The organism is Nocardia sp. NPDC004340 (genome assembly GCF_053602575.1).
The window spans coordinates 1-54,532 of sequence record NZ_JBSGDW010000014.1 but is presented as its reverse complement, the minus strand read 5'-3'; the positions used below and the strand labels follow the sequence as shown (position 1 = coordinate 54,532).

The 54,532-nt window shown below is 68.6% G+C and carries 59 protein-coding genes (1 of these 59 cut by a window edge); 31 read left to right on the top strand and 28 right to left on the bottom strand.

Translation table 11 applies throughout. The features are described from left to right. The 9 genes from ACWEOI_RS32645 to ACWEOI_RS32605 form a co-directional block, all read left to right on the top strand. Positions 1 to 684 carry the 3' portion of an NAD(P)H-binding protein gene (locus tag ACWEOI_RS32645; RefSeq protein ID WP_452362090.1) on the top strand. Its footprint begins 135 nt before the window's first position, so 684 of the gene's 819 nt are visible here — the last part of the coding sequence; its start codon lies beyond the left edge, outside the window; the stop codon is at positions 682 to 684. A 286-nt stretch (positions 685 to 970) separates the two neighbouring features. Then, on the top strand, positions 971 to 1,921 hold the full coding sequence (locus tag ACWEOI_RS32640) for a hypothetical protein (RefSeq protein WP_452362089.1): 951 nt from the start codon (positions 971 to 973) through the stop codon (positions 1,919 to 1,921). A gap of 75 nt (positions 1,922 to 1,996) precedes the next feature. Then, on the top strand, positions 1,997 to 2,608 hold the full coding sequence (locus tag ACWEOI_RS32635) for an ArsR/SmtB family transcription factor (protein ID WP_452362088.1): 612 nt from the start codon (positions 1,997 to 1,999) through the stop codon (positions 2,606 to 2,608). A gap of 2 nt (positions 2,609 to 2,610) precedes the next feature. Continuing rightward, complete coding sequence (locus tag ACWEOI_RS32630) at positions 2,611 to 3,345, top strand: SRPBCC family protein (RefSeq protein WP_452362087.1); 735 nt, start codon at positions 2,611 to 2,613, stop codon at positions 3,343 to 3,345. Positions 3,346 to 3,392: 47 nt separating this feature from the next. Then, complete coding sequence (locus ACWEOI_RS32625) at positions 3,393 to 3,965, top strand: dihydrofolate reductase family protein (RefSeq protein WP_433673188.1); 573 nt, start codon at positions 3,393 to 3,395, stop codon at positions 3,963 to 3,965. 99 nt (positions 3,966 to 4,064) lie between these two features. Beyond that, positions 4,065 to 4,274 carry a hypothetical protein gene (locus ACWEOI_RS32620; protein WP_452362086.1) on the top strand — a complete coding sequence of 70 codons (210 nt, stop codon included), beginning with the start codon at positions 4,065 to 4,067 and terminating at the stop codon, positions 4,272 to 4,274. Positions 4,275 to 4,298: 24 nt separating this feature from the next. Further along, entirely contained in the window at positions 4,299 to 4,676 is a 378-nt protein-coding gene (locus ACWEOI_RS32615; protein WP_452362085.1) for a VOC family protein, read from the top strand. Between the two features lie 129 nt (positions 4,677 to 4,805). Then, the gene (locus ACWEOI_RS32610; RefSeq protein ID WP_452362084.1) at positions 4,806 to 5,675 is read left to right on the top strand and encodes a TIGR03619 family F420-dependent LLM class oxidoreductase; all 870 of its coding nucleotides are present in this window, start codon (positions 4,806 to 4,808) and stop codon (positions 5,673 to 5,675) included. A gap of 18 nt (positions 5,676 to 5,693) precedes the next feature. Beyond that, on the top strand, positions 5,694 to 6,134 hold the full coding sequence (locus ACWEOI_RS32605; protein ID WP_452362083.1) for a nuclear transport factor 2 family protein: 441 nt from the start codon (positions 5,694 to 5,696) through the stop codon (positions 6,132 to 6,134). A 42-nt stretch (positions 6,135 to 6,176) separates the two neighbouring features. On the opposite strand, the gene ACWEOI_RS32600 is transcribed toward ACWEOI_RS32605, so the two are convergent. Next, the gene (locus tag ACWEOI_RS32600) at positions 6,177 to 7,073 is read right to left on the bottom strand and encodes a LysR family transcriptional regulator (protein WP_433673183.1); all 897 of its coding nucleotides are present in this window, start codon (positions 7,071 to 7,073) and stop codon (positions 6,177 to 6,179) included. A gap of 48 nt (positions 7,074 to 7,121) precedes the next feature. Here ACWEOI_RS32600 and ACWEOI_RS32595 point away from each other — a divergent pair, with 48 nt between their 5' ends. Continuing rightward, positions 7,122 to 7,847: an SDR family oxidoreductase gene (locus ACWEOI_RS32595; RefSeq protein ID WP_452362082.1), complete on the top strand. Its 726-nt coding sequence runs from the start codon at positions 7,122 to 7,124 to the stop codon at positions 7,845 to 7,847. A 77-nt stretch (positions 7,848 to 7,924) separates the two neighbouring features. Here the strand turns inward: ACWEOI_RS32595 and ACWEOI_RS32590 are convergent, their stop codons facing one another. The 6 genes from ACWEOI_RS32590 to ACWEOI_RS32565 form a co-directional block, all read right to left on the bottom strand. Further along, on the bottom strand, positions 7,925 to 9,232 hold the full coding sequence (locus tag ACWEOI_RS32590; protein WP_452362081.1) for an FAD-binding oxidoreductase: 1,308 nt from the start codon (positions 9,230 to 9,232) through the stop codon (positions 7,925 to 7,927). A 24-nt stretch (positions 9,233 to 9,256) separates the two neighbouring features. Continuing rightward, positions 9,257 to 10,717: an amidase gene (locus ACWEOI_RS32585; RefSeq protein WP_452362080.1), complete on the bottom strand. Its 1,461-nt coding sequence runs from the start codon at positions 10,715 to 10,717 to the stop codon at positions 9,257 to 9,259. Then, on the bottom strand, positions 10,714 to 11,187 hold the full coding sequence (locus ACWEOI_RS32580) for a DUF2871 domain-containing protein (protein ID WP_452362079.1): 474 nt from the start codon (positions 11,185 to 11,187) through the stop codon (positions 10,714 to 10,716). Before ACWEOI_RS32580 ends, ACWEOI_RS32585 begins: the two co-directional genes overlap by 4 nt. Next, positions 11,174 to 11,341 (bottom strand): hypothetical protein, encoded by a 168-nt coding sequence (locus tag ACWEOI_RS32575; protein WP_452362078.1) that lies wholly within the window; start codon positions 11,339 to 11,341, stop codon positions 11,174 to 11,176. Before ACWEOI_RS32575 ends, ACWEOI_RS32580 begins: the two co-directional genes overlap by 14 nt. A 73-nt stretch (positions 11,342 to 11,414) precedes the next feature. Continuing rightward, entirely contained in the window at positions 11,415 to 14,675 is a 3,261-nt protein-coding gene (locus tag ACWEOI_RS32570; RefSeq protein WP_452362077.1) for an ATP-binding protein, read from the bottom strand. A gap of 125 nt (positions 14,676 to 14,800) precedes the next feature. Further along, positions 14,801 to 15,178, bottom strand: a complete 378-nt coding sequence (locus ACWEOI_RS32565; protein WP_452362076.1) for a VOC family protein — start codon at positions 15,176 to 15,178, stop codon at positions 14,801 to 14,803. 135 nt (positions 15,179 to 15,313) lie between these two features. On the opposite strand from ACWEOI_RS32565, the gene ACWEOI_RS32560 reads away from it, so the two are divergent. Then, positions 15,314 to 15,985: a class I SAM-dependent methyltransferase gene (locus ACWEOI_RS32560; protein WP_452362075.1), complete on the top strand. Its 672-nt coding sequence runs from the start codon at positions 15,314 to 15,316 to the stop codon at positions 15,983 to 15,985. Between the two features lie 176 nt (positions 15,986 to 16,161). Here ACWEOI_RS32560 and ACWEOI_RS32555 read toward each other — a convergent pair whose 3' ends face one another. After that, positions 16,162 to 16,524, bottom strand: coding sequence for a GFA family protein (locus ACWEOI_RS32555; protein ID WP_379275556.1), 363 nt, complete (start codon positions 16,522 to 16,524; stop codon positions 16,162 to 16,164). Positions 16,525 to 16,910: 386 nt separating this feature from the next. Between ACWEOI_RS32555 and ACWEOI_RS32550 the strand changes: the two genes are divergently transcribed. Further along, on the top strand, positions 16,911 to 17,510 hold the full coding sequence (locus ACWEOI_RS32550) for a hypothetical protein (RefSeq protein WP_452362074.1): 600 nt from the start codon (positions 16,911 to 16,913) through the stop codon (positions 17,508 to 17,510). 16 nt (positions 17,511 to 17,526) lie between these two features. On the opposite strand, the gene ACWEOI_RS32545 is transcribed toward ACWEOI_RS32550, so the two are convergent. The 3 genes from ACWEOI_RS32545 to ACWEOI_RS32535 all read right to left on the bottom strand — a co-directional run bounded on the left by ACWEOI_RS32545 (position 17,527) and on the right by ACWEOI_RS32535 (position 19,415). Further along, positions 17,527 to 17,970, bottom strand: a complete 444-nt coding sequence (locus ACWEOI_RS32545) for a hypothetical protein (protein ID WP_452362073.1) — start codon at positions 17,968 to 17,970, stop codon at positions 17,527 to 17,529. Between the two features lie 82 nt (positions 17,971 to 18,052). Beyond that, positions 18,053 to 18,649: a GNAT family N-acetyltransferase gene (locus tag ACWEOI_RS32540; protein WP_452362072.1), complete on the bottom strand. Its 597-nt coding sequence runs from the start codon at positions 18,647 to 18,649 to the stop codon at positions 18,053 to 18,055. A gap of 118 nt (positions 18,650 to 18,767) precedes the next feature. Then, positions 18,768 to 19,415, bottom strand: coding sequence for a TetR/AcrR family transcriptional regulator (locus ACWEOI_RS32535; protein WP_452362071.1), 648 nt, complete (start codon positions 19,413 to 19,415; stop codon positions 18,768 to 18,770). A 53-nt stretch (positions 19,416 to 19,468) separates the two neighbouring features. On the opposite strand from ACWEOI_RS32535, the gene ACWEOI_RS32530 reads away from it, so the two are divergent. Further along, the gene (locus tag ACWEOI_RS32530) at positions 19,469 to 20,476 is read left to right on the top strand and encodes an aldo/keto reductase (RefSeq protein WP_452362070.1); all 1,008 of its coding nucleotides are present in this window, start codon (positions 19,469 to 19,471) and stop codon (positions 20,474 to 20,476) included. Between the two features lie 125 nt (positions 20,477 to 20,601). Here ACWEOI_RS32530 and ACWEOI_RS32525 read toward each other — a convergent pair whose 3' ends face one another. After that, positions 20,602 to 21,411 carry a dienelactone hydrolase family protein gene (locus ACWEOI_RS32525; protein ID WP_433673170.1) on the bottom strand — a complete coding sequence of 270 codons (810 nt, stop codon included), beginning with the start codon at positions 21,409 to 21,411 and terminating at the stop codon, positions 20,602 to 20,604. Between the two features lie 91 nt (positions 21,412 to 21,502). Between ACWEOI_RS32525 and ACWEOI_RS32520 the strand changes: the two genes are divergently transcribed. Beyond that, on the top strand, positions 21,503 to 22,495 hold the full coding sequence (locus ACWEOI_RS32520) for a GlxA family transcriptional regulator (RefSeq protein ID WP_452362069.1): 993 nt from the start codon (positions 21,503 to 21,505) through the stop codon (positions 22,493 to 22,495). Here the strand turns inward: ACWEOI_RS32520 and ACWEOI_RS32515 are convergent. From ACWEOI_RS32515 to ACWEOI_RS32500, 4 genes are read right to left on the bottom strand one after another with little or no spacing between them, the layout of a single operon-like run. Then, positions 22,470 to 23,648 carry a cytochrome P450 gene (locus ACWEOI_RS32515; RefSeq protein WP_452362068.1) on the bottom strand — a complete coding sequence of 393 codons (1,179 nt, stop codon included), beginning with the start codon at positions 23,646 to 23,648 and terminating at the stop codon, positions 22,470 to 22,472. The genes ACWEOI_RS32520 and ACWEOI_RS32515 overlap by 26 nt on opposite strands. 21 nt (positions 23,649 to 23,669) lie before the next feature. After that, positions 23,670 to 24,875, bottom strand: coding sequence for a GNAT family N-acetyltransferase (locus ACWEOI_RS32510; RefSeq protein ID WP_452362067.1), 1,206 nt, complete (start codon positions 24,873 to 24,875; stop codon positions 23,670 to 23,672). Further along, positions 24,872 to 26,155, bottom strand: coding sequence for a DegT/DnrJ/EryC1/StrS family aminotransferase (locus ACWEOI_RS32505; protein WP_452362066.1), 1,284 nt, complete (start codon positions 26,153 to 26,155; stop codon positions 24,872 to 24,874). Before ACWEOI_RS32505 ends, ACWEOI_RS32510 begins: the two co-directional genes overlap by 4 nt. 7 nt (positions 26,156 to 26,162) lie before the next feature. Beyond that, entirely contained in the window at positions 26,163 to 27,344 is a 1,182-nt protein-coding gene (locus ACWEOI_RS32500) for a 2-deoxy-scyllo-inosose synthase (protein WP_452362065.1), read from the bottom strand. A 268-nt stretch (positions 27,345 to 27,612) separates the two neighbouring features. Here ACWEOI_RS32500 and ACWEOI_RS32495 point away from each other — a divergent pair, with 268 nt between their 5' ends. Further along, positions 27,613 to 28,425 carry an MmyB family transcriptional regulator gene (locus ACWEOI_RS32495; RefSeq protein ID WP_452362064.1) on the top strand — a complete coding sequence of 271 codons (813 nt, stop codon included), beginning with the start codon at positions 27,613 to 27,615 and terminating at the stop codon, positions 28,423 to 28,425. Here ACWEOI_RS32495 and ACWEOI_RS32490 read toward each other — a convergent pair whose 3' ends face one another. From ACWEOI_RS32490 to ACWEOI_RS32470, 5 genes are all read right to left on the bottom strand, one after another. After that, positions 28,426 to 29,217, bottom strand: coding sequence for an alpha/beta fold hydrolase (locus ACWEOI_RS32490; protein ID WP_452362063.1), 792 nt, complete (start codon positions 29,215 to 29,217; stop codon positions 28,426 to 28,428). A gap of 145 nt (positions 29,218 to 29,362) precedes the next feature. Then, complete coding sequence (locus ACWEOI_RS32485) at positions 29,363 to 29,959, bottom strand: ATP/GTP-binding protein (RefSeq protein ID WP_433673162.1); 597 nt, start codon at positions 29,957 to 29,959, stop codon at positions 29,363 to 29,365. Further along, a complete protein-coding gene (locus ACWEOI_RS32480; protein WP_379275510.1) occupies positions 29,934 to 30,281 on the bottom strand; it encodes a DUF742 domain-containing protein in 348 nt (115 codons plus the stop codon). Before ACWEOI_RS32480 ends, ACWEOI_RS32485 begins: the two co-directional genes overlap by 26 nt. Beyond that, positions 30,278 to 30,712 (bottom strand): roadblock/LC7 domain-containing protein, encoded by a 435-nt coding sequence (locus ACWEOI_RS32475; protein ID WP_379275509.1) that lies wholly within the window; start codon positions 30,710 to 30,712, stop codon positions 30,278 to 30,280. Before ACWEOI_RS32475 ends, ACWEOI_RS32480 begins: the two co-directional genes overlap by 4 nt. After that, the gene (locus ACWEOI_RS32470; RefSeq protein ID WP_433673161.1) at positions 30,709 to 32,286 is read right to left on the bottom strand and encodes an ATP-binding protein; all 1,578 of its coding nucleotides are present in this window, start codon (positions 32,284 to 32,286) and stop codon (positions 30,709 to 30,711) included. Before ACWEOI_RS32470 ends, ACWEOI_RS32475 begins: the two co-directional genes overlap by 4 nt. Positions 32,287 to 32,700: 414 nt before the next feature. Between ACWEOI_RS32470 and ACWEOI_RS32465 the strand changes: the two genes are divergently transcribed. Beyond that, on the top strand, positions 32,701 to 33,672 hold the full coding sequence (locus ACWEOI_RS32465) for an aldo/keto reductase (protein WP_452362062.1): 972 nt from the start codon (positions 32,701 to 32,703) through the stop codon (positions 33,670 to 33,672). Here the strand turns inward: ACWEOI_RS32465 and ACWEOI_RS32460 are convergent. From ACWEOI_RS32460 to ACWEOI_RS32450, 3 genes are all read right to left on the bottom strand, one after another. Beyond that, entirely contained in the window at positions 33,669 to 34,412 is a 744-nt protein-coding gene (locus ACWEOI_RS32460) for an aquaporin (protein ID WP_452362061.1), read from the bottom strand. The two genes, ACWEOI_RS32465 and ACWEOI_RS32460, sit on opposite strands and share 4 nt — an antisense overlap. A gap of 74 nt (positions 34,413 to 34,486) precedes the next feature. Next, on the bottom strand, positions 34,487 to 34,861 hold the full coding sequence (locus ACWEOI_RS32455) for a helix-turn-helix domain-containing protein (protein WP_452362129.1): 375 nt from the start codon (positions 34,859 to 34,861) through the stop codon (positions 34,487 to 34,489). 191 nt (positions 34,862 to 35,052) lie between these two features. Next, positions 35,053 to 35,766 (bottom strand): hypothetical protein, encoded by a 714-nt coding sequence (locus tag ACWEOI_RS32450; protein ID WP_452362060.1) that lies wholly within the window; start codon positions 35,764 to 35,766, stop codon positions 35,053 to 35,055. 154 nt (positions 35,767 to 35,920) lie between these two features. Here ACWEOI_RS32450 and ACWEOI_RS32445 point away from each other — a divergent pair, with 154 nt between their 5' ends. From ACWEOI_RS32445 to ACWEOI_RS32430, 4 genes are all read left to right on the top strand, one after another. Further along, positions 35,921 to 36,487, top strand: coding sequence for a hypothetical protein (locus ACWEOI_RS32445; RefSeq protein ID WP_433673157.1), 567 nt, complete (start codon positions 35,921 to 35,923; stop codon positions 36,485 to 36,487). After that, positions 36,484 to 37,113 carry a class I SAM-dependent methyltransferase gene (locus ACWEOI_RS32440; RefSeq protein WP_452362059.1) on the top strand — a complete coding sequence of 210 codons (630 nt, stop codon included), beginning with the start codon at positions 36,484 to 36,486 and terminating at the stop codon, positions 37,111 to 37,113. The genes ACWEOI_RS32445 and ACWEOI_RS32440 overlap by 4 nt, the downstream gene beginning before the upstream one ends. 45 nt (positions 37,114 to 37,158) lie before the next feature. Then, complete coding sequence (locus ACWEOI_RS32435; protein WP_452362058.1) at positions 37,159 to 38,481, top strand: family 1 glycosylhydrolase; 1,323 nt, start codon at positions 37,159 to 37,161, stop codon at positions 38,479 to 38,481. Between the two features lie 306 nt (positions 38,482 to 38,787). Then, the gene (locus tag ACWEOI_RS32430; RefSeq protein WP_452362057.1) at positions 38,788 to 40,146 is read left to right on the top strand and encodes a family 1 glycosylhydrolase; all 1,359 of its coding nucleotides are present in this window, start codon (positions 38,788 to 38,790) and stop codon (positions 40,144 to 40,146) included. Between the two features lie 17 nt (positions 40,147 to 40,163). Here the strand turns inward: ACWEOI_RS32430 and ACWEOI_RS32425 are convergent, their stop codons facing one another. Then, positions 40,164 to 40,835, bottom strand: coding sequence for a MerR family transcriptional regulator (locus ACWEOI_RS32425; protein WP_433673153.1), 672 nt, complete (start codon positions 40,833 to 40,835; stop codon positions 40,164 to 40,166). Between the two features lie 102 nt (positions 40,836 to 40,937). On the opposite strand from ACWEOI_RS32425, the gene ACWEOI_RS32420 reads away from it, so the two are divergent. Then, positions 40,938 to 42,668: a GMC oxidoreductase gene (locus tag ACWEOI_RS32420; protein WP_452362056.1), complete on the top strand. Its 1,731-nt coding sequence runs from the start codon at positions 40,938 to 40,940 to the stop codon at positions 42,666 to 42,668. 60 nt (positions 42,669 to 42,728) lie between these two features. Here the strand turns inward: ACWEOI_RS32420 and ACWEOI_RS32415 are convergent, their stop codons facing one another. Together ACWEOI_RS32415 and ACWEOI_RS32410 are read right to left on the bottom strand one after the other, a co-directional pair. Continuing rightward, positions 42,729 to 43,040 carry an EthD family reductase gene (locus tag ACWEOI_RS32415; RefSeq protein WP_452362055.1) on the bottom strand — a complete coding sequence of 104 codons (312 nt, stop codon included), beginning with the start codon at positions 43,038 to 43,040 and terminating at the stop codon, positions 42,729 to 42,731. A 27-nt stretch (positions 43,041 to 43,067) separates the two neighbouring features. Continuing rightward, complete coding sequence (locus ACWEOI_RS32410) at positions 43,068 to 43,532, bottom strand: hypothetical protein (protein WP_357082114.1); 465 nt, start codon at positions 43,530 to 43,532, stop codon at positions 43,068 to 43,070. Positions 43,533 to 43,770: 238 nt separating this feature from the next. On the opposite strand from ACWEOI_RS32410, the gene ACWEOI_RS32405 reads away from it, so the two are divergent. The 10 genes from ACWEOI_RS32405 (at position 43,771) to ACWEOI_RS32360 (ending at position 53,591) form a co-directional block, all read left to right on the top strand. Continuing rightward, the gene (locus ACWEOI_RS32405; protein WP_452362054.1) at positions 43,771 to 44,304 is read left to right on the top strand and encodes a DUF2599 domain-containing protein; all 534 of its coding nucleotides are present in this window, start codon (positions 43,771 to 43,773) and stop codon (positions 44,302 to 44,304) included. A 114-nt stretch (positions 44,305 to 44,418) separates the two neighbouring features. Further along, entirely contained in the window at positions 44,419 to 45,699 is a 1,281-nt protein-coding gene (locus ACWEOI_RS32400; RefSeq protein ID WP_452362053.1) for an aminotransferase class V-fold PLP-dependent enzyme, read from the top strand. Next, complete coding sequence (locus ACWEOI_RS32395) at positions 45,696 to 46,958, top strand: heavy-metal-associated domain-containing protein (protein WP_452362052.1); 1,263 nt, start codon at positions 45,696 to 45,698, stop codon at positions 46,956 to 46,958. Before ACWEOI_RS32400 ends, ACWEOI_RS32395 begins: the two co-directional genes overlap by 4 nt. A gap of 32 nt (positions 46,959 to 46,990) precedes the next feature. Further along, positions 46,991 to 48,400, top strand: coding sequence for a decarboxylase (locus tag ACWEOI_RS32390; RefSeq protein WP_452362051.1), 1,410 nt, complete (start codon positions 46,991 to 46,993; stop codon positions 48,398 to 48,400). Then, positions 48,400 to 49,734 carry a pyridoxal-phosphate dependent enzyme gene (locus ACWEOI_RS32385; RefSeq protein ID WP_433673146.1) on the top strand — a complete coding sequence of 445 codons (1,335 nt, stop codon included), beginning with the start codon at positions 48,400 to 48,402 and terminating at the stop codon, positions 49,732 to 49,734. Before ACWEOI_RS32390 ends, ACWEOI_RS32385 begins: the two co-directional genes overlap by 1 nt. Before the next feature lie 98 nt (positions 49,735 to 49,832). Beyond that, entirely contained in the window at positions 49,833 to 50,441 is a 609-nt protein-coding gene (locus ACWEOI_RS32380) for a hypothetical protein (protein WP_452362050.1), read from the top strand. Positions 50,442 to 50,548: 107 nt separating this feature from the next. Next, entirely contained in the window at positions 50,549 to 50,824 is a 276-nt protein-coding gene (locus ACWEOI_RS32375; RefSeq protein WP_433673144.1) for a hypothetical protein, read from the top strand. Between the two features lie 54 nt (positions 50,825 to 50,878). Next, positions 50,879 to 52,747: a Na+/H+ antiporter gene (locus ACWEOI_RS32370; protein WP_452362049.1), complete on the top strand. Its 1,869-nt coding sequence runs from the start codon at positions 50,879 to 50,881 to the stop codon at positions 52,745 to 52,747. Positions 52,748 to 52,815: 68 nt separating this feature from the next. Further along, positions 52,816 to 53,280 (top strand): hypothetical protein, encoded by a 465-nt coding sequence (locus ACWEOI_RS32365; RefSeq protein WP_452362048.1) that lies wholly within the window; start codon positions 52,816 to 52,818, stop codon positions 53,278 to 53,280. Next, positions 53,277 to 53,591, top strand: coding sequence for a transcriptional regulator (locus tag ACWEOI_RS32360; protein WP_433673141.1), 315 nt, complete (start codon positions 53,277 to 53,279; stop codon positions 53,589 to 53,591). Before ACWEOI_RS32365 ends, ACWEOI_RS32360 begins: the two co-directional genes overlap by 4 nt. 14 nt (positions 53,592 to 53,605) lie before the next feature. Here the strand turns inward: ACWEOI_RS32360 and ACWEOI_RS32355 are convergent, their stop codons facing one another. After that, positions 53,606 to 54,235 (bottom strand): hypothetical protein, encoded by a 630-nt coding sequence (locus tag ACWEOI_RS32355; RefSeq protein ID WP_452362047.1) that lies wholly within the window; start codon positions 54,233 to 54,235, stop codon positions 53,606 to 53,608. Positions 54,236 to 54,532 lie beyond the last annotated feature (297 nt).

The window sequence follows — 54,532 nt, the reverse complement described above, 5'->3', positions numbered from 1 at the left end:
GACCTGGCCGAGCCACGGACTCTCGGGCCGGCGCTCCACGGTGCGGCGGCGCTGTTTCTGCTCACCTCACCGGAATTCATGGCGAACGGCGATATCGATGCCGTCCTCGATGAAGTTCGCGCGGCCGAGGTTCCGCGCGTGGTCTTGTTGTCCTCCCACGGCGTCGGCACCGGCCGGCATCCGTCGGTGCTCGAGGACGCCGTCCAGCGATCGGGCCTGGAATGGACGATGCTGCGGCCGGGCAACTTCGATTCCAACGCGCTGCAATGGGCCGAGACGGTCCGGACGGAGCGGATGGTCGCCGCGCCGTTCGGTGATGTGGCCGTCCCCGCTGTCGACCCGGCCGATATCGCCGAGGTGGCGGCCATCGCGCTCCGTGAGCCCGGCCATCAGGGCCACGTCTATACATTGACCGGGCCGGAACCGATATCGCCGCGACAGCAGGCCGAGGCGATCGGTGCGGCGTTGGGCGAGCCCGTGCGTTTCGTCGAGCAGAGCCGTGCGCAAGCGCGGACCCAGATGCTGCGGTACATGCCCGAGCCGGTCGTGGAGGCAACGCTGGGCGCGCTCGGCACGCCGTCCGCCGCCGAACAGGCCGTCAGCCCGGATGTCGAACGACTGCTCGGACGGCCGCCTCATACATTCGGCGATTGGGTTTCGCGCACCATCGCTGCCTTCCGTTGAGGAATCGAGAATTCCGCACGTCGCGCGGCCGGTTATAACCATTGCCGAATACACAGCACGAATTCTGTGACGCGCAACTCGTTGAATGAGAAAACGCCGGGTTCGGCCAGTGAGCCAGCTCACCGCGGGTGGACGTCACCGGCTGTGAGCTGGTCTTATGTATGACGTAGATTCGTTTCAGATTGTCTGGGTCCCGGATCGATCGCCGGGCCGATGCCTTCCGCCGCCGCGGCATCTCCATTCCGCCGACGGCCCAAAGCAACAGGAATCCATAGTCATGCGTCTGATGACCGCACCGTCGGAGGAAACAATTCGCGCCGCGCTGGAAATGGCGCGGGAAGCACCACTGATGAACGGTGCCCTGCCGTGGATCTGGTGGATGAAAGGCGCGTCCCTGCATATTCGCATCGAGGACGCGCCGACTTCCGAGATCATCGATCCGGCCTCGCATCGTGCGAGCATGCTCGGTCACGGTGCGGCGCTGCATCATCTGCGGACGGGTTTGACGGCTTTCGGCTGGTCCTCGGCCGCCGTGCGGATGCCGGACCCCTTGGATGCGAATTACCTTGCGATTCTTCATCTCGCACCGGCGACCGCCAACCGTGATCAGATCACCTTGGCGGGCGCGATCTTCCAGCAGCAGTTCCAGCACAGCCGCTTCCGGCCCTGGGCCATGCCGCCCAACCTGATTCGCTCCATCAGCGGCAGCACCGCGGGCACTCGTGCGGCAGCCCGACACGTTCCCGACGGGCTGCGCCGCAATCTGTCCACCGTGTATCGCGCCGCCGCCGACCGCAATACCGAGTACGGGGACTTCCTCACCGGCGTCGCAGGCCGCATCGATCAGCGCGACCTGGCCGCCAAGCCCGAGCGGCAGACCTGGGCCTCCGCCCGCCCGCTACTCGCGCCCGTCCCGGACTCCGACGACCCGTTCAACGATCGCGCCCCCGACTCGGCGGAACTCCTGATCCTCTGCACGCCCTCCGACGACGCGATCTCTCACCTGAACGCCGGCGAGGCGGCCAGCTCCATCCTGCTGACCGCCGCCCGCAACGGCCTGGCCAGCTCGCTGCTGTCGCAAACGATGAAGGTCCCCGAAGTCCGTTCCGGCCTGCGCGACACCCTCCTTCACGAGTGCGCCTACCCGCACGCCCTCATCCGCCTGGGCCGTCCCGACCAAACCGATGCCGGCGGCCGCTACGTCCAGGCCCTCCCGGGTATGAAGTCGGTGGCCTGACGAGTCGGGCAAGCGGGTTCAACCGACAACTCGATTTGTCTTGACAAAATAAATTGTCGGTGCGAAGGTTGAGCCATGCTCGACGTCGCAGTGATCGAAGAACCCGCAGCGGCAGAGGCGTCCCTGGACCCGATCCGGTCTCGGATCCTCGCCGCGCTCGCCGAACCAGGGTCGGCGGCCATGCTGGCCGGACGGCTGGGGTTGCCGCGGCAGAAGATCAACTACCACCTCAAGGAACTGGCCCGGCACGAGCTGGTGGAGTTGTTGGAGGAACGCCGCAAGGGCAACGTCACCGAGCGCGTATATCGCGCTACCGCAGCGTCTTACGTGATCTCGCCCAGTGCGATGGGGGCGGTCAGTCCCGATCCGGCGCGCTCGCCCGATCAGCTGTCGGCGCGGTGGCTGCTGGCGCTGGGGTCACGGCTCGTCCAGGAGGTCGGGTCGCTGCTCAGCGGTGCCGCGCGGGCGCAGCGGCGGGTCGCGACATTCGGGATCGACGCGCAGGTGCGGTTCGCCTCCGCCGCCGATCGGGCCGCGTTCGCCGAGGAGCTGGCCGATGCGGTCACCTCGCTGGTGAGCCGCTATCACGACGAGTCCGCACCGGCGGGCCGCAATCATCGAGTGGTGGTCGGGATGCATCAGATCCCCGACGCCGCCACCGAAACCGCAGCAGAACAGGGGAACTGACCATGGGACATCCGTTCGAGCTCGAACTGGAAGAGCACCTGCCGGCCACCCCGGAACAGGTGTGGGAGGCGATCGCGACCGGGCCGGGAGTCGACTCCTGGTTCATGGGCCGCAATGAGATCGAGGCGCGCGAGGGCGGGATCTCGGCCATGGAGACCGGCGGGCAGCGGGAAGAAGCCGTGATCACCGCCTACGAGCCGGGTAAGCGGCTCGCGACCCGCACCGGGACCGACGAGGACGGGCGGTTCATGGCCTTCGAGTATCTGATCGAGGGGCGTGCGGGCGGCAGCACCGTGTTGCGGGTCGTGCACAGCGGCGTGCTGGGCGACGACTGGCAGGACGAGTACGACGCGCTGCGGCGAGGCTGGCCGTTCCACCTCAATACGTTGCGTGAGTACCTCCGCTACTTCCCGGGACGGATCGCGGTGCCCGTATTCGGTGTCGCGACAGGCTCTTCCGGCCGCGCGGTGCGGGACGCCCTCATCGAGGCTTTGACCCTGCCGACGCCGCTCGTGGCGGGCGCACAGGTCCACGCCTCCCCCACCGGCCTGCCGCCGATCGACGGTGAGGTGGTGTGGGCCGACGACGAACGGTTCGAGATCCGCACCGCCGACGGCCTCTACACCTTCCACCAGGCCCCCACCGGTCTGGCCCTGATGTTCCACCACCTGTTCGGCCCCGACACCGACGGCGCCGAAACCGCTTGGCAGCACTGGCTCACCGCCCTGGTGAGCTGAGCCCGACACGACGATCACCCCACACACCACATATCAAGGAGAACAGCATGCGCACCCTGATCAGCACCGCCTTCGTATCCCTCGACGGCGTCGTGGAGGGCCCCGGCGGCGAACCCGGCTACCGGAACTCCGGATGGACCTTCAAGGACATCGACTTCGTTCCCGAGGCCTACGAGATCAAGGGCCGCGAGCAGGAGGAGTCGGCGGCGATCCTGCTGGGCCGCACCAGCTATGAGGCGTTCAGCCCCGTGTGGCCGGACATGGAGGACTTCGCCGGTTACAAGGTGATGCCGAAGTACGTCGTCTCCACCACCCTGAAGGAGGACGACCTGGTGTCCAACTGGGGCGAGACCACCATCCTGCGTTCCATCGACGAGGTCGCCAAGCTCAAGGACACCGAGGGCGGCCCGATCATCGTCCACGGCAGCGCCACCCTCAACCGCGGCCTGTCCGACGCGGGCCTCATCGACCGCTACCACCTGCTCGTCTTCCCGCTGCTGCTGGGCGCGGGCAAGCGACTGTTCTCCGACACCGACAAGGATGTCCAGAAGCTGAAGCTGGTCGAGTCCGAGACCTACGCCAACGGCATCCAGAAGAACGTCTTCGACGTCGTGCGCTGACCATTCCGGCAGCTCCGAACTCGGGCCCGGCGGATCGAATCCGCCGGGCCCGAATGTTCTTTCCACACCAGTTGATCATCCGCGATTACGCTGACCCCCGTGAGAACCACCGAATACGGACCAGGTGACGTCGTCTATTTCCCGTCCGGGCCGTTCTCCGGAATCTGCGCCGTAGTCCGCACCGTCGACCCGCGCCGCGAAGAACTCCGCATCGACTTCGCCGAAGGCCTCACCCACCGCGAAGGCGGCGTCCTCCACGAACGCCGCCACACCTTCACCGTCCGCTTCGACGAAGTAGAACTCGTCTAGCCGCCCCTGAGCGACACTGTTCCCATGCCCGCGGCCCAACCTCCCCCGCCCGGATTCCATTCGGTGACGCCCCGCATGGTGGTGGACGACCAACATGCCGCAGTCGCCTTCCTCCAGACGGTCTTCGACGCCGTCGGCAACGTCGAGCCGAACCGACCGACCGAGCTCCGCATCGGCGACTCCCTGGTCATGGTCTCGGGCGCCGGAGAACGCGAGCCATTCCCCGCCTTCCTGTACATCTACGTCGACGACGTGACCGCCACCTACCAACGCGCACAGGCGGCGGGCGCGATCACCATCGAAGAGCCCCTCGACACGCCCTACGGCGACTTCCGAGCCATGGTTCGCGACCCGTTCGGCAACGTCTTCCAGATCGCGAGCCGGCGCAGAACCACTGCGTGACGAGCGCGCTCGACGGTCCCATCCGCAGGGTTGCTGTTCCCGGAGGTTGAGACTGTGCGGTGAGGAAGCTGGGGTGGCGGGTGATGGTGGTGGCACCTGTCACAGTGCCATCCAGGAGGTCTGACCGTCGTGCGATTCCACTTCGCTGAGGCTGCGGGCGACCCCGCGCATTGGCTCCCGCTGGCGCGATCGCTCGAGGAGGTCGGATTCACCGGCATCTGTTTGGCGGACAGCCTTGCTTATCCGACGGAGTCGGACGCGCGGTATCCGTATACGGAGGACGGGACGCGGGAGTTTTTGCGGGGGAAGCCGTTTATCGAGCCGCTGGTGTTGGCCGCCGCGGTCACTGCGGCCACCAGCAGGCTGGAAGTGACGCCATTCGTGTTGAAGTTGCCGGTGCGGCCGCCTGTTCTGGTTGCCAAGCAGGCGGCGTCGGTCGCGGCTTTGAGTGGGGGCCGGTTGTCGTTGGGCGTCGGGATCAGTCCGTGGCCGCAGGACTTCACGATGATGGGTGTGGACTTCGAGAAGCGGGGCAAGCGGCTCGACGAGTGCATCGATATCGTTCGCGGGCTGTGCGGGGGCGGGGCGTTCCAGTTCCACGGGGAGTTCTATGACATTCCCGAGATCGAGATGAATCCGGTTCCCGCGCAGCCGTTGCCGATTCTGGTCGGTGGGCACAGCGAGGCGGCATTGCGGCGGTCGGTGGTGCGGGGCGACGGGTGGATGAGCGCGGGTGGGAGCAGTGAAGAGCTGAACAGGATACTCCGGCGATTGGGTGAATTGCGGCGAGAATTGGCTCCGGAGAAGGAGTTCCGGACCTTTGCCGCGTCTCGGGAGGCGTTCACGGTCGACGGGGTGCGGCGACTGGCGGATTCAGGGGTCACCGATGTGGTGGTGGGGTTCCGCGGGGTTCACGAGAGCGGTCCCGACGAGCGCACTCTCGATCAGCGGATCGAACAGATCGAAAAGTACGCGGCCGCGGTCATCGCGGCGCTCTGAAATCCCGAGGAGAAGATCATGGACACGATCGAGTCGATTCGCCGGCTGAAGTACCGCTACCTTCGGGCACTGGACCTGAAGAACTGGGATGAGTTCGCCGACACCCTCACCCCCGATGTCACCGCGGAATACGGTCACCGCCTCTCCTTCGCCGACCGTGACGCCCTGGTCGGCCACATGCGCAATAGCCTGACCCCCGCGATCATCACCGTCCACAACTGCCACCACCCCGAAATCGACATCGACGGCGACACCGCCACGGGCACCTGGTATCTCACCGACCAGGTCATCTTCACCGAACAGCGCCAAATCCTCTCCGGTGCCGCCTTCTACTCCGACGAATACCGCCGCTGCGACGACGGAGTCTGGCGGATCAGCAAAACCGGCTACACCCGCAGCTACGAAGCCATGGAATCGGTCAGCGACACCTGGCAACTGCTGGAGAACCGCTGGCGCTGAGCGAATGCCGCGTGAGCACGCGGCATTCGCCGATCGCATCGGCTACAGGCGTGTCGCCGTCCGGACGAGGTCGGCGACGGCTTTGGATCTGCTGTGTGGCGGCCAGGCGATGACTGTCGTGACGGCCGGTGCGTCCGGCACCGGCACGATGGCGTGATCGTCGCGTAGTTGGGCTCGGAGCGACTCGGGCATGAGCGCGCAGGCCCGTCCGAGAGTGATCAGTTGGGTCAACTGGGTGTGGTCGCGAACCTGCGGGCCGGGGCCGTCCGGATAACTCCCATCCCGTCGAGGCCAGCGCGGCAGAGGCAGGTCCGTCAGGGTCTTGACCTCGGCCATCGACATATGGGGTCGGTTGGAGAGGGGATGCCCCGCAGGCAGGACCAGGACCTGTTGCTCGGTGTAAAGGTCTTCGGTGTCGAATCCGGCTGTCGTGTCGTAGGGCCGCTGGAGCAGGGCGATGTCGACACTCCCGTTGCGTAGCAGGCCTTCCGATTCGCCGGGCCCGCACAGCATTACCTCGACGTCGACCGCGCCGGGGTCGGCTGCGAAAGCGTCCAGCAGCTTCGACAACAGTTCTCTGGACGCTCCCGCCTTGGTGGCCAGCACCAGACCGGGCCGGTCGGCAGCGGCGCGGCGGGTGCGACGCTCGGCGGCCTCGACCGCTTCGAGGGCGAGCCTGGCCTCCCGCAGCAGCACCGACCCGGCCTCGGTCAACGTGATCGCGCGCGAAGCGCGGTGCAGCAGAACGACTCCGAGCCGCCGTTCGAGCTGCTGGATCGCCCGCGACAGCGGTGGTTGCGCCATCGCGAGCCGTTGTGCCGCCCGCCCGAAGTGCAACTCCTCGGCGACGGCGACGAAGTATCGCAACTCCCGGGTCTCCACCACGTCATCGTATCGGGCGCTGAACAGGACGAATACCCGTGCGGTATCGTCGCCCACCCAATCGGTCTTGGACGCCTCACCCGAGTCGGCAGCACGATCGGCGGTGTGAGTGAACGAACGATTGCGCTGGTGACCGGCGCGAACAAAGGAATCGGATTCGAGATCGCCGCGGGCCTGGGCGCCCTGGGCTGGCGAATCGGTGTGGGCGCGCGGGACCGGCAACGCCGCGAGACCGCGGTGGAGAAGCTGCGCGCGGCCGGGACCGATGCGTTCGCAGTACCGCTCGACGTGACCGACGACGCGAGTGTTGCGGCCGCGGCCGAGTTGATCGCCGAGCAAGCCGGAGGGCTCGATGTCCTGGTCAACAATGCCGCGATCACCGGCGGTATGCCGCAGACACCGACCACGGTCGATCCCGCGACCGTGCGAATCGTGGTGGAAACCAACGTCATCGGGGTCATCCGGGTGACCAACGCGATGCTGCCGATGCTGCGGGCCTCGGCCTCGCCGCGAATTGTGAACATGTCCAGCAGCGTCGGTTCGCTGAGCCTGCAAACCACACCCAGCATCGATATGGGCCCGGTTCCTGCCGCGTACTTGGCGTCGAAGACCTTCCTCAACGCCGTCACCATCCAATACGCCAAGGAACTGAGCGGCACCGGCATCCTGATCAACTGCGGCTGCCCCGGTTTCACCGCCACCGACCTCAACGGTTTCAGCGGCGTCCGCACCCCACAACAGGGCGCGGCCGTCGCGATTCACCTCGCCACCCTGCCTGACGACGGACCGACCGGCGAATTCATCGACGACGCGGGAGCCGTGCCCTGGTGACAGCCACGTGGCCGTGCTGTGCCTCGCCGATCGTGAACCGCGGGGCACAGCAGGGCGGCGGGTTCGAAACCGCAGGGTCAGTGGAGAATCGGGAAGTTGGAGCGGAACATGCCGTGTGGGTCGCGGGTGTGCTCGAGCTTTCGGAGCCGGTCCAAGGTGCCAGCGTCGAAAACCTCTGTGGCGCTGTCGCCGGCGGACAGAACGGTGAACGGTTTGCGGCCGCTGACTCGTGCGCCCAGTTCGGCGATGATGCGCTTCTGAGTGGCCTGTACCGCGGCGACGGTGTCCGGGGCTGAGCCGATCGCCTGCAGAGACAAGGTGTAGGGCTCCGCGAACGATGGGACCGCGCCGTCGGTGGGCTCGGCGAGCGCACCTCCCAGTTGCCGGAGCTGGATGCCCATCAGCGGGTCGATCGGTGTGTGGAGCAGGATCTCGGCGGCGGTCTCGTCGAGGGTGGTCAGCAACTCGGTGCGGATCAGTCCGGGGCCGGGGGCGGTGGGTTCGTTGACGATTGCGCCGAGCTCGGCCGGGGACAGTTCCCGGCGCGTGTCCGCGAGGGCGCCGTCGATCGCGTCCAGCTGTCGCAGCAGTTCCCGTGCGTGCGCCGGTTCGCCCAGATAGGTGGTGGCGACCGCGATGACTGGCGGAGCTTGCGGCAGTTCCAGGCGGTTGAGCCAGACCGTCAGCTCGGGCGGGGCGTTGTCGGTGATCTCGCGGAAGGCGGCGCGGACGGCATCGGTCCGCGCGGCCGGCCAGGCGATCAGACCGCCGAACAGGGCGGGTGCCGGGAACAGATCGAACTCCATGGCCGTCACCAGCGCGAAATCGCCTCCGCCGCCGCGCAATCCCCAGAACAGCTCCGGGTCGGATTCCGCGGTGACCCGGGCTGGACGGCCTTCGGCGTCGACGATGTCGAAAGCCCGTACGCTGTCGGCCGCCCACCCGTGTTTGCGGCCGAACCACGACAATCCGCCGCCGAGGGTGTAGCCGACCACGCTGACCACCGGGGAGCTTCCGGCGAGCCCGGTCAAGCCGTGCGGCGCGGCCGCCGACTGCACCTGGCCCCAGTTGGTTCCCGCGCCGACACGGACACGCCGCCGCACGGGATCCACCTCGACCTGATCGAGCCGGCCGGTGCGAATCAGGATGCTGCCCGCGGTATTACCGGAGGCGCCGTGGCCGTTGGGCTGCGCGGTCACCGAGAGGCCCGCGTTGCGGGCGTACCCGACCACGGCGGCCATATCGTCGGCGTCCTCGACTTCCACGACCGCCGCGACCGGCTGGTCGATGTTCAGATTCCACGGCGTGCGCGCGTTGTCGAACTCCGCGTCGCCCGGCAGCAGTACTCGTCCGCGCACAGTGGATCGCAATGTGTTGTGTGACATGAGGATTCCTTTGTTACGAAATGTTCAGAGGGCAGAGCCCGAGCCACCGGCCGCAGCCCGACCGAAAGCGGGGCACTGCATGGTCGGGTCGGTTGCCGGGGAGATCGGTGTGGGCATCGGGAAGGCCGCCTCGATATGGGCGGCGGCCCTGAGCGCGCGACGCTCGGCGAACGGGGCGGTGATCAGCTGGACCCCGATGGGAAGACCTTCGACCGAGACGCCCGCCGGGACCGTCACCGCGGGCAGGGACAGGTAGTTCGCGGCGATCGTGAGGCGGTGCGCCGCATACATGGTCGCGACCTGCGCGGTGCCGCCGAGGTCGTAGTCGACCGGCCAAGGCAGTTCGGTCGAGACGGGGCCGAGCACGACGGGGTGCTCCGCGAGGAACCGGGACCAGGCCGCGCGGCGGGTGAGGCGCTCACCCAACGCGGTTATGTAGCCTGCCAGGTCCAGCGGCGGGAACAGGTTGATCGCCGCGTCCACGAAGGTGTTGAGCCCGGCGCTGCCGAAGCGTCGCATGGCCTCGCGGCGCTGCACCACCACTTCGGTGGACACCAGTCGGCCATAGTCGGCCGCCACGTCTCCCAGGTGCGGCGGATCCAGTTCGGCCACTGGATATCCCGCTCGTTCGAGGGCCTCGGCGCAGCGGAGCACCGCGGACCGCACCTGCGGATCGATATCGTCGCCGAGGGTGATCGCGACCGCGGGCGGGGTGGCGTCCGTCGCGTCCGGCACCGGAATCCATCCCGGATCGCGTACGTCGGCGCTGTCTCTCAGCACCTCGAACACCGTCGTCAGATCACGCACGGTACGCGCCAAGGGGCCGGGCGAGGCGAACAATTGGTTCGTCGGCGCGGGTGCGGGCCCGGGCAGGCTGGATGCCACCGCCACCCGGCCGGGGGTGGTGCGCAGGGAGGCGACCCCGCAGAACGCGGCGGGCACCCGCAGCGAACCGCCGAAGTCGGTGCCCAGGCCCAGGGGCGTCATGCCCGTCGCCACCGCGGCCGCGTCGCCACCGCTGGAACCGCCCGGGCTGCGTGTCGGGTACCACGGATTCACCGTCGGGCCCGCCGCGTCGTTGTCGGTGTGCCAGCGAGTGGCGAAGTCCGGCATGTTGGTTCGCCCGATGACTATCGCCCCGGCTCGCCGCAGCGCGGCCACCGCGGGTGCGTCCGCGGTCGCGATGGACTGTCCGAAGCCCGCGACGCCCCAGGTGGTCGGGCTGCCCGCGACATCGAGGTTGTTCTTGACGGTGACCGGAACCCCGTGCAGTGGCCCGGTCGGGGCACTGCGGTCTGCCGCGTCGGCCTCCGTGCGCGCGGTGTCGGCGAAGATTGTAGTGAGCGCACCGATTTCAGAATCGACCTGCGCGATGCGCTCGAGGTGCGCCTCGACGACCTGGGACGCGGTGACCGCGCCCGCAGCGATCAGCGCCGCGAGCGAGACCGCATCGTGCGTCCAGAGGGCGTCGTGACTGGTGCTCACGGTGCCTCCTGCTCGGCGAATACCGCTGCGGTGCGCACGGTTCGGCTGGCTTCGACGGCTTTGCCGAGAGCGATGAAGAAGACGATCAGCCCGGCGGTCAGCAAAATGTGGCCCAGACCGGCGACCAGCGCGATGGCTTCGTTGCTGTTCTTGCCGAGCACGGTGAGGGTTCCGTGCAGCGTCATGACCGCGATCGTGATGGCCAGGCCGGTGTTGTACAGCCAGAAGAACCAGGTGAACAGGCTCTTCCAGGCGCTGAGCGTGAACTGCTTCTCCACAGCCAGCACGATGAGGAAGAACAGCATCCCCAGCGCCAGCACATGGGTGTTCACGACACCGAGCTGCGTCTGCCCGGTGAAATGTTCGATCTTGGTGATCTCGCGGTAGTACAGCCCCGAGAACACGCCGATGATCATGTAGATGTGGGCGGTGGTGACCAGCGTCTTCATCGGGCGCTCACCGGTTCTCACGTCGCAGCACCAGCACGCCGCTGGTGGCCACCATCGCGGCGGTGAGACCGTGCACCGACAGGGCGGTCGCGGTCGAGCCGCGGCGATGGCGGCCGCCTGGTCGGCGGGAACCACGCACGGAACCAATGGATTCCGTGTTCGAGGGGACGGGCATGTGCACTCCTGGATCGGTGGGATTCGCGTCCCGAGCATCCAGTGCGGCCCGTACCGTCCGCTGACAGTCGTTGTCAGTGAACGGTACGCAGCAGTTCGAGCACCGCCTCGTCCGGAAGTCGTGCGCCCGCGAGGAACTCCGCGCCCAGCCTTGCCGCGCCGAGCGCCGCCTCCGCTTGGTCGAGTGCGCGCCGCCGGAACGGGCCGATGCGGATCACTCCGGCCCGCCGGTTGATCCGGTCGGTGGCGCCGAGAATCCGCGCCGCGCTGCCCGGAGCGTCCTTCGCCAGCGCGACCAGGGCATAACCGATTCCGATCTCGGCCAGCAGCGCAGCCGAGGATTGGGCGGCCAGATCTCGGGGCACCGCCAGCTCCCGCAGCGCGTCGTCCGGCCGACCGGCCGCGACCAGGGCCGCCGCGTGGGCGGTGGTCACGAAGACCAGGTTCACGAAGCGGACGGTGTCGTGGCGGCCCGCGGGCGGCGGGCCGATGGGGAGCGGATACTCGGCCATGCGTCGGTACAGCTCGATCGCGCCGTCGTCGTCGCCGCGCAGATGCGCCAGGTGCGCCTGCATCGCGGTCAGGAAGCGCCCGGGCGCGGGAATGATGTGCGGCGTGATCACGGCTTCGGCCCGATCGATGTAGGCCGCCGCGGCATCCGCGTCGCCGCCGACCAGGTACATGTCGGCGGTGAACAGCAGCACGCCCATGCGCTCGCCGGCGCCCAGATCGGGGCTCAGTAGTTCCAGCGCGCTCGCGATCAGGGGGCGAGCGCTGTCCAGGCCGAGCATCCGGGTCCGGTAGCTGGCCAGGGAGATCAGGGCGCGGCTGTGGGACCGGGCGTCGCCGTGCGCGCTCAGGCAGGCCACGGCCGCCTCCAGTGCCGGTAGCGCGCGGGCCGGATGGTCGCCGCCGAGTTCATCGAAACCCTTGGCGATCAGCGCATTTCCGCGCAACCACGGATCGTCGGAGGTGGTGCACGCGGTCAGCAGGCGGTCATCCTCGCCGAGCAGGTCACGCAGCGCCAGGATCAAGACGAACATCGGGTGCGGGGGCCGGTCCTCGGTGAGGGCCGCGCGGGTCAGTCGCTCGAATTCCCCGGTGTTCTCCCGGATTTGACCCCACCAGATGTTGGTGAAGTATGCCGGCACGTCCTCTGCGTACCGGCAGGCCAGGTAGGCCCCGGTGCAGCCCGGCGGTGGTGTGTCGCCGAGCAGGGCGAGGACCTCGCGGCGGCGTTCGGAGATGTCCGCGTGCAATCCGCGCAGCAGCCAGTACCAGACGAGATTCGCGAACAGGCGAACCGCGCGCTCGCCGTCGCCGACCTCCAGGGCCCAGCGCAGAGCGGCCTCACCATTGCCGTGTTCGGCGATCAGGCGCGCGAGCCAATCCGGTTGCGCGGTCGTGCGCAATCCATGCGCGGCGGCGTCCGTGAATTCCAGGAAGTAGTCGGCATGGATGCGGGCGACCGCGTCCGCCTCGCCGCCCGCGGTCAGTTCGGCGGTCGCATAGGCTCGGATGGTCTCGGCCATTCGATAGCGCTGCCCATCGAAGTCCACCAGCGACTTCGCCACCAGCGAGGAGACCGTGTCGATGGCGTCGGGACCACACACGCCGATGACGGCGTCCAAGGTCGCACCACCCGCGAAGAGGGAGAAGCGCCGCGCCGCGGTGGCCTCCGCATCGGTGAGCAGCTCCCAGCTCCAGGCGACCGCCGCGTGCAGGGTGCGATGGCGCGCGACCGCGTGACGAGTGCTGTTGGTGAGCAGCCGGAATCGATCGGTGAGCCGTGCCTCGAGCTCCGGTAGCGGCAGGCTCCGAAGGCGAGCGGCGGCCAGTTCGATGGCCAGCGGCATGCCATCGAGTTCGCGCACGATGGCCCGGATACCGGCCGAATTGCCTTCGGACAAAACGAAATCCGGAAGCGCCGCCGTGGCGCGGTCGATGAACAAGCGGACCGCAGGTGATGCGACGGCAGCGGGGAAATCGGCATCGGCTTCAGGCAGATCCAAGGTCCGGACCGGATACAGCCGCTCGCCGTCCACGCCGATCGGTTCCCGGCTCGTGGCGAGGACCCGCAGCAGGGGGAGCCGCTGCAGGAGATCGTCGATCAGACGGGCGGCTGCCTCCACGACATGCTCACAGTTGTCGAGTACCAGCAGCATTCGACGGCCGGACAGCGTCCGTTCCAGTACGTCGGCCCACTCCGTGGACAGCTCGTCGGGTCGCTCGAATTGGGTGAGGGCATTCGCTATCGCCACCCCGACCGCGGTCACAGCCGACCGGTCGGCTCGTTCGCGCTCGAGTGCGGCCAGTTCGACGAAGGCGTAACCATCCGCCCAATCCACGGCGTGCGCCCCGACCGTCTCGGCCGCGAGTCGGGTCTTCCCCACGCCCCCGGAACCTGACAGCGTCACCAGCCGGTTCTCGCGCAGCGCCAGCCGCACACCTTCCACATCGTGGCCGCGTCCAACGAAACTGGTGTGCCGCCGGGGCAGCGACGCGGCGATCTTCGACGTACCGCCGGTGCTGGATACCTCCGCGACTCCCGTCGAATTCGAGCCCGATTTCGTCTCGATGGCAGGTTCGCCGACCACGCGATCCCAACGCGCGGTGGTATGGATCTCAGCCAAAGCCGAGCGCAGCACCTCGGCAGGCGCGGTGCCGAGTTCTTCTCGCAGCAAAGACTCAATGCGCTGAAACTGCTGCACCGCCTCAGATGTTCGTCCCGCTGACGCCAATGCCCGCACCAGCCGCGCGGCCAGCGTCTCACGGTAGGGATGCGCCACCACCTCCGCGTGGAGCTCACGCAGCGCCTCACCGCCGCGACCCGAGGCTCGCAGAGCGTCCGCCCACAGTTCGATTGCGTCCAGCCGCTGCTCGGTCAATCGCAGTGCCGCAGCACGCAATACCTCCGACTCCCCCACATCGGTGAACGGTTCCCCGCGCCACAACGCCAGCGCGGCGTCAAAGCGCGCGACTGCCGTTTCGGCCTCCCCAGCCGCAAGCAACGCCCGCCCCGCCTCCACCTCACGAGTGAACCGGTGCGCATCGACATCCTCGGGCGCAAGCTCGAGCACATACCCGCCCCCATCACTCCGCACCACACCCGGCATCGCCGCCCGCAACCGACTCGCCAAGGTCTGCAACGCATTCCCCGTCCCCGCAGGCGGATCCTCCCCCCACACCCCATCCACCAGCCGCGCCGCCGGCACCACCCGCCCAGCCTCCAACGCCAGCAACCCCAGCAACGCCCGCACCCGAGGCCCCCCGACCGACGCCCGCGCCCCGTCCGCAGCCTCCACCATCACCGGACCCAACAGCCCTACCAGCATGAATCACCCATCGCACAATCGATCCTGCGTGGCATCGAGCCTCTCGTCAAACCGCACCACGTTGAGCACCGCGAACCGTCAGCGGCGTGAACGGATGCTCGGCACTTTCAGGTGGTCGCGCGGAATCATCGATCGGTGCCGGGCGCAATGGTCAGGCAAAAGGGATGGCCCGAAGGATCGACAAGCACCCGCCAGCGTTCGGGGGCGGGCTGGAAGTCGGGTTTGGTTGCGCCGCAGTCGATGGCTGCCTGCTCTGCGGCGTCGAGATCGGTGACGAACAGATCGAGGTGCATTTGCTTGGGTACCGCATTGTTCGGCCAGTCCGGTGGCCTGTGGTCGGCCACATGCTCGATCGTCAACGTCACCTTCGAGCCCTGCAGCACGACCAACTCGTCTGATTCGTAGCGCAGTTCGAAATCCAGTAGTGCGCGGTAGAACACCGCGAGTCCACGTGGATCGTGGCTGTCGAGTGCGATAGCACCGAACCTGGCAATTGCAGTCATAGCTCCCCCGAGGCGTCCGGCCCCGCCGCTCGCTAGGACCGCTCCACCTCTATCGGTATCACAGACGAGCACCGGACTGACTGTCACAGAGGAAGGGCCGACTCTTCGCTCTTCGGGTCGGGATAGTGTTCGACTGTGGGCACGGGACTGAACGCCGACGGCTGGCTGGAAGCGACACAGAGGTCATACGACACGGTCGCGACTACCTACGCGGACCTCACCCGTCACCTCTTGGACGAAACACCCGAAGAACGCTCAGCTTTGTCGTCGTTCGCCGAACGAGTACGCGCCCAGGGCGGCGGCCTGGTCGCGGATGTGGGCTGCGGGGCGGGGCGGATCACCGCCCACCTACGACAACTGGACGTCGACGCATTCGGAATCGACCTCTCACCCGGGATGATCGAAGCGGCCCGCCGTGATCACCCCGGCCTCCGATTCGAAGTCGGCTCCATGACGAACCTCGCCCTCCCGGACGCCTCGATAGCGGGCCTGGTCGCGTGGTACTCACTGATCCACATCCCCGACGACGAGATCGGTTCCGTCTTAGACCAATTCCAGCGAGTGCTTCGCCCAGGCGGACCACTACTACTCGGCTTCCACGTCGGAGACGACTCGCAATTGAAAACCCAGGGCTACGGCGGACACCCCATGCATCTCCATGTCCACCGTCGCCAGCACAGCCGAATGCGCAGGTGGCTCGACGATGCCGGCTTCGCCGTAGAGGCCGACAAAACTCTGACCTCGGCCGAAAGCCCGCTCGGCGGGATCATCCTCGCGCGCCGCAAGATCGGCGACCCCGAAAACTAAATCTCCGCCGGATCTCTCTCAGTCAGGAGCCCCCAGCTAGACGCGCTCGCGGTGTCCCGCATTCGGCCACTTGCGGACGTCCTGCGCCACGCCAAGTTCCAGCTGCAGACGGCCGTGCCGGGCCGGTTTGGTCAGCGGGTATGCGGCAGAAGCGGACGTTCATGCGCGGCTCGAAGTCATACCAACCGCGGAAGCCACGGGACTGCGTTGTGGGCAAAGCTCTGCTTGACTGGTATCAGACCGGCGTGATCGTCCAACGCCATCATCGTGACCCCGACCAGTCCGGCTTCGTCCCCTTTGGATGCCACGGTCGACCCGCACATCGGGCAGAACCCTCGGCATATCTGCGGGAAAGTCTCGAACCAAGTCGGCTCCCCACCTGGCCCGGTCCATTCGAATCCATCTTCCGGGAAGGACACCCAGGACATCACCGGCGCGCCTGAAAGCCGCTGGCAGTGCGCACACGAGCACAAATGCGGGAAGTCGGGGTCGCCGGTCGCGGAAAACCGGACATTGCCGCAGAGACAGCCGCCATTCATCGTCTGTGACACGACGCGAATCCTAGCCAACCACACCGACAATCAGCCCACCGCCGACTGCGGTAGACGCATCAACTCGGCAGATCAGTGCGTTCGCCGGCAGGCGCTGCGGCCGCCATGAATCGCGCGATCGGCGGCATCGCGGCGTGTTCGCGAAGCTGCTTGGCGGCCGGCCTTCGGCGGCGGACTGGGCTGCTGCTCCATTCTCGAGTGGTTTCACGCAGTTTCCTGACTCAGAGGCATCGAAAGTGGAGCAAAAGCCCAGCTCCGTGGCCGGTCCCGCCGACGACTGCCAGCGCTGGCCGGTCCGGTCAGCGCGGAACGCGGCATGTCAGTGAGTGGTCGCCCCCGCTGGTAGGTTTGATGGGATTCTGCCGAGGGGGATGATGGCTGGGAAACCTGTCACGGCGCTGTATGACTATCAACTGGCGATGCTTCACCCGATGTGTCGGAGCGCCCCTGCCCAGGCGGCAGAGTTGCTTCGTCGAATCGGCGCGACCCGCATCGATACCGCGATCGCGCAGAAGCGTTGGTTCTACGGCGAGGCGACCAACAACTTCAGGTCGATCGACGAGTACGTAACAGCGTGGGGCGCAGCGACTTCGGGGTGGAGTGAACATCATGACGGCCGTGAGATCCGATATGCGCGGTGGGATCTGTCGTTCTGGTCAGGATTGCAGGTCGAGTTCATGGAACTTCACCGTGGACACAACATGGTCAGGCGACTGCTTCGCAGACCCGAGCTACCACCGCCGCGGATCGACTCCGTCGCTGATCTGACTCCCTGGTCGTGCACGTCCGGAGAGTTACGAGATTCAAGCGTGGGACCAGTCGAGTACGTCGACGGATTCGGTGCGGTGGGAGACGTAGTCACCTTCACCGCAACCGATCCCGACACCGGATGTTCGCAGCGCTATTTCGCCCATATCGACTGGGGACTGCTGCAGTCCGTCGAACCGGCACCGGACTGGTACGTCGACGGGTAACAGAACACTCAGTGCGTCAACGCAGTGCGGGGTGGGTGAGGTCGAGCCTGAGGTGGTTTCGCCAGTTGTTCGTGAGAACGGCGGTCATGCCTTCGTAGTGCACGCCGATGAACGGGTTCGCATCGAACATGGGGGCAACCCACTGCAACGAGCCGGCGGAGTTCACCCGTGCGATGTAGCCGTTGTTACCCCTCGCTGCGTAGCCGCCGCCTGTCATCAGTCCGGAGCCGTCCGGGATCGGGGCCTCGAAGTAGGTGTCGAACTCATAGGTTCCGTATTCCTCGATGGCCTCAACCACGTCGAACGAGCCACCGATATCGAAAGGAATGGGCTGCCCGGCATCCGGGTGATAAGCGCCAGGACCGTCGACGTCCAACTCCAAGCCGGTGTCGTCCGGCCGGTAGATGCCGTCACAGAGCGGTACTAGGCCTGCGTCCCACAGGCGTGCGACCAATCCCATTCAGATACCCCATCTGGATTCGTACATGCGTAAATATGGCTGCCTACACACTGCGAGGCGGTTGAGCCGGAGTTGGCGGCCGTCATTCGGTGACCAATGAAGAGCGGATGGTGGGCCATTCGGTGGCGAGGATGGAGTAGTAGGCGGAGTCTCGGACTGTGGCGTCGGGGTCGGAGAAGTCGGCTCGGAGGATGCCGTCGAGGGTTGCGCCGAGGGATTCGATTGCACGGCGGGAGCGGGTGTTGCGGACGTCGGTGCGGAAGCGGACTCGGTGGACTTGCCAGTCGGTGAAGGCGTAGTCCAGGAGGAGGATTTTGGCTTCGCGGTTGGCGCCGGTGCGTTGGGCGGAGTGGGCCAGCCAGGTGGAGCCGATTTCGACGGCGTCGGGGGTGGGTGGGGTGGTGGTGCGGCCGGGCCAGGGCCAGTGTTCGAGGTGGAAGCTGGTGGTGCCGATGACTTCCCGGGTGTGGGCGCGGCGGATTACCCACGGGAGCTGGCGGGAAGCTGCTCGGGCAGCCAGAGCTTGATCGGCCCAGCGGTGCATTGCCTCGACGTCAACCGGGACATGGGCATGCGTGTAGGAGGTGCGGTTCTCGGCGGCCGCGGCCGCCAGAGGTGCCACATCATCGAGGGATAGCTCGGTCAGTTCAACGAGCTTTCCCGACAGAATCGACGCCATGACTACCCCCGAATAATCGCTTCCCCAACGGCTTTCGCCATGGCGGTGACACTACAACGCCAAGAGGTTCCGCCAAGCCCTCGTGCACGAACACCGCATGTCGGCGTACGAATGCGCTTCAGCGCTCGATGTACGCAGAGCTGCCGGGTTGGCCAGAGTTCTGGGATCTCTCGCGTGGCCGAAGACCTTCGAAGACGGTGGTTATCGCGCGGTGGCGGCGGGCCGTGTCCCAGCCGTAGTGTTCGGCGGCGGCGCTCAAGCCGTAGAGGGCCATCAGAAGATCCGGCAGCTCGATGTCCGCTCGTACAGTGCCGCCGGCCTGGTCGGCGGCCAGTAACTGGGAAAGCACTGCTCGCAGGTCCGCGGCGAGGGCTTCGAGGGCTGCGGGTTTGTCGGCGCCGGGCGCAGTGTCCGTAGCCTGGAGGTGCTTTTTCACCGTGGCCTCGGCCACGATCCAGTCCACGACTTGAAACAATGCCTCCGGCGAATCGGTATGGGCGGCAAGCGTTCGCGCCCTATCGACCAGCCGCCGCATACGTTCGGCGACGATCGCTTCGACAAGATCCTTCTTGGTCGGGAAGTGCCGATACACAGTGCCGACCCCTACTCCCGCAGCGCGTGCCACTTCCTCGACGGGCACCTCGACTCCCTGTGCCGCGAAGACCGACTCGGCCACCTCCAGTACCCGCGCTCGATTACGCCGGGCATCGGCGCGCAGCACTCGCTCGCCCGTCACGACGAAGATCCGTTGACAAACGGAATCCATATTCCGTATTTTCTAATCGGAATCATGATTCCGATTCTATCGGGGAGGGCACGATGCACTACAGAACACTGGGCAAATCCGGACTGAAGGTCTCACCGATCAGCCTGGGCGCCATGAACTTCGGAGACTCGGTCTACTTCGCCGGCTGCGACCGGACCGAGGCACGGCGCATCATCGATCGATTCCTATCCTCGGGACACAACCTGATCGACACCGCCGACGGCTACACCTCCGGCGAATCCGAGCAGATCATCGGTGACGCCCTGCGTGGCCGCCGTGACCGGGTGGTGGTCTCGACGAAAGCGTTTCTGCCCCAGGGTGACGGCCCCAACCAGCGCGGGTTGTCACGGGCACATCTGACCCACGCGCTCGAGGCGAGTCTGCGCCGGTTGAACACCGACTACATCGACATCTACTACTGCCACCAATGGGATCCAGACACCCCGATCGAGGAGACCATGGCGACCCTGGACGGTTTCATCCGATCGGGAAAGGTCCGCTACCTGGGCTGCTCCAACTTCACCGCCGCACAGATCGTCGAATCGCAATGGGCCGCACAGCGCGTCGGCGGCACAGCGTTCACCGCGCTGCAGGCCCAGTACTCGCTGATCGCGCGCACCATCGAAGCCGAGATACTCCCGGCCTGCCACCGTCACGGACTGGGCGTCACCGCCTGGAGTCCGCTGGGGTCGGGCGTGCTCACCGGCCGCTACCGTGACACAGTCGCGGAGGGCGATAGCCGACTCGGTCGGCTACTGGCCTCACCCGCGCCGATGGCCCAACGCTGGGCCGGCGATCTGCTCACCGACCACAACCTCAGCATCGCCAACGAAGTGGCGCGTGCCGCAACCGAATTGGACACGGCCGCGGCAGCCGTCGCATTGGCGTGGGTAGCCGGTCGGCCGGACATCACCTCAACCCTGATCGGCCCTCGCACCATCGAGCAGCTCGATGAAAATCTCACCGAGATCGACTTGCCGACCGAACTCACCGAACGTCTCGATGCGCTGTCCGCGCCCGCCAACGAACCGGTCAACGGCATGTTCACCAGCGCAGCCTGATCTCGATTCGCATCGCTGATGCGCCATCTGCCGCTGCGAGAACACCGCCTTTCGATGCCGCGAGTTACCTACGGGGCCGATCTCGGCGGCGACGCTTCATGTACCAGGTGACACGGTTCTTACCGTTATGGCGCGGGGGCGGTCAGGCGGGTGGTTAGGAAGGAGAGGATTTCGTCTCGGGCTTGGAGGGTGGGGTGGCCGGGTTCGTCTACGAGGTGGGCGGTTACGACGCTGTGGGGGGTTTGGACTACTTGGGCGAAGAAGGGGGGTGGGGTTGGGTTGGCTTGGGTGGCGGGGAGGACTCGGGCGTCGAAGCGGTCGCCCAGGAGGGAGTGGTAGGCGGTGAATCGGGCTGCTGTGCACCATTTGTCGCCTTCGAAGCGGTAGCCGAGGGCTCGGAGGTCGTCGCGTTCGAAGCGGGCGGCGATCGCGGCGGCGTCGGCTGGGGAGAGTTCGAGGGCGGCGGGGTCGTCGAAGGGGAGGGAGGGGTGGTTGATCACGGGGGCTATGACGGCGGGGTCGAGGGTCATTGTGAGGGCGAAGTTTCCGGTCAGGCAGAGGCCGATGGCGCCTACTCCGGGGCCGCCGCATTGTTGGTGGGCTTGGCGGGCGAGGCCGCGGAGCCAGCTGACGATGGGGCTGGTGCCGGTTCCGGCGAGGACTCGGAATTCGGCGCTCACACAGATGTGGTTGTAGACGCGCTTGCCCAGTTCGACGGTGGGGTAGGCGCCGTCCACGCCGAAGAGGGAGGGCATGTGGACGGTGAAGCCGGCGTCTCGGATCCAGCGGGCGAAGCGGGCTACGTCGGGGCTGATGCCGGGCATTTCGGGCATGAGGATGACGGCGGGGCCGGATCCGGCGACGTGGACGATCTTGGTGATGTCGTCGACGGTTACTGCGCGTGGGGTGAAGTCGTCGAGGGGGTCGTGGTCCATGAGGAGGAAGGTAGGGCGTGCGGGCGGGCTGTCACATAGGCTGGATCGCCAGGTATGAGGGTGATCTGGCCATCGGATCGGGAGGTGTGGTGTGACGCGGTTGCGGGTGGGGGTGCTGGCGTACGACGGGTGCTTCGCGTCGCAGGTGTACTCGGTGCCGGATCTGCTGACGATCGCGGCACAGGTCGCGCCGGCGGGGCAGGCGCCGGAGATCGTGGTGATGTCGCCGCGGCGGCAGGTGGTGGCGGCGGGTGGGCTGCGGGTCGCGGTGTCGGCGCTGCGCGAGGTGGATGTGTTGATCGTGCCGGGGTTCGACACGGGGTCTGGCGCGGCGTTCGCGGGTGTGCGGTCGCGATTGGTGCCGGAGATCGCCGCGATTCAGCGGTTTCGCGCGCAGGGGACGAAGGTGGTTTCGATCTGCGTCGGGGCGTTCCTGTTGGCCGAGGCCGGGCTGCTCGGTGGTCGCGAGGCGACCACTTCGTGGCTGTACGCGCATGATCTGGCGGAGGCGTACCCGGATGTCAGTGTCGTGGCCGAGCGCACGGTGGTGGTCGCCGAGGCCGAGGTGATCACCACTGCCGCGTTCAGCGCGATGTACGACCTGGCGTTGACGCTGGTGCGTGAACACCACGGAGATCGGGTGGCGCGGACGACCGCGAGGCTGACGCTGCTCGATGACACTCGAACTCAGCAAACGCCCTACGTCGATCCAGCACTCGTTCCCGCCCGCCGCGGTGGCCGGCTGTCGCGAGAGGTGACGCGGTACCTGGATCGAAATCTCGACCAGCGCTACGACTTGGACGCCCTGGCCGCGGTCATCGGGGTCAGCCCGCGGACACTGCTGCGCCGCTTCACCAGCGAAACGCAGCAGACGCCTTTGGAATACCTTCAGCGCGCCAGGGTGCGTCGGGCCGGCCTGCTCCTGGAGGAAACCGACCATTCAGTGGCGCGGATCAGTCATCTCGTCGGTTATCGAGATGCAGCGACCTTCGCCAAACTCTTCCGACGGCACACCGGGTGCGCGCCCGGCGAGTACAGAACCGCTTTCCAGCGCTCGGCTACCAGCGCACCGGCAACGCCGTGAGCCCACCGGTGAAGATGTCGTCGCGTTCGGTCAGGGTGGCCGGGTCCACCGCGAAGGTGAGCGTCGGGAAACGAGTTACCAACTGCGAGAACGCTATTTGGAGCTCGAGCCGGGCCAGCGGCGCGCCGAGGCAGTAGCGGGGGCCGTAGCCGAACATGAAGTGGGCCGATTCCTGACGGGTGATGTCGACCCGGTCCGGGTGGGTGAAGGTGGTGCGGTCGTGGTTGGCGGAGGCCACGCCGAGCAGGACGAGATCGCCGGGCGCGATGTCGGTGTCGCCGACGGTGAGGGCGTGGCGGGCGTAGCGGGGCAGACTGCTGGCGTGGCAGGCGCGCAGGAGTTCCTCGGCGGCGGAGGCGACCAGGTCGGGGCGCTCGTGCAGGAGCTGGAACTGGGCGGGGTTCTCGAGCAGCATGCGGATGCCGACGCCGATCTGGACGGCGGAGGTTTCGTGGCCGGCGAACAGGAGAACCATGGCGTGCGTGGCGATTTCGTCGTCGGTGACGCCGTCGACGGCGCACAGGCGCGACACCACGTCGTCGCCGGGGTCGCGGCGTTTGCGGCCGACCAGGTGCAGGCAGTAGGCGAACAGTTCGGCGACGCCCTGTTCGACCTTGGCGCGGTCGGCGACATTGCCGACGGCGTCGACCCAGTCACGGAAGCGGTTGCGGTCCTCGTAGGGGACGCCGAGCAGTTCGCAGATGACCAGCAGTGGAAGCGGAAGCGCCAGGGCGGCTTGCAGGTCGGCGGGCGGGCCCTGGTCCTCCATGGCGTCGAGGAGTTCGGCGGTGAGCTGTTCCACGCGCGGGCGCAGTTCCCGCATGCGTTTGGGTGAGAAGTGCGGTTGCAGCAGGGTGCGCATGCGGGCGTGGTCGTCGAGTTCGGTGTCGAAGTTGCCGATCGGGCCGCCGGAGAACGCCGACTCCCCCAGGCGCGCCGCGGTGTCCGGGGTGCGGTGCGAACGGCCCAGGCGCGGGTCGGTGAACAGGTCGCGGACCAGGTCGTAGCCGGTGGCCAGCCAGGCGGAATCGCCGGTGGGGGTGGTGGTGCGGGTGATGCCGGAGCCGACGACGCCAGTCACCGGGCAGACCGACGGGGTCGTGTCGCGCGCGGTGCCGTCGGCGGGCAGGGGTTCGGCGGGGGTGGTTGTCATCGGTGGTGTCCTCGGGTGCGTTCAGAAAGGTGTGGTGTTGAAGGGTTTCCGCGCGGTGGCGAAGGCGCGGTCGAGCGCGTCGGCGGCACCGGCGGTGAGTGATCGCACGCGGCCCGCGCGCTCGAACTCGCTGATGGAGTGGGTGCCGAAGTAGGCGGTGGTGAGCTCGAGCGGCCCGATGCGGACGTCGGCGGCAGCGCCTTCGGCGGGCGTCCAGGTGCCGTTGCCGCCGGTGATGTCGAGCCGGTAGGTCCCGGCGCTCAACCCCCATGGATCGGCTACCTCGATGACGCCGTGGAAGTCCGCCCGGAACTCTCGTGCGCCGATCGCCTTGGGCAGGTTGAGGATCCACGTCGACAGCCCGGCGTCGACGCCGGTCACCGCCGCCGCGCGGGCATCCTCGAGCAACAGCGGGGTGGGGTCGTCGATGGCGGTGTCGAGCAGGATTCGGGCGTACTCGCCTTGTCCGAGCAGGCAGCGCAGGAGCTCGCGATGAGCGGGAACAGTGAGCGCGCAGAAGTCGCGCACATGCACGGTGTCTCCGGCGAGTTCGTAGACGACATAGCCGTCGGCGTGCGTCAGGACGAACGCCCGCGGGTTCAACGCGCTGGGCCACCAGGACTCCGCGCGATCCAGCGCCCCGGGCGTGGCCTGCTGCCATCGGGCGTAGAGCCGACGCAACTCCCCCATCGATTCGGCGTACAAGGACTCCCGCACCCGACCCGAATCCGGTTCGGCCGCCCGGAGTTTCGCCCGCCCACGGTCGATCCGCAGATGCCGGGTGTGGGTGGTGACGCCGACATACGCATAACTGCCGCCGGGCCCGGGCATGGCGGCGAACACGTCGGCTTCGGTCTCCATGGCGATGGCCATCAGCTCGGCCTGCACCTTGGCGTAGATTCCGCGCTTCTGATGGGTGGTGGCGACCATGCCCTGCGCGCAGGCCGCGACGGTCAGCTGTGCCCCGCCCGGCGCGGTCACCGTGGTGCGAATGATGGCCGCGGTCCCCACGATGCGCGGCTCCCCGGCCTCGGTGACGTCTTCCACCACGGCGATGTCCTCGAGCCGGAACTGCCGTTTCCACGCCTCGAAATCGTGGGTCTTCACGCCCCCGAACGCGCGGTCGTAGCGTCCGCGCAGCGCCTCCCAATCGGATTCGGCGGCGCGGCGGGTGCGGATCCCGTCGATGGTGCGGCTCTGCCAGTCGGCCATGAGTTCCGAGGTCATGCCAGGCCTTTCGGGTCGAGGGCGGCGGCGTGGGTGCGTACCTTGTCCAGCGCGGTGAGGATGTCGTCGATGTCGGCGCGCTCGCCCAGCAGCACGCTGTGGTGCATGAGCAGGGTGTGGTCGCGGTAGTGGTCGGCGCCGGTGAAGTCGCGCCCGGTGGCGCGGTCGACGGCCTCGGCCCAGCGACGCGCGAAGCGGGGCTTGGTCTGGGGACGCAGCAGGGCGCTGCGGTGCAGTGGATCGCGGGGCGGGTAGACCTTCGTTCCGAGTTCGGCTGTGAGCGCTGCCGCCACCTGATCGACGGTCGCGAGACCGAAAGCACCGGGTTGCAGCCGGATTCCGTATTCGTAGATGGCGCGCCGATCCACCGCCGCGGGGACGGGGATGCGTGCCAAGCCGGGAATGTCGGGCAGTCCGGCTTCCAGATCCTTGGCCCTGGCCTCACGCAGCGCGTGCTGGTCGTCGAGGCGTGGCAACTGGTCGAGCAGGAGTCCCGCGGTGAGTTCGGACATGCAGTAGTTCGCGCCCATGACGGTGGCCTGTTCGACGAGTTCGAACTCCCCTGCACCGGGCGCGTCCTGCGTGTATGCGCGAGAGTCGGCGCGCAGCATGAGCATTCGCTCGTACAGGTCGTGGCGGTCGGTGATCGCGGCCCCGGCCTCCCCCGCGGCCAGTGGCTTGGCCGCGCCGAGGCTGAACACCCCGATCGCCCCGAAGGTCCCGACCGCGCGCCCGGCCCACCGGGTGCCGTGGGCCTGCGAGCAGTCCTCGATCAGCGCGAGTCCCTCGTCACCGGCGACCGCCGCGATGTCGTCGAGTTCGGCCGCCGTGCAGGCCAGATGGACCACGATGACCGCCCGGGTGCGCGCCGAGACGACCGCGCGCAGTTCATCACCGGTCAGGCAGCCGGTATCGGGATCGACATCGGCGAGCACCGGGACCGCGCCCACACGCAGTACCGCCGTCGCGGGAGCGACCCAGGTCATGGCGGGTACCACCACCTCGTCCCCGGGCCCGATCCCCAGCGCCTCCAACGCGATCACCAGCGCACTGGACCCGTGGTCCACGCTGACCCCGTAGGCCGCGTCGTTGTAGCGGGCGAACGCCTCACCGAACAGCCGCTCGCGGGACTTGCCGCCGCGCGGGCTGTACCAGGTCACCGACCAGCGCGAGGAGTGCAGCGCGGCAAGCAGTTCCGCCGCGGTCCGATTGTCGTATTGCGGCCAGCGCGGCCAGGTCCGTCCCCCGCGGACCGCCGCACCCCCGTGCAGTGCGAGCATCGCGGGCCTACCCGACCACGACCGGCGCGGAGGCCCGCGCGACGACATCGAGCGCGGCCCGGATCTCCGACACCTCGACCGGCACCAGCGGCAGGTCGCCGGTGAGCGCCGGGCGACCCAGCGACCGCAGCAGCACGAACGGCACCGTGCCCGGCCGCGGCGGCAGGTACCCCTTCTTGTTGTCGTCGGCGATCACCGCGAGCACATCGTCGACGCTCACCGACGCGGGCAGCGCCGGCTCCACGCCCAGCCCGGTGACGATCTCGTAGTGGACGCTCACCTCGTCATCGGACAGCCACCCGCGCGCGTGCGAGATATGCGCGGCCACCAGCATTCCCAGCGCAATCGCCGCGCCGTGCGGAAGTCCGGCGACCCCGCGTACCCGGTGATCGCAGATCTCGATGGCGTGCCCGGTGGTGTGCCCGTATTCGAGGACCAGCCCGGCGCGGCGCTCGAAGGTGTCCGACCGGGTGACCGCGGATTTCGCGGCGATGCTCGCGTCCAGCAACCACAGCAGCGAATGCGGGCTGCTCAATTCGCCCGCCGCGATGACCCGCCGCAATCCGTCCAGCGCGGACGGCTGGATCGCGAGGCAATTCTTCGCCATTTCGCACAGCCCCGAACGCAATTCCCGATCGGGCAGGCTGGTGAACAGTTCGACGTCGGTGAATACCGCTTCGGGCGCGTAATAGGTGCCGAGGTGATTCTTCCCGACCCCGGAGTTGATCGCCTGCTTGAGCGACAGCACCGAATCCATGGCCGCGATGGTGGTGGTCGGCACGTGCACCAATCGCACGCCCCGGAACAGCAGGTTCGCCATCAGCCCGGCCAGATTGCCGGGTACCCCGCCGCCGAAGGACACCACCACCGAACGCCGCGTGATACCCGCCCGCAACGCGGTCTCCAGATGGCCCGACAGGCAGGTCAGCGTCTTCATGGATTCGCCGGAGGGATGCGAGAGGATCAGCGCGGGAATGGATCCGGCCAGGGTGTCGAGGTGGTGACGATAGCGGGCGCGGACGTCGTCGTCGGTGACGATCACCAGTTTGTCGGGTCCCAGGGCGGTGATCGCCGCACCGATCTCGGCGACGCAGTCGCGGCCGAAATAGTAGGGAAACGATTGTTCGCCGATCACTATCGTGCGCGACCGTAGACCCGATTCGTCGCGCGACAATGAAGTATTGGCCATTTCCGGTGCCGCTCCTCGCTATTGGCCGATCCCCCATCGACTCCCTTGCCGGCGCCATTGCCGACCCTCGCACGGCAAATATCGAATGCGCGCTCCCCACTTGGCAACCGCTGGGATTCCCCAGTCAGGTGCACGGGAATTCACGAGTACCACTGTGCGAAACACGGTGTTGCGCCGCCACCACCGCCGGTGGTACTGGCGCCTCCGGCCACCCCGGGTCGTCGTTCCATGCGGCCCGGGCCGGTGCCGCCCCCTAGGCTGGGGGCAGATGACCGTGTGCGAAGGGATGCCGTTGGCCGACAACGAATTCGGGCTGCCGACCGTCGAGGTGCTGCGCGCGCCCACGCTGGCGGAGTTCGTGCGCGAACGCCGGGCGCGGGCCAGTACGCGCTATCCGGCGGGGCTGACCCGTAAGCAGCTGGCCGAGGCCACCCATGCCAGTCTGGGCTACATCGCCAAGATCGAGCAGGGTGAGGCGCTCAATCCAGGTCCGGCCATTCTGGATTCGCTGGCCGTGGTGCTCGAGCTCGACACGGCCGAACGCGTGCACCTGTATCACCTGGCCCAGCAGCGCCCGTCGGCGTCGTCGGCGCGGGCATTGCGTCACGGTGACACGGCGGCCGCCGCGGTGCGCACCACGCTCGACGCCCTGCTGCCGCATCTGGCCGCCGCGATCGACGACGCCTGGAATGTGGTGGCCTGCAACAGCGCCTTCGACGAGGCGCTGCCGGGACTGGCGTGCCGGGGGCACGTGCTGCGCTGGATGTTCACCGATCCGCGGGCGCGCATCGTGCTCGAGGAGTGGGAGCGCGAGGCGCGGTTGATGGTCGGGCGCTTCCGCGCCTACGCGGCCGGGGCGCCGGTCAGCGGCGACCTCGACGGGCTGCTGCGGGAACTGGGCGAGCAACACGACTTCCGGCGGCTGTGGAACGAGGGGCACGTGCACATCGGCCGCCAGGACCCCACCTTCACGCTGCGGAACCCCCGCACCGCCACCGTGTTCGACGTGCGGGTGCAGCGCTACCGCGCGACCGCCCCCGGGCCGGCGCACCAGTTGTTCATCGGACTGCTCGAGCCGTGATCAGACGGGCACGCCCGCGAGGAACCCGCGCAGCAGCGCGTTGACTTCGTCGGGATGGGTGAGTGAGGGGGTCATGGCGGCCCCGGCGATGGTGTGCACCGGCACCGGATTGCCCAGGGCCGCGGCCAGTTCCTCGACCTGCTCGGCGCTGATCGCCTGATCGGCCAGCCCGCGCAGCACCAGCGCCGGGCACCGGATCTCGCCGAGCAGCTCGATCACGGTGTCCCGGTTGACCAGACATTCCCCGGACAGCCGGATCCGGTCGCGGGGCGCGGCCGCCCACTTGTCCCGCCAGGGCTGCTGCTCTTCGACGCTGCCACCGACCATGAGCGAGCCCACCATCTTGATCGTGGGCCCCGGGGTGGCGCTGCTCGTCCACTGCTCGAGCACCTCCCGGTACCCGGCGCGGCGTTGCGCGGTCATGGCGGTGCCGCTGCAGCCGACCACGATCAACCCCGCGACCCGCGGCTGCGCCAGCAGCGCCATACGCAGGGCCGTGAACCCGCCGTGCCCGACGCCGCCCACCACGACCCGGTCCAGGCTCAGTTCGTCCACCACCGCCCAGGCGTCACGGGCGAGATCCCAATAGCTGAACGGGGTGTCGTCGTCCTCGGTCTCGCCGTGCCCGCGCGAATCGATGGCGATGATGCGGTAGTCGGGCGCGAGCGCCTCGATCTGGGGTGCGAACATCGCCTGATCCATGAACAGCCCGTGCCCGAGCACCACCGCCGGACCCGGCCCGCCGGTATCGGTGTAGTGGATCTTCACCGATCCTCTGCTCGCAAACGGCATTCCGAAACTCCTTCAGTTCACCCTGCAGGAATCGCTCACCGTACAGCAGATTCCACACCGGGTGACCGTCCTTGCGAGATCCGTCACGCAGCCCGCTCCGCCGGGCCTCTCACCACGAATGATGTTCTGCCCGTAGAAAATACGGCTAGACGCGGGGCTCCAGCAGATACTCGACCAGAGTGATCAGCGCCTGCAGGCAGGGGTTGCGGTCGCGGGCGTCCAGACGCAGCAGCGGGGTGTCCGGATCCAGGTCGAGAGCCTCCCGGATCTCCTCGAGCGAGTGGCGGGGCGCTCCGTCGAAGTCGTTGACGGCCACCGCGTACGGCACGCCGCGCTCCTCCAGGATCGACAGCGCCTCGTCGGCCTTGTCCAGGCGGCGGGTGTCCACCAGCACCAGCGCGCCCAGCGCGCCGATGGCCAGGTCCTCCCAGATGGGCACGAACCGGCGCTGGCCGGGCGTGCCGAAGAGATACAGGGCCAAGCGGGGATTGAGGGTGATACGGCCGAAGTCCATGGCCACCGTGGTGGTGGTCTTGCCCGGCAACCCGGCCATATCGTCGACGCCGACGCTGGCCTCGGTGATCGTCTCCTCGGTGCGCAGCGGCCGGATCTCGGACACACTGCCTACGAACGTGGTCTTCCCGACGCCGAAGTTCCCCGCCACCAGCAACTTCACGGTGCGGGTGACGGTCTCCGGCACATAGTCGACGACGCGCTCATGCGGAGAGAGCGCGGAGTCCATGGAGTACCTCCTCCAAGAGGGCTTGTCCCGGTAGCGCTTCCACCGGGGCAGGGTGGGCCAGATGGCCACTGTCGAGCAGATCGGCTACCAGGATCTTCACCACCGACGGCGGCAGATCCAGGTAGGCCGCCAGCTCGGCGGGAGTCAGCACGCCGCGCCGAGCGATCTGCAGGATGCGGCGAGCGTCCGGGGACGCACCGGGTGGCGGATCGGTTACCGCGACAACCAGACTGACCAGATCCAGCGCCCGACTCGGACGCGATCGGCCACCGGTGCGCACGTACGCCCGGACCAGGTCGGGATCGCGCCGTGGCCGGCTCATGACCGCGGCAGATCCACTCTGGTCCGCTGCGTACTGCCGAGCTCACGCCCGACCCGCCCGGCCAGTTCGTTCATCCGGTGCGCGATCAGGCTGACGTCCACGTCCTGGGTGGTCGAGACCCCCAGCAGCGCACCGGCTCCGGCGGCGGTGATGAAGATCATCCCGTCGGCGTATTCGGTCATGTTCTGGCGCACCGAGTTCCCGGGCGAGCCGCCGCAGAATTCGGCGAGCGCCTTGCCCAGGGCCCGCAGACCCGACGCCGCGGCGGCGAACCGCTCGGCATCGTCGATGCTGACGCCGCTGGTGTGGGCGATGCGTAGGCCGTCCTCGGACAGCAGCACGGCGAACCGGACACCGGGGGCCTCGAGATCCTCGAGCAGCCAGGCCAGCCGGTTGGTATCACTCACTGCCGTCGCGGGCGTACCGGTCACGATGTCATCCCTTCGGAGTGCTCGTACGCGGCCGCACGGCCGCGCTGGGAGCCGCTGTGCCAGGCAGCGGCGATATCGGGACGCGCGGGGGCGGTGGGGTCCGCGGCGTCCGGGCCGGCGGTGGCAGCCAGGGCCACCGTCGCGGAGCGGCGGCGCCGTCGAGGCAGGCCGCCGGAGGTCAGTTCCTGGGGTGCGACCGAATCCATGGCCACCACAGTAGGTTCGGGGTCGGGCGCGGGGAGCCGGGTGGGTGCGGCCACCGGGGCGGGAGGCGCCACGGTCATCGGCACCGGGGCGGGCGCGGGCACCGCGGCCGGGGCGGTCAGCTGCGCGGCGGCCGGTGCGGCCAGCAGGGATTCGGGGATGAACACCATGGCACGCATACCGCCGTACATGTTCGGGCCGTCGATGTAGACCGAGAACCCGTAGCGGCGCGCCAGCGCGGCCACACCGGGGAAGCCGACGCGCGGCGTCGGGCCCAGCGCGTGGATGTCGACGACCTGGTCGCCGGCCAGCACGCGGCGGGTCTCCTCGAGCTGTTCGGGGTTCATCCGGACGCCGGCGTCATCGACGATGACGGTGACCCCGTGGTGGCCCTCCTGGAACCCGATGTCCACGAACGAGGTCGGCGGCGAGTAGCGCAGCGCGTTGTCCAGCAGCGTCGCGATGGTGTGCACCAGCGGCTCGACCACACGGCTCACCACCGGGCGGTCCAGCTCGCCCGAACGCACCCGGGTGTAGTCGCGCACGCGGCCGGTGGCCCCGCCCACGACGTCGGTGAGGGACTGCTGCGGCCAGCGGCGGCCGGGCAGACCACCACAGACGATCACGTAGGACTGCGCCTGACGGATCATCTGCTGCACGGAATGGTCGATGCGGGTGAGCGTCTCGAAGGTCTCGTCATTGCGGTGGCGGCGCAGCGCGGCGCTCACCACCTGGCTGACGTCGGCGCCCAGGCTCACCACGGACGCGCCGAACGCGCGCACGGCCGCGGAGGTGGCGTCGCGGGCGGCGCCTTCCACCTGCGCACGAGCGCTGTCGGCGGCGTCGGCGACCGCGGCGCGGGCGCTCTCGCTCGATTGCGCGACCGAGACCCGGGCGGCCTCCTCGGCCTGGGCGATGGCCAGCTGCGCCATCTCCTCGACCTGGGCGATCGCGGTCTCACGGGAGGATTCGGCCTCGGCGAGGGCGAGCTGGGTCTCGTTGGCGCGCTCGCGCGCGACCCGCTCGGCGGTCTCGGTGGCGACCTTCTGCAGCTCCTCGCCGCAGCGGGCGGTCCACTGCCACACCAGCTCCGCGATACGCGACTGTTCGAGCACCACCGGCAGGTTCACGGTCGGGTTGTCGGGGTCCGAGCGGCGCACCGCCGCACCGATGGCGGGCACGACATTCTCGGTCAGATTCGCGATCATGGCCTCGACGGCGGCCTCGCGATCCGACTGCTCCTCGCGCACGGCCGCGACACGCCCACGTTCGGCGCGCACGGCGCGCCACAGGAATACCACCCCTACCACCGCGAGCACGAGAGCGGCGGCGAGGACCCAGGAAAGCAGCACGGCGTTGTCTTGATTCATCAATTCTCTTGTCGTCCGGCCGATCCTGAAATCGGCGGAGCCACCATAGCAGAATCGTCTGTGTCCCCGAACCTTTCGGTATCTCCGAGCAAACCGCCGACCGGAGTCCATGCAGCTCATCGCATTTCAGCGCACTCTTGCAGGCCGAGGGCTCGCTGCGTGAGCACCCGCCGATCCGGGTCGCCGAACCCGAGGTCTGAACCCCGAATTCTGGACACTCGACCATCAAGGTGGGCGTCGACCTCGGGCGCCGCGCCCGGCACCGCTCGGATGCCCCGCCGACGGCCGCGCGCGAGCCCACCCGGCTCAGCTATTCCCCCGCTTCACCTCGGCGGACGCGTTCCAGCGGGCGGCCAAGACCTTTCATCGATCCGCTGATTGGCGGGGCTCGCACGGAGCTGCGAGCATGACGGCATGCGAATGCAGCGGCTCGGGGACGGCGTGACGGTGTCGGCGATCGGTCTGGGATGCATGGGCTTCTCCCAGGGGTACGGCGCGGCCGACGACGCCGAGTCGACCGCGGCCATCCGGGCGGCGTACGAGGCGGGCATCACAGTGTTCGATACGGCGATGAGCTACGGGCTCGGGCACAACGAGCGGCTGGTCGGGCAGGCGCTGGCCGGGACCGACGCGCTGGTGGCGACGAAGTTCGGGATCGTGCGCACCGACGCGGGGGTCGGGCTCGACGGCAAACCGGAGAACGTGCGGGGGTATTGCGAGGCGTCGCTCGCGCGGCTCGGGCGCGAGGTCATCGACGTGTACTACCTGCACCGGGTCGATCCGCAGGTGCCGGTCGCCGAAACCGTGGGGGCGATGGCCGAATTGGTGAATGCCGGGAAGGTGCGGCACCTGGGCATCTCGGAGGCTACGCCCGAGCAGCTGCGGGCGGCGGTCGCCGTCGCGCCGATCGCGGCGGTGCAGTTCGAATGGTCGATGCTGTGGCGCGAGCCCGAGCGCGACATCGTTCCGGTGGCGCGGGAACTCGGGGTGGGGCTGGTGCCCTACAGCCCGCTGGGTCGCGGCCTGCTCACCGCCACACTCGATGCCGGCACGGCCGCCGACGCCGATTTCCGCCGTCACGACCCCCGCTTCCAGGGCGAACACCTCGACGAGAATCTCGCGCAGGTGGCAGCGTTGCGCGAGATGGCCGCGCGGCTGGGCATTTCGGCGGGCCAGCTGGCGCTGGCGTGGCTGCTGGCGCAGGGACCCGATGTGATGCCGATCCCGGGCAGCCGCCGGGCGGCGCGGATTCTGGAGAACGCCGCGGCGGCCGCGGTCGAGCTCGGGGCCGAGGAGCTCGCCGTGCTCGAGAAGCTGGTGCCGGCCGACGGATGGTCCGGCGACCGCACCTCGTTCGCGGTCCCCTCGACCACGCGCGGAGCCTAGACGCCGCGGACGGCCGGGCGGTACAGCAGGGTGATCAGGCTGGAACCGGCCAGGCCGCCGAGGATCTGGGCCGCGGTGAACGCGGGCACCGAGGACGGGGCGATGCCGGTGAACGAATCCGACAGCATGCGCCCCAGGGTGAGCGCGGGATTCGCGAACGATCCCGAACTGGTGAACCAGATGGCCGAGCCGAGGTAGGCGGCCACGGCGGCGGCGCTCGCTCCGCGTCCGAGCCGGGCGGCCGCGAAGCCGATCGCGACCAGTCCGGCGGCTGCGAGGATTTCGCCGAGCAGGTGGCCGCCGGTGACGCGCTGCTGGGTCGCGAGTTGCAGCGGAGACCGGTCGAACATGGTGTTGGCCAGCAGCGCACCGACGATCGCACCGGAGAATTGGGCGGCGACGTAGACGCCGAACGCCCGCGTGGACAGCCCCCGGCGGTCGCGGCGACCGCCCAGCCAATCCGCCAGCGACACCACCGGATTGAGGTGCGCGCCCGAGATCGGGCCGAAGATCAGGATGAGCACGGCCAGCCCCAGCGCGCTGGCGGTCGAGTTCTCGAGCAGTCGCAGCCCGAGGTCGCCGGGTGAGAGCTCGTCGGCCGCGATGCCCGAACCGATCACGACGGTGGCGAGGGCGGCGGTGCCGGAGAACTCGGCCACCGCTCGACGCCCGAGCGGCAGCGGACCCGCGTCGGGGACGGCGCGGTAGGCGGCGAGGACGGGCGGTTCGGGGGTCGGCACCCGGTCACAGTGCCAGACCAGGGCTTTCCGAAGCCGGGCTCAGCACAAGATATTTCGTATATACCGCCGCCGGGCTATTCGAGGCCGCCCGCGCCCACCTCCGGCAGGCCCTCGGTGAGGCGTAGCCGTTCGGCCATGGTGATGAGCAGGTGCTGGGACTCCTCGCTCAGATCGACGGCGGCGATGGTGAGTCCACGCAGGCCGGGGAACTGCAGGCGGGCGAGCAGGTCCAGGTCGTGGCCGCGCGGAACGGGGTGGGCGGCGGTCGCGAAATGGTCGGGGCGGACGCGGAAGTAGCGGGCCAGGGCGGCGATGGTCTCGCGGGAGGGGTTGGTGCGCGCGCCCGAGCGCAGCTGGCTCAGGTACGGCTTGGAGATGGGGTGGCCCCAGGCGGTGAGCTGGGCGGCGACCGCGGAGTTGGTGTGCGGGCGTCCGCCGGGGGCGGGCATGGCGTCGAAGAGCTCGTTGATCCGGGCCGCGAATCCGGTGACGGCCGATGGGATCGGTTCGGGTGTGCTGCGCCGGGTCGGGGTGCGATGCGGGATGCGGGCGTAGAGACGGTGCAGGGCGGGGTCATTGAGGGAGGAGCGTTCGAGCAGGTCTGCGATGCGCAGCACGGGGTCGGGGGTGTGATCGGGGCTCATTCGGCCACCTCCTGGCCGTCGAGGCCGGTCATCCAATCATGGTCACTGCGTAGTCCGGCCCAGCGCACTTCGACGGCCGGGACCGACGGGAACGCGAAGAGCTGCGCGATCTCGCGGGCGCTCAAGCCCATCGCCTTGCCCCACGCGAGCGCGCGGTCGCGGTCGCTCAGGCCCTCCAGGCGGCTGCGGAACGCCAGGCGGGAGACGACGGATCCGGCGACGTCCTCGGCGGCGGCCAGGACCTCGGACAGCTCGGGGCCGTCCGCGCTCACCACCGCCACCGTCGACGCGGGCTGGTACCGGTAGAGATCGCCGCCGCGGCGGCTGCGGCGGAAGTGCTCGGCGAAGGCGCGCACGCACGCGCCGAGGAAGTAGCCGCCCAGACTCTGTCCGCTGTCGGCGTCCCAGCCGTCACCGTCCCGGGCGGCGCGGCGGAAGCGTTCGAGGGCGCGGGTGATGGTCTCGCGCACGAAGTCCTCGGCGAAGCGGGTCTCCACCAGCAGCCGCTCCTGCGCGGTCGGACGCAAGGGCATTCCCTCGCGTTCGGCGACAGCGAAAATCCAGCCGCTGCGTACCCACGGCCCCAGGACGGCCAATGCGTGGCGAACCAGACTGTCCGCCAACGGCTTCCAGGCCGGTCCCTCGAATCCGGCCTTCCGAACCAGCTCGATTAGCTCGTATTCGGCCGCGGATCTCTCTGGATCGGTCATGTTTCAGGTGTCCTCCGCCCTGCACCTCCAGATCGCTGACGAACACGTTATAGGGACGGCAAACAAACCGCATTTCTTTCAGCTAATGCTCAGTAAGCGGGGGTGTGTAAATCGTTCCTTGACAGCGGAATTCGCGTCAAGGCAGCATTTACATATGAGTGATTCTCCGCACCGGGATCCCGCCGACGAGCGCGCGATCCTGGCAAAGCTGTTGTCCACCAATGCCGATGTCGTGGTCGAGGTATTACGCCCTGGCCAGGGCGTTCCGCCGCCCTCGGTGATGGCCGCGCTGCGGGCCGCGCGCAGTCTCGACGGGGTCGTCGACGATGTGCTGCGGTCGCTGGTGCGCCAGGCCCGCGACGAAGGGCGGACCTGGGCCGAGATCGGCGAGATCTTCGGCACCTCACGTCAAGCCGCGTTTCAACGCTTCGGCGGGGCCGGCGCCGGGATCCCGATTCCGCCGCTGCACTCCACGCCGCCGATTCCGCCGGTTCCCACCATTCCGCCCATGCCGGGCATTCCGCCCCTGCCCTCCATGCCTCAAATGCCTTCCATGCCAGGCATGCCCGAATGGCCCCAGGGTCCCGGCATGCCGCCCGCGCCGGGACGTCCGTTCGCCGGACCCGGGCACCATGGACCGCACGGTCATCGCGGCCCCGGTCCGCACGGTCCGGGTAATGCTCCGGGGCCCGAGCCGCGCGACGACGAGCCGGGCGCATGAGAGCCGCCGCCGCGGGCCACGAGGTCGCGCACCCATCCGATGGTCGGAACCGCCGACTGCTCGCGGCGGCCCGGCAGCGCTATGCCGAGGACCGGCTCGCCGACGCGGTATCGGCGGGGACCCGTCAGGTCCTCGTTTTCGGCACTGCCCTGGACACTTTCATCGCGCACAATCCGTACCGTGACGTGCGAGTCATCCGGGTCACCGAGCATGATGGCGGAATCGTGCCGCCACCAGGGGATTCCGAGTCCGGCGGCCGAGCCACGCCGAAGCAACTCGCGGAATTCGTCCGATTCGCACCCGGATTCGAGCCCGGGGACCCGGTGTTCGCCATCCGGCTCGACGACCCGGGCGGTACCGCAACCGACCTCGGGGGCGGCCCCACTTGTCCCGGGGCGACCAGGACGGTGTTGCGGTTGCTAGCTAGTTGCCAAGGCGGCGCGGAGCTCGTGCTCGAGGTGCCTCCCACGGGCGTCACCAGCGTCGCCCGTGCGGTGCGCGACACGGGGTGGGTGGTACAGGAGGACCTGAGCGCCGACACGCTAGCCTCTCGCTATCTCGATGTCGCGGCCGGACAGGACTTTTCGGTCGAACCCCGCATGGTTCGAGCGCGGGTCGCGCAATAATGCTGGTCGCCTGACCGATCCACTGTTCGCCGGATGAGGAGTGCCATGCCCGTGCACACCCGACGTCACGCCCTCGCGGTCCTGGCGGTCGCCACCGCCTTGCTGGCCGCGGCGACCCCGGCCACCGCGGCCCCCGCTCCGGCGGAGCTGCCGAGCCTGGGCGCGGACTTCCACTGGGGCGTGGCCGCGTCCGGATTCCAGAGCGAAGGGCATGCGCCCGACAGCAATTGGCGGCGCTACGTGGTCACCCATCCCGACTACGACCCCTACGGCGACAGCGTCGACTTCTACAACCGCTACGCCTCCGATATCGTGCTGGCCAGGGATCTGGGTGTGGACACCTACCGGCTCGGCGTCGAGTGGGCGCGGGTGCAGCCGCGGCCGGACGAGTGGGACGCCGACGGATTCGCGTTCTACGACAAGGTCATCGCCGCGGTCCGGGCGGCGGGGATGCGGCCGATGATCACCCTGGACCACTGGGTGTATCCGGGGTGGGAAGCCGATCGCGGCGGCTGGGGCAATCCGGGCATGGTCGAGGACTGGCTGACGAACATGCGGATGGTGGTCGACCGGTACGCGAGCGCGGACCCGATCTGGGTGACGATCAACGAGCCGTTCGCCTACATCATGAACGAGGTCCGCAACGGCGGGCTGCCCGCCGCCGAGGCGCTGACCATGCAGGCGCGACTGGCCCAGGCGCACAACAGCATCTACGACCGCATCCACGCCCGGCAGCCCGGTGCGATGGTGACCAGCAATGTGGCCTACGTGCCCGCCGCGGATCCGCTGGTCAACGGCGGCATGCTCGACGCCATCGCGGCCAAGCTGGATTTCGTGGGCATCGACTACTACTACGGCCTGTCCCCCGACACCGCCGGCCAGTTCAGCGCGTTCGCGTCCTCGGAGCTGTGGAAACTGCCGTTGCAGGCCGACGGCATCTACTACACCTTGCGGCACTTCGCGCAGCGGTTCCCCGGTAAGCCGCTCTACATCGTCGAGAACGGCATGCCCACCGACAACGGTCAACCCCGCGCGGACGGCTACACCCGTGCCGACGACCTGCGCGACACCATCTACTGGCTGCAGCGCGCCCGGGCCGACGGCATGAACGTGATGGGCTACAACTACTGGAGTCTCACCGACAACTACGAGTGGGGCTCCTACGCACCGCGTTTCGGCCTCTACACCGTGGACGTGCGCACCGATCCGGCCCTGACCCGCAGGCCCACCGACGCCGTGGACGCCTATCGCGCCATCACCCACGACGCCGGTGTGCCGAGCGACTACCTGCCGACCCGGCCGCCCGCGGGCTGCTCGCTGGTCGATGCCCTCGCCAGCTGTGCCGACCCGGTGACGCTGCCGCGCTAGAGCGTCGCCGGGTGGTTGCACCGGACTGTGACTCCCCCTCCTGGAACCGCTTGGGCCACAGGCCGGTACATCACGAACGGTAGGCGGCGTGGGTGCGGCTCGACACCGAGATCATCAACGGGACCGTTATCGCAGCAGGTGAGGGCCGCGCGCCAGTTTTCCGGACCGGAAATCCGGCGCTGATCGGCGGGTCAGCCGCGCGCACCGGCCCCCGCGACACGCCCCTCACTGCCCCGGAATTCAGCTAATCGACAGCTACGCTCCGAATGGGACATTCCGACCAGGCGTCCCGGAGAAGGAGCCCCGATGCGCCGTCGCCTGCACCGACTAGTTCTAGCTGGGCTCGCCGCCGCCGCGACGCTGCTGCCGGTGGCCACCTCCGCCCACGCGACTCCCGCGCTGCCGCCCGCGACCCCGGGCACCCACGGCGGATTGGGCCCGGACTTCCTGTGGGGCGTGGCCGCGTCCGGCTTCCAGTCCGAAGGGCACGCCCCCGACAGCAACTGGATGAACTACATCGACGCCAATCCCGACTGGGACCGCTACCGCAACTCCATCGACTTCCGCTCCCGCTACCAGACCGACATCGCGCTGGCGGCGGGCTTGGGCTCGAAGGTGTTCCGCATCGGCATCGAATGGGCGCGCCTGCAGCCCGAACCCGGGGTCTGGGACGAGGAGGGCTTCGCCTTCTACGACCGCGTCATCGACGACATCGTGGCCAACGGCATGGAACCCATGCTGACGCTGGACCATTGGGTGTACCCGGGCTGGGCCGCCGAACGCGGCGGCTGGAACAACGACGCCATGGTCGGCGACTGGCTGGCCAATGCCCGCAAGGTGGTCGACCGCTACACCGCCCGCAATCCGGTGTGGGTGACGGTGAACGAGCCGGTCGCCTACATCATGCACGAGGTGCGCCAGAACGACACCGACGCCGACCAGATGCTCGACCGGGTCGCCCGGGTGCACAACGAGATCTACGACTACATCCACCAGGTGCAGCCCAAGGCGCTGGTCACCAGCAATGTCGGGTACGTGGCCGGGGCCGAGGCGCAGGTCAACGGGCCGCTCATGGAACGCATCGGCGACAAGCTCGACTTCATCGGCGTGGACTACTACTTCGGCTACGAGCCGCCCAAGGCCAATACGGTCAATATGCCCGACGGGTCGGTCGCACCGCCCGCCGGGATGTGGGACCTGCCCATCCGCCCCGAGGGCATCTACTATGCGCTGCAGCACTATTCGAAGATGTTCCCCGGCAAGCCGCTGTGGGTGGTGGAGAACGGCATGCCGACCGACAACGGCAAGCCCCGCGCCGACGGCTACACCCGCTCCGATCATCTGCGCGACACCGTGTACTGGCTGCAGCGCGCCAAGGCCGACGGCATGAACCTGATCGGCTACAACTACTGGAGCCTCACCGACAACTACGAGTGGGGTTCGTTCGCACCGCGTTTCGGCCTCTACACCGTGGACGTGCAGACCGATCCGAGCCTGACCCGCAAACCCACCGACGCGGTCGACACCTACCGGCAGATCATCACCGCCGGCGGGGTGCCCTCGGGCTACGAACCGGTGCGCTTCCCCTCCGACTGCAAGCTGGTCGATCCCCCGGCCAGCTGCGAGAACCCCGTCACCGTCCCCACCGCGGTCCCCGCGCCCTGATGCGGGCGCGGCGCGGTTCAGCGCCGGCGGACCGCGCGTTCGACCTCCTCGGCCAGGGTGGCGCCGCCGACCTCGCGGGCCGCGGCGAGGAACCGGTCCCGGAAGCGATCAAGATCCAGATCGATGCCCTCGCCGGTGTACTCCCGGCCCGACGCCTCGCGGACCACCCGGATCATCTCGTCGGCCAGGGTGGCGATGTGGGTGCGGATCAGCTTGCGCAGCACGCCCGACAACGCGATGTCGGTGCCCACGTCGTAGAGGATCAGCGCGCCGGTGAGCATGGCCGGTTCGGGCACCCGCCAGCGGGCGCCGAGCGGTTCGAGGTAGCCCTCGGACAGCAGGTCGTCGAGGATCTCGGGGCGGCGATCACCGAGCAACTCGGTCAGGGCGTCGTCGTCGAGGACCGTGCCGGTGTCGAGGTCGCCGCTGTAGCGCGGATCGAAGACCTCCCGCCAGTCGCCGTCACCGGGGACCTCGGCCTCGAACACCTCGCGGATCGCGTCCAGGCGCAACCCGCGCGCCTGCATGGCCGTGATGGCCCGCAGTCGTTCCAGGTGGTCGGGACCGTAGACCGCTTCCTTGCCCGCGCGACCGGGCTTGGGCAGCACGCCGACCGAGTGGTAGTAGCGGATGGTGCGGGCGGCGACACCGCTGAGTTCGGCGAGTTGCAGGCGGCTGTATCGGTCCACGCGAACAGCATAGATACCGCAACCCGGCCCAACGTTGACAGCCACAACTGTCCGCATTAGCGTAACCGCCGCCACACTGTCGACGACGACAAGGGAGTTCTCATGACCCAACGCGACACCGATTTCGACGTGCTCATCGTCGGGTCCGGTTTCGGCGGCAGTGTCAGCGCACTGCGCCTCACCGAGAAGGGCTATTCGGTCGGCGTGCTCGAGGCCGGTCAGCGCTTCGCCGACGACCAGCTCCCTGACACCAGCTGGGACCTGCGCAAGTTCCTGTGGGCCCCGAAGCTGGGCTGCTTCGGCATCCAGCGCATCCACCCGCTGCGCGATGTGCTGATCCTGGCTGGCGCGGGCGTGGGCGGCGGCTCCCTCAACTACGCCAACACCCTCTACGTGCCCCCGGCCCCGTTCTTCGCCGACCCGCAGTGGCGCGAGATCACCGACTGGCACGACGAGCTGATGCCCTATTACGAGCAGGCCCGCAAGATGCTCGGTGTCGTCACCAATCCGCACATGACTCCCGCGGACGAGGTGTTCAAGCAGGTCGCCGAGGACATGGGCGTGGGCGACACCTTCGTGCAGACCCCCGTCGGGGTGTTCTTCGGCGAGGCGGGCAAGACCGTGCCCGACCCGTACTTCGGCGGCGCGGGCCCCGAGCGCACCGGCTGCATCGAATGCGGCGAGTGCATGACCGGCTGCCGCCACAACGCCAAGAACACCCTGGTCAAGAACTACCTGTACCTGGCGGAAAAGGGTGGCGCGCAGGTGTTCCCGATGACCACGGTCACCACCGTGCGCCCGCTGCCCGACGGCACCTGGGACGTGGAGACCGAACGCACCGGCGCCTGGTTCCGCAAGCAGCCCAAGACCTACACCGCCAAGCACGTGGTGCTGGCCGCCGGCACCCGCGGCACCCAGCAGCTGTTGTTCGCCATGCGCGACAAGGGCGTCCTGCCGCAGCTGTCGTCGCGGCTGGGCGTGCTGACCCGCACCAACTCCGAGTCCATCCTGGGCGCGGCCACCCGCAAGGTGAACCCGGACGTCGACTTCACCCGCGGTGTGGCCATCACCTCCTCCATCCACCCGACCCCCGACACCCACATCGAGCCGGTCCGCTACGGCAAGGGCTCCAACTCGATGGGCCTGCTGCAGACGCTCATGGTCGACGGCGGCGGCAGCATCCCGCGCTGGCTGCGCTTCCTGGGCATCGTGCTGCGGCACCCGCTGATGCTGCTGCAGTTCATATCGGTGAAGAACTGGAGTGAGCGCACCATCATCTCGCTGGTCATGCAGCATCTGGACAACTCCATCACCACCTACACCAAGCGCGGGCTGTTCGGACGCAAGCTCACCTCCAAACAGGGCCACGGCGAACCGAATCCGACCTGGATCCCGGCCGGCAACGAGGTCACCCGCAAGGTCGCCGACACCATCGGCGGTGTCGCGGGCGGCACCTGGGGCGAGGTCTTCAACATTCCGCTGACCGCCCACTTCCTGGGCGGCGCGGCCATCGGCGCGGACGCCGACCACGGCGTCATCGACGCCTACCACCGCGTCTACGGCTATCCGACGCTCTCGGTCGTCGACGGCGCCGCGGTCTCGGCCAACCTGGGTGTGAATCCGTCGCTGACCATCACTGCCCAGGCCGAGCGCGCCGCGGCCATGTGGCCCAACAAGGGTCAGGTCGACACCCGCCCGGACCAGTCCGCGGGCTACGCCCGGATTGCACCCGTTGCACCGTTGCAGCCGATGGTCCCCGCCTCGGCCCCCGCGGCCCTGGTGCTGCCGATCGTCGAAATCCGTGGCGGCAGGTCCGAATCCACGCCCGCCTGACATCCCGCACATGGGTAGGGCCCCGGCCGATCGACGGCCGGGGCCCTACCCATGTCGTCATCAGAGCAGGTCTCGCTCGTGGCTGTAGACGAAAGTGACACCGCCGGTGGCGAAGTTGGGCACATCGGCGACCGCCGCCTGCCCCTGCGGGCTGGCGAGGACCGCCTCGAGCTCGGCGCGCGAATCGGCGTAGAGGCCCACGACGAGGTAGTAGGGCGAAGGCTGGCTGGGGTCGGCGCTCTCACCGTGGCCGATGGTCCACTTCTTCAGGCCGGTCATCTCCCGAGCGATCGGGATGTGGGTATTCCAGTAGTACTCGTCGAATGCTGTCGGATCCTGCGGATGTCCGTAGAGGATCGAGAGTCGGTACATCGCACCGAGGCTACGGGGCGATTCGGCTCAGTGGGCGTGGATGTGGGAGATGCCCATCGGGGAGGTCGGAGGCGGGACGTCGCCGATCGGGGCGCGGAATTCCTGGAGCGCGGCGAGGACGTCGACGTGACGCGCGGCGTAGCAGCGGACCTGGGGCAGGGCGTGGGCGACCTCGCTGCGTTCGAGGGGTTCGGCGTCGATGTAGCCGACCTGGCCCAGGCCCACACCGAGGGTTTCGGCGATACGGGCGATGGCGGCGGACTTGCGGCCCCAGCCGACCTCGACGGCGGCGAAGCGGTCGGCGACACCATGGCGGCGCAGTTGCTCGACCGTCCAGGCCCATTCACCGCGGGAGGCGACCGCGTGCATGACCCCGCGCTCGTTGAGGATGCGCAGTGAGCGCGCGGCCTCGGCGCGCAGCGCTCCGGCGGTGGAGTCGCACACCACCCCATCCCAGAGGGTGTTGTCGCACTCCCACACAAGCAGTTTCACGTTCGCGGCATTCATCGTTCCCCTACCAGTCAGCAACCATCCGGTACCAAGGGTGCCGGACGGTCCCCTCTTTCACGAACCGCCCCGCGCGTGACATCGTAGGGGCTGTCTGGGCCAATACACCAGCGCGGGCAAAACCGGAGCACCGAAGTGCGGGTCTGCCCTGCGTGTTCCGAGTGTGCGCGATTATCGCTGGTAGTTTCGGATCCGGGCCGGACGAATCGAACGAAAGGGGCGTATGCCCATGCGGCGGCGCTGGAAACTCGCGGGTGGCCCACCCGTGCTCGCGCTGGCACTGGTACTGACCGGTTGCGGCGCGGCCGAGGACTCGGCGCCGGTGGTGGTCAGTTCGCTGGGGCCGGTCGCGGCGACCGTCGCACCCGTGCAACCGGTGCCCACGGCGGCGGCGACGAGCGCCGCGGCCATCTCGAGCTCGGTGACGCCGACGGTGGACCCGATGGCCGATCAGGCGCTCATCGATCACACCGAGTGGACCGACGAGATCGACGGCCGCCGTTTGAAGATCTTCCCGACCCGCGCCGGACGCATCGATCTGTTCCCGACGGCCGGGGAGCGCGCCTGGGGCGAGGTGCTGGCGCTGGCTCCCGACGCGGACTCCCCCGGCATGTACGACCAGTTCCGATGCCACTGGGAGTGGGCGCGCGCGGTCGCGCCGGACAAGACCAGCTGGAACATCGAGCCGTGGCGGCCCGCGGTCGGGTACGACGCGACGGTGTCGGCGCTGTGCAACCCCGGCGGTCCCGAACGCTGAGCGGTTGTTCGATGCGGTAACGAAACCGGTTGCCCGCCAGAACCTTCCAGCCGATCGCCAAATGTGCGTATCGTTGGTGACGTCCAGCGCTCATTCCTGGGAGGGAGGGCAATGGTGCGCGCCTCGGCACCCGAGACCTCTACGCCCACGCCGCCCGCTGCCGCCCGGGGACCGGCGTACCCCAGCGTGCGCGCGCTGTTCCCGGCGCTGACCGAGGCCGCCGAGGTCTACCTCGATTCCGCCTCCACCACCCAGAAACCACGGCCGGTGATCGAGGCGGTGCACCGCTATCACCGCGAACGCACCGCCAATGCCGGACGCGGCACCTATCCGTGGGCCGGGGCGCTGACCGCCGAGGTGGCCGCCGTGCGCGCGGCGATGGCCGAATTCATCGGGGCCGCACCGGATGAGGTGGTGTTCACCGGCGGCGCCACGGCCGGGCTGAACGCGGTGGCGCTGTCGTGGGGGCTGGCGAATCTGCGTGACGGCGACGAGATCCTCTACAGCCCACGCGATCACGCCTCCAATGTGTATCCGTGGCAGCATCTGCGCGGCCTGCTGGCCCGGTTCGGGCGGCGTGTCGAGCTGGTGCCCTACCGGGTGAACGCGCTGGGCGAGGCCGATGTCGAGGACGTGGCGGCGCGGATCACCCCGCGCACGCGGTTGATCACCGTGGCACATCTGCACCACGTGTTCGGCGGGCTTTCCACCCTGGAGGAGTTGCGCGGGCGCATCGATCCGCGGATCGCGCTGTGTTTCGATTGCAGCCAGTCCGGCGGGCATCTGCCGGTGAACATGGCGGAGCTGAACGCCGATTTCGCGGTGTTCGCCGCGCACAAGATGTTCGGAGCACCGGGGACGGGCGTGCTCTATTGCCACCGCCGCCGACACAGTGAACTGCTGCCGTTTCTACCCGGTGGCAATTCGGGAGTGTCACTGGATGATTCGGGCCTGGTGGGTGGGGCGATGCCGCAGCTGCTGGAGGGCGGCACCCACAACCTGCCCGGGATCCTCGCCCTCGGCGCGGCCCTCGAGGTGCTGGGCGAACTGGGCCTCGACACGATCACCGCCCACAATCGGGCACTCACGCAGCGCTTGATCGCGAGCCTTCGCCCGATCACCGGCGTCGAGTTCACGCCCGGCCCGGCGTACGCGCCGTGCGAAACCGGGTACGGGATCGTGTCTTTCACCGTCGCCGGGATCAGCGCCACCGACCTGGGGTTCGTGCTCAGCGAGCTGGGCTTCCTGGTCCGCACCGGCGCCCACTGCGTCCCCACCGGCGGTGCGGCGGCCGACGAGGATTCGGTGCGGGTGAGCACGCACGTCTACACCACCGTCGACGAGATCGACCGGTTCACCGAGTGTGTCGCCACGATTGCCGAGGAGGTCTCGTGACCAAGTCAGGCCCCGAACCCCGCTACGAACGCCGCGCCGCCTCCCGGGTGCTGGCCGGACTGGCCCGGCCCGGACTGGGCGCGGCCCCGGTACCGCCGCCCCCGCGCCGCGTCGAATACACCTGCACGCCGCTGGCTTCGGAGTCCGGCTCGCATCTGACGCTGTCGCAGCGGCTGTATCTGGAACGGTTCATGCGCCCGTGCCGCGCCGACCAGGTGACCAGCGCGACCCACCGCATCACCTGGACCGACAGCGACGGCATCCCCAATACCGGGCATTTCCGCACCGGCGGGCTGGGCCCGGTCGTGCCGATCGCCATGCGCGAGACGGTGCTGACACTGTGGCACGCCCTCGACGCCGATCCCGCACTGGCCAAGCGCGTGACCAAGCTCGGCCCGCGCGAACAGGCGGTGCTCGACGGCACCACCACCGATCACGAACCACACGAGATCTTCCGAGTGGGCATCGAGGCGGCGGGACGGGCGCTGGCTCAGCACGCGCTGCTGGCGCGCGAGACGCCCTATCGCACCCCCGCCGAGTTCGCGGTGGGCATGCGCGATTCGGGCATCTACGCCGCCGTGGCGACGCGCTGGTTCTGGGAGTTACAGGCCTCGAGCTACCGGCGCGGCATGATCGCGGTCACCCTGACCACCCAACCCGATGGGACCGTGCGGTATTCGGCGGAGACGGTGGCGACGCTGCGCGCCATGAAGGACATGACCATCGAGGACGCGCACCGGGTCATGCGCCGCGCCACCCAAGTCGAGGGATTGAGCGTCGCCGAGGCGATCGCCAAGTATCACGACGAGCTGGATCTGATCTCGCGCCAGTACGCGCTGCTGCCGCCGGGCACCCGCCCGGCGTGTCTGGCCGCCATGCCGCATCAGCTCGACGGCGCGCACTACAGCATTCTGCCGCTGGTCGTCGACCGGTTCACCGAGGTGTTCACCCATATCGTGGACGGGATCACGGTGGCCCAGGTGGCGGCCGAAACCGGGTCGGAGACCCGTGAACTGGCCGCCGAGGACCAGGTGTTCTATGTCCCGGACATGACGTGCAAGCACTGCGTGCGCACCATCGGCGGGGTGCTGGACGCGATGGGCATCGGGGTCGGCGACATCGATCTGGTCAGCAAGCGGGTGGTCGCGGAGTTCCGCAGTCCCCGCAACCGGCATCGCGCCTTCGAGGCGCTGCGCGACAGCGGCTACAACCCGACTCTGGTCACGCCCGCGCCCGCGACCAGCGAAACCGCCGTATGACGGCTGCGGCGCCGCCGGGGTTGCCGGCGAAGATGCATGCGCTGGTGTCGGAATTCCTGGCCACGCCGGGCGTGGTCCAGGACGTGGTCGCCGAGTTCGGATCACCGGCGCACCTGGTGTTTCCGCAGGTGTTCGCGCAGAACCTGGACCGCTTGCGGACGGTGCTGGCGGCGCGGACCACGGGTTTCCGGATCTGCTACGCGCACAAGGTGAATCAGTCGTGCGCGTTCGTGGCGACCGCGCATGCCGCGGGTATCGGCATCGATGTGGCCTCGGAGGCGGAGCTGCTGGGGGCGTTGAAGGCGGGATTCGAGCCCGATCGCATCGAAGTCACCGGTCCCAAGGGTGAGGGGCTGTTGCGCGCACTGGTCGGCACCGGGGTGACCATCAATGTCGATAATCTGTGGGAGCTGGAACGCATTGCGGCACTGTCGGATATCCCCGTGCCGGTTTTGGTGCGAATGTGCGGATTCCCGGGGACGCCGGTGAGCCGGTTCGGGGTGCCGTTGACCGAGAGCGACCAGCTCCTGCGGATGTTGTCGACCCGGCGGGATCGGATCGAGTTCCGCGGGTTCGCCTTTCACCTGGATTCGGGCGAACCGGCCGAACGGGTCCGGGCGGTGGAGAGCTGCCTGGAGTTGACCGAGCGGGCCTACGGGTACGGATTGACGCCGACGGTGCTGAATATCGGGGGCGGCTTCCGGCAGGTGTTCACCGCCGACGCGGGCGCATTCGATGCATACGTGCACGCGCTGCGCGAATCGCTGGTGGGTCGTGGCGCGCAGATGGCCTGGGGCGCCAACACTTTCGGCTTCCACGTCGAGGACGGCGCGGTGCACGGGACACCAGTTTTTCACAAATACGCCAACATTGTGGATGCCGACCGCATGCTCGCCGATCTCCTGGATACGGGCCTGGAATCGCAGGGCGGCCGCAGTTTTGCACAGGTGGCTGGGGAGAACCTCCTCGACATCTGGCTGGAGCCGGGCAAGGCCCTGGTCGACCACGCCGGAATCACCGTGGCGCGGGTGGAATTCGTGAAGCGGACCGCCGACGGGTCGACCCTGGTCAATCTGGATCTGAGCCGCGACACCGTCACCCCGGCCGATCAGGAGGTGATGGTCGACCCGATCCTCATCCCCGCCCGAACAGGCTCTGACCGGCCGGATTCCGTCCCCGGCGACCCGAATCCCGGTGCGGCGGGCGTGTTTCTGGCGGGGCGGCTGTGCCTGGAAAGGGACCTGATCACCAATCACAAAGTGTGGCTACCGCGGTATCCACAATCGGGGGATTTCGTGGTGTTCCCCAATACCGCCGCCTACCACATGGATCTGTCGGCCGCGCGGGCCTCGATGCATCCGGTGCCGCCGAAGGTGGCGGTGTCGCGCGAATCCGGGAAGTTCCGGGTGTGCCGCGACGTTGATTGGCACGAGGTGCACTGATGCGCTACGACCACATCACCGAGCTGATCGGCAATACCCCGCTGCTGCGGCTGGATCCGGCCGTGCACGGGCTCGCGCGGGTGGAGCTCTACGCGAAGCTCGAGTTCTACAACCCGTTCGGGTCGGTGAAGGATCGGGTGGCGTGGGGCATGATCCGCGACGACCTCGACGAGATCATCGCCGGGAAGCGGACGTTGATCGAGGCGTCGAGCGGCAATACCGCCAAGGCGTTGCGGGTGCTGGCGGCCTTGCACGGGATCGGTTTACGGGCGGTCACCAATCGGATCAAGGTCGCCGAGGTGCGAGACCTGTTGCAGCTGTTGGGGACCGATATCGAAGAATTGCCGGGTTTGTCGGAATGTCCTGATCCGACAGCCCCCAACGACGTGTACTCGGTCATCGAATCGACCATGGCCCGCGCACCCGGCGCCTGGTACCACCCCTCGCAGTACACGAGCGAGAAGAACATCGAGGCCCACCATCACGGAACCGGGCGCGAGATCCACGAGGACCTGGCGCGCGACGGCATCACCCGCGTCGACTATCTGATCGGCGGGCTCGGCACCACCGGGTCCACCCGCGGCACGGCGACCTTTCTGCGCAAACACAATCCGGAGTTGAAGACCGTCGCGGTGGTCTCCGAACGCGGCGACTTCATTCCCGGTATCCGCTCGGAGACCGAGATGTGGGATGTCGGCCTGTTCCAGCCCGACTTCTACGACCGCGTCATGGCGGTGGAGGCCGGGCGCGCGGTCGACGCCACGCTGAGCCTGGCCACCGGCCACGGGGTGCTCGCCGGGCCGACGAGCGGGGCGACCTATGCCGCGGCGCTGGAGTTCCTGGCTTCGGTGGAACCGCCCTCGGCGCAGGCGGATCCGATGGTCGCCGTGATCATCGTGTGCGATCGGCTCGAGCCGTACCTGTCCTACATCCGCAAGCGCCGCCCGGAACTGTTCGGCAAGCCCGGGCGCGCCCCGGCACCGGACGCGGCCGAACTCGCCGCCACCCCGGTGCTGTCTCCCGACGAGCTCGAGCAGCTCGATCGCACTGCCCGCCCGACCATCGTCGACACCCGTGGCGCGATGGCCTATCGGATCGCCCATGTGCCGGGCGCGTTGAACATCCGCGACGATCAGCTCGACGACATGCTCGTCCAGGGTGTTCCGTTCTCGCGGTCGCGGCCGGTGGTCTTCGTCTGCCCGGTCGGCGAGGTGTCGTTGCGGTTCGCGGCGCTGGCCCGCCGGGCCGGGTACGACGCGCACAGTCTGGCGGGCGGCATCACGGCCTGGCGTGACGCGGGCAAACCGATGGAATCCGCGCCTCGGCACAGTTGACGCCAATGTGGCGGAGCCCCAGTAATTTCGGCTGTGGCGACACAGCCCGGGCGATACGATTGCTGTGCTGCCGCATATGCACGGAACGAGGGGCGCTCGTGCTCGAACAGTTCTCGCAGTTCTTCTCCCCACTGTGGACCCCGTTCTCCAATCGGGTGCTCGCACCGCTGCTGAAGCGCGTACCGGCGTGGGCGCTGGCGGTGATCGTGGTGGCGGTGGCCGCCGCGGTGATCGTCACGCCGTTGATCGTCAATGTCGTCGGTGATCGCACCCAGTCCTCGACCGCGCCGAGCGTGCCCGCGTCCACCTCGATCGGCGGGCTGGATCTCGCGCAGTACTGCGTCTCCTACGGGTACGGCCAGGTCGACGGCCAGTCGTGTGAGGCGGTCATCGATTTGGGCAAGGCGTGCGACTGGCAGTACAAGCAGACCGGTCTGCACATGTCCTTCTCGATGAACGACCCCTACAGCGGCATGTGCTTCACCGCCGAACAGGCGGCCAAGGGCGGCATCCGGGATATGCCCGGCTACTGCAAGGCGACGTACCCGACGAGCAACGAGGTGCGACCGGCCGTCATCGACAAGACCACCTGGGTGTGCCAAGCACCGATCGACATGCAGATCGCGTGCATTTGGCAATACCAATCGCCGAAGGTGGAGGCCCGCAAGGACGGCGAGACCTGGATCTGCGTCAAACAGACGCCCTGATCCGACACGCGAATTCCGTTGAGCACCACCGCCACCGGGCGCCGCCCGCGAACCCGGCGGGAACGGTGAGCTGCTGGACTCTGCACTTCCGGCTTCGGGGCGCTATGGTGCCTGGGGTCGAATTCAACAGTGTTGCCAGGAGTTTCACCATCAGTATCGAGCGCGCCGCGGGTCCGGAAACCGACCTGCGCATCACCCTCACCGTCTGTCATGCCGCCACCGTGCTGTGTTTCTCGGCGGGTGTCGTCTCCATCCTGGTCGGCTCCTACACCGGCGCCGGTCCGATGCTCAATATGGTCGGCGTGGTGCTGTGGGTGGTGGCGCTGGCCGCGCGCATCGGGGTCTTCGCGATCACCCGGTCACGCTCGGGCCACGCCGACTGACCCTTCCGCGGTGCCGCTGCCGGAATCGGACACCACGACTGGCACGATGATCACGTGGAGTGGGCGTTCGGACTCGTGGTGCTGGTGTCGGTCGCGGTCGCACTGGCGGCCGGTGCGCGCCGGCTGGGGTTGGGTGAGCCGTTCGTGCTCACCGTGGCCGGGGTAATCGCGTCGTATCTGCCGTTCGTGCCCGAGTTCGACATCGAGCCCGAACTGGTGTTGCTGGGGTTGCTGCCGCCGCTGCTGTACACGACGGCGATCCGCACTTCGCTGGTGGATTTCCGGCCGAAGAAGACCTCGATCACGCTGCTGTCGGTGGGGTTGGTGTTGTTCACCGCGTTCGCGGTGGGCGCGGTGGTGTATTGGCTGCTGCCGGTGCCGTTCTCCGCGGCGGTGGCGATCGGCGCGATCGTGGCCCCGCCGGACGCGGTCGCGGCGACCGCGGTGGCGCGGCGGGTGGGGATGCCGCGCCGGATCGTGACCCTGCTCGAGGGCGAGTCGCTGTTCAACGACGCGACCGCGCTGGTGACCCTGCGGACCGCGGTCGCGGCCATGGCGGGCAGTGTGACGCTGTGGCAGGCAGGCGCGAGTTTCATCGGCGCGGCCGGCGGCGGCGCGCTGATCGGGGTGGCCGCGGCGATGATCTTGGCGTTCCTGCGCCGCCGGATCACCGATCCGGTGCTGGACACGAGCGTGTCGCTGCTGGCGCCGTGGATCGCGTATCTGCCCGCGGAGTCGGTGCACGCCTCGGGCGTGATCGCGGTGGTGACCTGCGGTCTGATCCTGGGTCACGGTGCGCCGCACTGGCAGAGCGCGGCTTCCCGCATCGCCGAGCACACCAATTGGCGGACCATCGCGTTCATTCTGGAGTCCGCGGTGTTCCTGCTGATCGGATTGCAGGTGCGCCACATCGTGGAGGCCGCCTGGCACAGCGACCTGCCGCATTCGACGCTGCTGTGGACGTGCGCGGCGGTGCTGGTGACGGTGATCGTGGTGCGGCCGGTGTGGGTGTTCCCGGCGACGTACGCGGCCTGGCAGGTCGAGGGGCGGCGGCGGGGGAAACCCAAGCCGGAGTGGACCGGACCGGCGGTGGTGGCGTGGGCCGGCATGCGCGGCGTGGTGACGTTGGCGGCGGCGCTGCTGCTGCCCGCCGACACCCCGGAACTGGACACGCTGCGGCTGCTGGCGGTCGTGGTGGTGGGCGGAACGCTGCTGTTGCAAGGACTCTCACTGCCGTGGCTGGTGCGGATGCTGCGCCTGCGCGGACCCAGCCGGGCCGAGGACCTGTTGCAGGAGGCGAATCTGCTGCAGCAGGCGACGACGGCGGGGTTGAAGGCGCTCGAGGAGAACATCGCGCCCGAGACGCCGCCGGATGTGGTGGACTCTCTGCGCAACCGGGTGGTGGTGCGGGCGCAGTCGGCGTGGGAGCTGTTGGGGCGCTCCGAATCCCAGCGGGTGACCCCCAGCGGCGAGTATCGGCGGCTGCGGCTGGCGATGCTGGCGGCCGAGCGGGAGACGGTGCTGCGGATCCGCGATGCGGGGCAGGTCGATCAGGAGGTGTTGCAGGCGGTGATGGCCGCCCTCGACATCGAGGAGTCCACCATCGACCGGGTCGCCGAGGCCGAGGACGACGACGGGCTGGTTTTGCGGGCGCCGATGCCGCCGGGCGCGTGCGAGCACTTGCGGGAGGCGCCGTGCGTGCGGGTGCCCGATACCCCGGACGCCTGCGGGGAATGCCTCGACGAGGGTCTGGTGTGGGTGCACCTGCGGATGTGCCTGGAGTGCGGGCATGTGGCGTGCTGCGACTCCTCGCCGGGCAATCACGCGACCAAGCATTTCGACAACACCGGGCATCCGGTGATCCGCAGTGTGGAGCCGGGTGAATCGTGGCGCTGGTGCTATCTGGACGAGCTGCTGGGCTGACCCACCCCTTGACTTTCCCACCGGGAAAGTGGAGTCTTACTTTCCAAGTAGGAAAGTGAGGAGTCATCATGGACGGCATCACTCCGGAGCAGGCGCGTTCGGCACTCGACGCGGCCGGGCAGGCACGCCGGAAAATCGCCGCCGAGGTCGGATTGCCCCGCGGTTATTGGTGGGGAATGGCCTGCGGCTGGCTGGCTTTGGGAGTCCTGGGCGATCTGGGCCCGGACTGGCTGGTGGCGGTCGCGACCTTGGTGTTCGGGGCCGGGCACGCGACGGTGGCGTCGCGACTGCTCGACGGCCGCCGCCGCACCGGCGGGGTCCAGGTCAGCGCGGAGGTCGCCGGGCGGCGCACGCCCCTGGTCGTGATCGGCATGCTGGTGGGCCTGGTCGCGCTGACCGTGGCCGCGGCGATCGCCCTCGACGCCGATGGGGCGCGGCATCCGCGCATCTGGTCGGCGCTGCTGGCGGCCGCGGTCATCGGCTTCGGCGGGCCGGAGTTGCTGGCGGCGGGGCGGCGGTGGGTGCGCGCGTGAGCGAGGCCCGTTTCGACGAACTGATCCACCCGAGCACGCGGCTGACGCTGGTGGCCACGCTCGCGGCGGCCGACTGGGCGGAGTTCGCGTTCCTCAAAGAGCGCCTGGGACTGTCGGATTCGGCACTGTCCAAGCAGTTGGCGACCCTCGAGGAGGCCGGGTACGTCAGTACCGAGCGCCGCCTCGAGGGCAGTCGCCGCAAGGTGCGCGCCCGCTTGACCGCCGCCGGGCGCAGCGCCTTCGACGGGCACATCGCGGCATTGCGCGAGATCGTGGCGGGCGCGACCGCGCCCGGCGAGCCGCTCGGGTAGACGGGCGCGGTTGGTCAGGTGCGGGCCGGGCGGCGGGCGGCCTGTTCGCCGTGCGCGGGGCGGCGCTGCTGGGGCGGTTCGGGGCGCGCCTGGCGGCGCTGGGGCTCCTCGGCGCGAGCCGGACGGCGCGGCGGTTCCTCGGTCCGCGACTGGCGGCGTGTCGGCTGCTCGGCCGCGCGCCACTGGTGATGCTCGGCGAGTTCGTAGTGCTCGGCCTCAGGATGCTCGGGCCCGCCGTTGCGGTCGGCCATGGCGCGGGCCGACCACCGGATGGCGTAGGCGACCCAGAAGCAGGGCAATGAGGCGGCCAGGAAGATCGCTCCCGCGGCGAGCAATCCGGAGCCGACGCCGAGCACCAGCAACTCCCAGCGCGGGTAACAGGTGGCGGTGCCGGTGCAGTCGCCGTAGGTCCGCTGGCCGTACTCCCAGGCGAACAGGCCCACGCCCGAGCCGACGGTCGATGCGAGCAGGAAGTTGGCGATGTACCAGCAGCGCACTAGTTTTCGGGCGAAGATGAGCGCGCCGAGCTGTCCGGAACCGAGGCTGTCCGCGATATCGTCCCCGACGCCCAGATGTCGGCCCCAGCCCGACGGCTCGATGGGCTCGGCTACGTCGGAGTTACTGGCATACCGGCTTGCGGTCATCCTGGACGATCCTTCTGCTCCTCGAACAGTCCACCGGCACAGGTTGATTCGCAATGCCTACCCGACTGAATCCGAACTGGGTCGATCATTGCAGCGTCTCGGCATTCGCGTCGTCCTTGTGGCGGAATCGGCGCTTATGAGACGGCGTCGCCGGGCCGGGATCGGGGTCGGCCCGGCGGCGCCGGGGGTGGCGGCGCCCGCGGCGCGGCGGGGGCGCGGGAGGCGGGAGTTCGGAAGAGCGTCGTGGGGGGGGGGAGGGGTATAGAATGTTTGGAGGTGTAGGTGGGGGGCGGGTCG

Bases quoted from the DNA above. Each gene is read 5' to 3' on its own strand.
- ACWEOI_RS32445 (WP_433673157.1), top strand. From the start codon at position 35,921: ATGAGTGATTCTCCGCACCGGGATCCCGCCGACGAGCGCGCGATCCTG.
- ACWEOI_RS32385 (WP_433673146.1), top strand. From the start codon at position 48,400: ATGCGCTACGACCACATCACCGAGCTGATCGGCAATACCCCGCTGCTG.
- ACWEOI_RS32510 (WP_452362067.1), bottom strand. From the start codon at position 24,875: ATGACCTCGGAACTCATGGCCGACTGGCAGAGCCGCACCATCGACGGG.
- ACWEOI_RS32545 (WP_452362073.1), bottom strand. From the start codon at position 17,970: ATGGGATTGGTCGCACGCCTGTGGGACGCAGGCCTAGTACCGCTCTGT.
- ACWEOI_RS32485 (WP_433673162.1), bottom strand. From the start codon at position 29,959: ATGGACTCCGCGCTCTCTCCGCATGAGCGCGTCGTCGACTATGTGCCG.
- ACWEOI_RS32420 (WP_452362056.1), top strand. From the start codon at position 40,938: ATGACCCAACGCGACACCGATTTCGACGTGCTCATCGTCGGGTCCGGT.
- ACWEOI_RS32355 (WP_452362047.1), bottom strand. From the start codon at position 54,235: ATGACCGCAAGCCGGTATGCCAGTAACTCCGACGTAGCCGAGCCCATC.
- ACWEOI_RS32465 (WP_452362062.1), top strand. From the start codon at position 32,701: ATGCGAATGCAGCGGCTCGGGGACGGCGTGACGGTGTCGGCGATCGGT.
- ACWEOI_RS32365 (WP_452362048.1), top strand. From the start codon at position 52,816: ATGGACGGCATCACTCCGGAGCAGGCGCGTTCGGCACTCGACGCGGCC.
- ACWEOI_RS32575 (WP_452362078.1), bottom strand. From the start codon at position 11,341: ATGCCCGTCCCCTCGAACACGGAATCCATTGGTTCCGTGCGTGGTTCC.
- ACWEOI_RS32630 (WP_452362087.1), top strand. From the start codon at position 2,611: ATGGGACATCCGTTCGAGCTCGAACTGGAAGAGCACCTGCCGGCCACC.
- ACWEOI_RS32415 (WP_452362055.1), bottom strand. From the start codon at position 43,040: ATGTACCGACTCTCGATCCTCTACGGACATCCGCAGGATCCGACAGCA.
- ACWEOI_RS32515 (WP_452362068.1), bottom strand. From the start codon at position 23,648: ATGACAACCACCCCCGCCGAACCCCTGCCCGCCGACGGCACCGCGCGC.
- ACWEOI_RS32490 (WP_452362063.1), bottom strand. From the start codon at position 29,217: ATGCCGTTTGCGAGCAGAGGATCGGTGAAGATCCACTACACCGATACC.
- ACWEOI_RS32530 (WP_452362070.1), top strand. From the start codon at position 19,469: ATGCACTACAGAACACTGGGCAAATCCGGACTGAAGGTCTCACCGATC.
- ACWEOI_RS32565 (WP_452362076.1), bottom strand. From the start codon at position 15,178: ATGACTGCAATTGCCAGGTTCGGTGCTATCGCACTCGACAGCCACGAT.
- ACWEOI_RS32540 (WP_452362072.1), bottom strand. From the start codon at position 18,649: ATGGCGTCGATTCTGTCGGGAAAGCTCGTTGAACTGACCGAGCTATCC.
- ACWEOI_RS32640 (WP_452362089.1), top strand. From the start codon at position 971: ATGACCGCACCGTCGGAGGAAACAATTCGCGCCGCGCTGGAAATGGCG.
- ACWEOI_RS32390 (WP_452362051.1), top strand. From the start codon at position 46,991: ATGCATGCGCTGGTGTCGGAATTCCTGGCCACGCCGGGCGTGGTCCAG.
- ACWEOI_RS32480 (WP_379275510.1), bottom strand. From the start codon at position 30,281: ATGAGCCGGCCACGGCGCGATCCCGACCTGGTCCGGGCGTACGTGCGC.
- ACWEOI_RS32525 (WP_433673170.1), bottom strand. From the start codon at position 21,411: ATGGACCACGACCCCCTCGACGACTTCACCCCACGCGCAGTAACCGTC.
- ACWEOI_RS32405 (WP_452362054.1), top strand. From the start codon at position 43,771: ATGCCCATGCGGCGGCGCTGGAAACTCGCGGGTGGCCCACCCGTGCTC.
- ACWEOI_RS32495 (WP_452362064.1), top strand. From the start codon at position 27,613: ATGACCGTGTGCGAAGGGATGCCGTTGGCCGACAACGAATTCGGGCTG.
- ACWEOI_RS32470 (WP_433673161.1), bottom strand. From the start codon at position 32,286: ATGAATCAAGACAACGCCGTGCTGCTTTCCTGGGTCCTCGCCGCCGCT.
- ACWEOI_RS32635 (WP_452362088.1), top strand. From the start codon at position 1,997: ATGCTCGACGTCGCAGTGATCGAAGAACCCGCAGCGGCAGAGGCGTCC.
- ACWEOI_RS32605 (WP_452362083.1), top strand. From the start codon at position 5,694: ATGGACACGATCGAGTCGATTCGCCGGCTGAAGTACCGCTACCTTCGG.
- ACWEOI_RS32500 (WP_452362065.1), bottom strand. From the start codon at position 27,344: ATGGCCAATACTTCATTGTCGCGCGACGAATCGGGTCTACGGTCGCGC.
- ACWEOI_RS32615 (WP_452362085.1), top strand. From the start codon at position 4,299: ATGCCCGCGGCCCAACCTCCCCCGCCCGGATTCCATTCGGTGACGCCC.
- ACWEOI_RS32450 (WP_452362060.1), bottom strand. From the start codon at position 35,766: ATGACCGATCCAGAGAGATCCGCGGCCGAATACGAGCTAATCGAGCTG.
- ACWEOI_RS32430 (WP_452362057.1), top strand. From the start codon at position 38,788: ATGCGCCGTCGCCTGCACCGACTAGTTCTAGCTGGGCTCGCCGCCGCC.
- ACWEOI_RS32535 (WP_452362071.1), bottom strand. From the start codon at position 19,415: ATGGATTCCGTTTGTCAACGGATCTTCGTCGTGACGGGCGAGCGAGTG.
- ACWEOI_RS32435 (WP_452362058.1), top strand. From the start codon at position 37,159: ATGCCCGTGCACACCCGACGTCACGCCCTCGCGGTCCTGGCGGTCGCC.
- ACWEOI_RS32590 (WP_452362081.1), bottom strand. From the start codon at position 9,232: ATGTCACACAACACATTGCGATCCACTGTGCGCGGACGAGTACTGCTG.
- ACWEOI_RS32455 (WP_452362129.1), bottom strand. From the start codon at position 34,861: ATGCCCGCCCCCGGCGGACGCCCGCACACCAACTCCGCGGTCGCCGCC.
- ACWEOI_RS32555 (WP_379275556.1), bottom strand. From the start codon at position 16,524: ATGAATGGCGGCTGTCTCTGCGGCAATGTCCGGTTTTCCGCGACCGGC.
- ACWEOI_RS32570 (WP_452362077.1), bottom strand. From the start codon at position 14,675: ATGCTGGTAGGGCTGTTGGGTCCGGTGATGGTGGAGGCTGCGGACGGG.
- ACWEOI_RS32440 (WP_452362059.1), top strand. From the start codon at position 36,484: ATGAGAGCCGCCGCCGCGGGCCACGAGGTCGCGCACCCATCCGATGGT.
- ACWEOI_RS32625 (WP_433673188.1), top strand. From the start codon at position 3,393: ATGCGCACCCTGATCAGCACCGCCTTCGTATCCCTCGACGGCGTCGTG.
- ACWEOI_RS32505 (WP_452362066.1), bottom strand. From the start codon at position 26,155: ATGCTCGCACTGCACGGGGGTGCGGCGGTCCGCGGGGGACGGACCTGG.
- ACWEOI_RS32550 (WP_452362074.1), top strand. From the start codon at position 16,911: ATGGCTGGGAAACCTGTCACGGCGCTGTATGACTATCAACTGGCGATG.